The organism is Actinoplanes sp. NPDC051470 (assembly GCF_040682035.1).
Classification (GTDB): Bacteria; Actinomycetota; Actinomycetes; order Mycobacteriales; family Micromonosporaceae; genus Actinoplanes.
Genome location: NZ_JBFBAA010000024.1, coordinates 115343 through 158946 on the forward strand (window position 1 = coordinate 115343; position 43604 = coordinate 158946).

A 43604-nucleotide genomic window follows, 5' to 3' on the forward strand; every position below is an offset into this window, starting at 1 on the left:
TCGAACTCGCAGCCCGGCGACGACGGGTCGAAGCCGTGCTCGACCAGCCACCGCACGGCGAGCAGGCTGCGCAGCGACCACCACGCGCGGATCACGTCGACGTCGACGCCACCGCCGTACCCGGCGAGGACCTCGTCGAGGCGCTCCTCGTGCCCGAGGGTCAAGGTGGCCAGGTCGTGCAGGGCGTCGCCGCGGGCCGCCTCGGACCAGTCGATCACGCCCGTGACCACGTCACCGTCCACAAAGACGTGGGTGATCTGCAGGTCACCGTGCACGAACACCGGCGGGCAGGGCCGGAACACCGCCTCGGCCACCGTCCGGTTGCGGGTGACCAGGTCGGCGGGAAGCACGCCGCTGGTGACCAGCCACTCGCATTCGCGTTCCAGGTCTGCGGCGATCGCGTCGAGGCTCCGGCCGGGCCAGGGCGGCAACGGCGCGTCGTGCAGCTTCCGCACGGCGGCGCCGGCCGCGGACCAGGCCGCCGACGACGCGGTCGACGGCTCGCCGAGGATGCCGAGGGCCGAGCCGGGGACGGCCGCGATCGCCAGCACCGGCGGCTTGCGCCACAGCATGGCGGGGGTCGGGATCGGGGCCATGGCCATCGCCTCGACCTCGACATCGTGACGCGATTGGTTGCCGTCGACCTTCAGGAACACATCTCCGACGCGGAGGGTCGCGCGCTCCGAGTGGGCAACAACGACCTCGACCTCGTCCACGTCGGCCATCTTCGCGGAGATGCTCATCACGGTCACCCGATTTGCCCGTGTCGGTGAGATCTTCTCGCTGAGATGGCCCTCATTGCACTCTTTGCCACCTTGCAAGCTTCGATTCTTCTCGATCTCATGTACGGATGAGAAGACAATTAGCCGCGGCCGCCGTCGCCACCGCGACCGGCCTGGCATCCTTCCTTGCCGTGTCGACGGGCCCCGCCACCGCCGCCACCGCGATCGAATACGTCGTCGTCGCCGAGGACGGCGTCTCCCCCGACACCGCCATCGCCGCCATCCAGGGCGCCGGCGGGTCGGTGATCGCCCGCAACGACGCCGCCGGCATGTTCACCGTGAAGTCGACCCGAGCCGACTTCCGGGTCAAGGCCACCGCGGACGCCAAGCTCATCGGCGTCACTCAGAACAAGGCCATGGGGTACGCGCCACGCGCCCCCAAGCTGGAGCAGCCGCTCCAGATCCCGGCCGGCAGCAACCGGAACAACGCCGGTGTGCAGGCCGACCCCCTGGACGACAAGCTCTGGGGCCTCAAGATGATCCACGCCGACCAGGCGCACGCCATCGAGTCGGGCGACCGCGGCGTCACCGTCGGCGTGCTCGACACCGGCCTGGACGCGACCAACCCCGATCTCGCCCCGCACTTCAGCCAGCGGCTGAGCCGCAACTTCGCCCCCGACATGGCCGACGTCGACGGCCCCTGTGAGGTGGCGAGCTGCCTCGACCCGGTCGGCACCGACGACGGCGGCCACGGCACCCACGTGGCCGGGACGATCGGCGCCGCGGCCAACGGGGTGGGCGTCTCCGGCGTCGCGCCGGACGTCACCCTGGTCGAGCTCAAGGGCGGGCAGGACTCCGGCTACTTCTTCCTCGAGCCGGTGGTGAACGCCCTGGTGTACGCGGGCGACGCCGGCCTCGACGTGGTCAACATGTCGTTCTACGTGGACCCGTGGCTGTACAACTGCCGCGCCAACCCGGCCGACTCGCCGGAGCAGCAGGCCGAGCAGCGGGCGATCATCGCCGGCATGCGCCGCGCCCTGAACTACGCGCACAACAGCGGCGTCACGCTGTTCGGCGCGCTGGGCAACGCCAACCAGGACCTCGGCAAGCCCCCGGTCGACACGTCCAGCCCCGACTACCCGGAGGGCGCCAACTACCCGCGGACGATCGACAACAACACCTGCCTGGACCTGCCGGTCGAGGGCCCGCACGTGATCGGCGTCTCGGCGGTCGGCCCGTCCGGCAACCGTTCGTACTACTCGAACTACGGCGTCGAGCAGATCTCGGTGGCCGCCCCCGGCGGGGCGACGACGGACGGCACCTCGACCAGCATCACCAACGCGATCCTGTCCACCTACCCCTTGAAGGTGCTGCAGGAGCTCGGCCGCGTCGACCAGAACGGTGAGGTCAATCCGGCCTTCGCCGACCGGGTGTTCAAGTCGTGCACCAAGGCCGGGGTGTGTGGGTACTACACGTACCTGCAGGGCACCTCGATGGCCTCGCCGCACGCGGCCGGGGTGGCCGCGCTGATCGCGAGCCGGTTCGGCGAGTTCGACCGGCAGCACGGCGGCAAGACCATGAAGCCGAACGCCGTCGAGCGCAAGCTGATCAACAGCGCCACGGAACGCGCCTGCCCCGCCGCCACCCCGGCGTGCGAGGGGACCGAGGAGTTCAACGGCTTCTACGGTCACGGCATCGTGGACGCCTACCAGGCGGTCCGCTAGACGTGATCGACGCGGGCCGGGCTTCGAGGCGGAAGCCCGGCCCGCGTCATCTCGGGTGACCAGAAAGGACACTGATCGGCTAGCGTCAACCCCCGTAGAGATAGTGGTCTATCGCTCACGGAGGGTCAGATGAACGTACGCAGGCCGGCCATGTCCGCCGCCGCCGCGCTGATCATGATGGCGAGTCTCGCGGTGAGCGGCCCGGCAACCGCCGCCGCCCCGGCCCCGCCGGGCGTCACCCACGCCGACAATCCTCGCGTCCCCGAGGGCGCGGTCTGGACCGAGGCCTACTTCCCGTCGGCCGACCACAGCGGCGTCGAGCTCCACGCCGACGTGCTCCGGCCCGCGAACCTTTCGCCCCGCGCCAAGACCCCGGTGATCCTGGCCGTCGGCCCCTACTTCAACCACGCCGGCCAGACCGGGCCCGAGGGGTGGGCCCAGACCGGCCCGTCCAGCCGGTTCGCCGACTTCACCAGCGGCACCAATCTGTTCGCCCGCGGCTACACCTACGTCATGGTCGACCTGCGCGGCTTCGGCGGCAGCACCGGTTGCCTCGACTGGGTCGGCCCCGGCGAGCAGGCGGACGTGAAGGCCGCGATCGAGTGGGCGGCGAGCCAGGCGTGGTCGACCGGCAAGGTCGGCATGTACGGCAAGTCGTACGACGCCGTGACCGGTCTGGTCGGCAACAACCTGCGGCTGGGCGCGCTGCGGGCCGTCGTCGCCCAGGAGCCGCTGTGGGACATGTACAACTACCTGTTCAGCAACGGTGTCCCCCGGCCCAACGTGACCGGCACCCCGAACGCCTACAACAGCATCGCCACGATGCCGTCCCTCGCCGACGACTCGGGCCGATACCAGGCCAACGCGGCGTACGAGGAAAGTCACCCGAACTGCCTGACCGACAATCTCACGAACAACAACGAACCTGACCCCGCCGCACCCTACTGGCGCGCCCGGAACCTGGCGGCGAAGGCGAAGAACACCAGCACCCCGCTGTTCCTCACCCAGGGCTTCATCGAGAACAACACCAAGCCCGAGGATGTTGAGGAGTACCTCGACAACCACCACGGCACCGAGCGGGGCTGGATGGGGCAGTGGGAGCACGTCCGCGGCAACGACACGAACAGCCAGGGGCAGCTGCTGCAGGGCCGCGCCGGCTTCTTCGACGAGGTCATGCGCCTGTACGACCGTTACCTGAAGGGCGAGCAGCCGGCCGTCCAGGATCCCGCCTTCGCCATCGAGGACAACACCGGCGCGTGGCGGGCCCAGCCGACCTGGCCGAAGCCGGCCGCGTACATCACGGCCAAACTGCGAGACGGCGCGTACGTCGACGACAGCGCCGCCACCACGCTGGCCGCACCGGCCGGCCAGAAGTGGGACATGGAGCACGCCACCGACCCGGCCCCGCCCGCCGCGCGAAGCCTCGCGGCCGAGGACCGGAGCAGCTACTCCATCTGGTCCACGCCGGCCACGTCCCGGGTGCGGATCACCGCCACCCCGCGGATCACCCTGCAGGCCGGCGCGACCGGCAACGTCATGGTGAAGCTGTGGGACGTGGCTCCGGACGGGACCGCGGTCATGTTCGACGAGAACGTGGCGCTGATCGAGCAGGCGGGCCGGGTCGCCTTCGACCTGAAGTCCACCGACTGGACCTTCGAGGTGGGTCACCAGCTCCGGGTCCAGATCGGGACGATCGGCAGCGGCAGCTGGCTCGACACCCCGAGCGGCAACACGATCCAGGTCACCCGCGCGCGGCTGACCCTGGGGCTGCAGAACCCGCGGGCCGACAACCCGACCCAGGGCGGCCGGTCGCCGTTCCTCGACACCTACCTGAGGCAGTACACCCGGACCCTCACCACCATCGGCGAGGGCACGTTCCCGCTCGCTGTCCGCGCCGGGAGCTGAGCCGGCGCGACGGGGGGGCGGGCCGCCCGCTCCCCCGTTGCGTCGACCCCCCATTAATAGATCCGGATCATCGACCGCGGCTGATAGGGTCCGGCCCGATATGAGGATCATGGGGGAAACATCAATGCACCGGACCCTGCTCACCCTGGGCGTTTCAGCCATCGCGACAGTGCTCGCGCTGTCGGGTTGCGACACGCAGTCAGACGCGGACACCTCCGCGCCCGCGCCGGCCCCGGCCGCCTCGAGCGCCGCCCCGGCCGACACCGCGCCCAGCAGCCCCGCCGCCGAGGCGACCAACGACGCGGCCACCGTGAAGGCCTGCGAGAACATCCAGAAGGACATCAAGGACAACGCGAAGAAGGTCGCCAAGGCCGAGAAGATCGGCCCGCCGGCCGGCCACATCGCGGTCAGCGCCCAGTGGATCGCCGGCTCAGCCGCGGTCGTTGCACACTCCATCGAGGCCAACGAGAAGGTCAGCGCCGCCGCCGACGAGGTCCAGAAGGAAATGCGGACCCTCAGCGACGAGTACAACGAGTCGGCCAAGGCCAAGCCCAGCAAGAAGAAGCTGGACGCCGCCATCAAGAACCTGACCGCCGCCTGCTCGGCCTCCTGACGCTGGTCGTCACCAGTCCCGCTCGTGCCGCCGGAGCTCGCCCGAGATCATCGGGCGAGCTCCACAGTGCTGACATCAGGAATGACAGGCCTCCACCAACGAGTGATCAACCGTTGACACTGAGTTGTATTGGTTGTTGCATGGTCCTTCCCCAACGAGAGCGCGAGGAATTCTCATGGCGGACAGCGGCGACCACGACTTCTCGGTATTCCTGAGCGACGTCAACCTGCATGTCCCGATCGAGTTCTCGCAGCGCGAAGACCTGCGCTCGCGCGTGCTGATGACCGCGGTCCAGGCCGAGCCGCTGATCATCGCCGACTCGCACACGTTGAACAGCCCGATGCTGCGTTCGCTGTTCGCCGAGAAGAGCGGCTCCGCCTTCCGGAGCACCGACCTGGGAGCGCTGCTACGGCGCGGTGACGTGCGGGTGTGCCGCCGCGACACGCTCCACCACGAACCGGTGACCTCGTTCCGGCAGATCCAAGCCGATCACGTCAACCGCAAGGTCGTCAACGTGCCGCCGCCCGCCTACGGCGACTGGCTGGACGAGGTGACCGACGGTTACGTCGTCGAGTTCTCCGCGGACACGGTCGCCGCCAACTTCAAGAAGGGCTTCCTGGCTCGGATCGGTCAGCGGCTGAACCGGCTCGCGGCCGGCACCCCGGAAGCTTATGTCCGCACGTTGCGGACCATGCGCGACTGGGCCCAGGAACAGCCGGTCGTGCTCTACAAGTCACTCCGCGAGGAGTACGAGAGCCTGCTCGCCGCGCAGGACACGGACCGCGACACCGTCGAGGCGACCGACTTCGTGGAACGATCGGCCAGCGCCGCGTACCACGTGGCCGTGCCGATGGCGATCGCCATCGCGGTCTCCGGTCCGCGCAACGACGATCTGGTCGAGCTGCCATCGTGGATCTCGACGACGAACAGCACGTCGATCGATCCCAGTCTGATCAACGACACCGTGTGGCAAAACATCCCGGTCGAGGCCGTCACCGACATCCTCGATCTCGACTCACGGCAGAAGATGCTGCGCGAACTGGCCGAGGCGAAGGCCGCCGGCAATGCCCCCGTCGATCCGCTGATGGGCAGCATCATCAATTTCGCCGACGAACTGCACGTGATCGTCGAGCAGACCTTCACCGGCGGCACCGATCGGGACGCAGAGGTGCGTTACTCGATCCTCGGCTCCGATCTCAAGGCCGAGATCAGCGCGGTCCGGGATGAGAGCAACGGCGCCAGCGGTGTACGCCTGCATGCGGCCGGCCCCGAGAGCCGAACCCTCTTCGACAACCTGCACATGCCGGTGCTGGGCACCAGCACCGGACCGTACATGGATCAGGACGACCGCTCACAGACGCCGAACACCCGGATCATCGCCGGCACGAGCGTCACCGTGGGCGACTGACCCGGTCACCTCATCCGGTCCAGGTGCTTTTCCAGCACCACCCCGACGCGACGGAGAAATATTTCCAGCCCCGGCTCGTGCACCGGAGACCACCGGCGCAGAATCTGATCTGCCCGGACCAGATCCTTCCGGGCATCGACCAGCAGTGCGGTAGCCCCCGGTTTGCCCTCCCGCCGGTCCCCTGTCCCCTTGTGCAACTGGATGTACGCACGCTGGCCCAGCGCCCGCACCAGGTCGGTTGCGTACGCCGACGGCGCTTCGCGGAAGAGGTCGGTCAGGATGGCCACGCTCTGGTTGCTGTCCACCAGCGCCTCGTCCACGCGTCCCAAGCCGTCGAGGTCCTCGGCGACCTGGGAATGCGCCGCCGCGCGGGAACGACGCGGACCGTTCTCGCCATAAAGGCGCAAGGCCCTCCGGCCGTACTGCAGGGCCTGCCTCGACCGCTTCCGTACGGAATAGAGGATGTCCTGGTTGTGCAGCACGTCCGCGAGGGCGGTCTCGTTCTCCCGGCCCAGCTTCTCGTACGCCCGGACGGCGATCTCGCCGTTGATCAGCGCGTCACCGATCGGTCCGTTGCCCTCCTGGCGTGCCCGCTGGGCCTGCACCTGCCGCAGCAGGAAGAGTGCCCGGTCGCCGTGCAGCCTGGCGAATGTCGCGGCGTGCCGCTCACCCCGGGCCTGCAGCACGCGGCACTCGTTGATCGCGTCCTGGTTGGTGTTCAGTGCCTCGTCCCGATCGAGGTGATATTGATGCAGGCTCAGCCGGCGCCACCATGACACCCGGCGGAACAGACTGTGGTCGTCGTTGCCGGCGGTGGCGTCAGCCAGCCTCCGCAGCACGACGACGGCCAACGGCGACAACCCCCGCCCGTCGTCCGGCAGGTGTTCCTCGACCAGCGGCAGAACATCCAGCTCGCTCTCTTCGGCCGCGACGGTCAGCAGCTTCACCAGTGGGGCCATGTGCGGCACTTCGCCGCACACCCGGGTGAGCGCCGGCAGCAACTCTCGCGGATATTCGGCCAGCAACGTAGTCAAGGCAGCGTCGATCCGGTCGTGCGCCGCGTCGCCGGCAGTGTCCGGATCGGCCCGCGACCGGCAGATCAATCTCAGGCCGAGATGGACATCGGCCCCTTCGCCGACGAGGACGGCAGCCAGGAGAGCGCAGAGCGTGAACTCGTCCAAGTCCCGGCAGACGTGCCGGAAGACGATCTCGGCGAGCCGATCCGGTGTCAGTGCGGCCGGGCGGCGGTCCGCGGCGACGGGATACAGCTTGAGCAGCGTGTCGATCTCGTCCAGACCCGGCGCACCGAGGGCCAGCGCGGCCCTGGTCATGACCTGGCGGAAGGGAGCTTCGTCGGTGGATGCGACGAGCGTGGGCACCAGCAGCCATGCCTCGGCGGTAATCAGCGAAATGTGGACCGGCCCGGAACCAGCCTTCGGGCGGGTCACCGGCTTCGGCGGCGGCGCCCGCAACTGGTAATCGGCGTCCCTCAACCTCCGCGACCAGTACCTCAGCTGATGCCGGCGGATGGTCTCGAGCGGATCCATCGAGCCGCGGTGGTCCTGCTCGTAGCCCGGCAAGGCGGACAGCACCTCGTCGACAGCGATCGCGTAGAGGTCCAGGGTGGTTCTCGCGGAGATATCCCGCGGCCACAGCGGTTCCGCCTCGGTCGCCACCCCCAGCCGGGACGCGAAAGCCCGCCATGCGCGCGACAGCACAGCCGGCGCGTCCGGCAGCATCTGCGGCAGCAGAATCGGCGACTTCTGCACCGATCGGATCCACCGGGCGAACTCGTCGTCGTCGATGTCGATGCTCAGGAACTCTTCCTCGAACCGGTCCGGGTCGTTGCGGGACAGCAGCACCACCCGGGCCGTCAATCGCAGTCCGGCGGGCGCCGCGTCCAGCGCGTCGCTCACCTCCCGCAGGATCGCCGCGACATCCGGGCCACGATGCTCGGCGTCGTCCACGACGACGCAGACCTGCAGTTCCCGCTCCAGCGCCTGAGCCAGGGTCCGGAGCCACCCGGCGTCCCGGAACGACGGGCGGAGGATGCCGGCGGCCCACCCCTCGCCTCGCAGACGGTCGCAGAGCTCGTGCGCGACCCGGTTCTTGCCGGTGCCCGAGGTGGCTGAGACCAGCCGGACCACCGTCCGGCCCTCGGTGCGGCACCAGTCCAGCAGTTCGTCGAGCTCGGCCATCGGTTCGAACGGGGTCACACCGGTGTCCGGGTCCAGCAGATTGGCCGGCGTGATCTCCGCGGGCGGCTCCGTACGCCGGAAGAGTTCCTGCTGAACGCGCTCGGCGTCGGCCGCGACCAGGCGCCATCGGTTGCCGGGCGGATTGGCGGCGGCATTGCTTTCGAACCAGGACGCCGGAGTGTGCGAGCCGGTCAACGGGATCATCCAGCCGCCGGTCGGCACCTTGGCGCCGTACTGCACCTGAGCCTGCGCCCAGGCGGCCGACTTGACGACGCCGCGGACCCGGCCGCTGCGCATGTCGATCACCGGGCTGCCGCTCATGCCGAGGTCGAGCGTCCCACCGCCGAGACCGATCAGGCCATCACCCGTGATCGACACCACGAGCCGTTTGGTGATCGGCTCGAGGCGTTCCGGGCCGGTCGCCACGTAGGCGAGGTCGAAGGTGGGCACTCGCACTTCACCCAGGCCTTCGATGTCGCCCGCACCGGTGAACGGCGGTCCGAGCAGCACCGGATCCGCCTCGAGCGTCGGCACGGCCAGTTCGGCCAGGTCGGGCCAGGGCCATTCGGAACCGTTGGCCCGCTCGGCGGGATAACGCCGCACGGTGCACTCGTGCGGCTCGCCCCCGTACCAGACCTGGATGCCTTCCTCTGCGACGTGTGCGTTGGTCACAACGAGGCCCGGCGCGATGACGAAACCGACGCCCCGATAGTGCTCGCGATCCAGGCGGATCTGGACCAATGAGCGCCGCGCCAGGGCGTCGAGTGCGGTCGACATCGGCCGCGTCAGCCGTCCACGCCGGAGGCCGGATGCTGGTCGTCTGCATCCGGCCGGTCGTCGTCCTGGTCGCTCTCCGGCTGCGGCGGCGGAGTCTGCTGGGCGCCGGCTCGGCCGAGGTCCCATTCGAGGCGTACGAGCAGGGTGGCCTCTCCGCCGACCTGGCCCAGCACCGGTGTCACCAGGTCGGGCGACTTGGCGACGAACTTCACGCCCATCTCCAGGCTGACCCGGTCAGGCAGCAACGTGTCGACATCCTCCAACTGGGACTGCACCCAACGGGCCATGCCCTTGACGGTGGGCGTACGGCCGAGCGGCGCGCGCCGGCCGCCACTCAGCCAGTCACCGAAGCTCGCGTCGCTGCGGCCACCCGGGGCGAAATCGCCGGTGGGCTCGATCGTCACCTCGACCGGGATCACCGTGCCGTCGTCGAGTTGCAGGTCGACGATGTCGCGGTTCGCGGGTAGCGCGCCGCCGTCCAGACGATCCACTTGGCCTCCTCATGCTGGGGACTCCATCAGTATCAGTACCCGCGTCCATAAGTGATCGCACGGCCGGACCGTTGTCATCGCACCGACAGCCCAAGGAGGTCGGACCGGTCGGCCGCATGTCTTAGGCTGCCGGTACGAACCCGACGGAGGAACTTTGACCACAGACGACGCCACGCGCGCCCGACGCGCTCAGCGGCTCGCGCGCTACAACAAACTCCGCGCCGAGCGGCCGGCCCTGTTCGCCAATCCCGAGGGCGCGGCCTACGAGCTCGTGTTCGATCCGGAGGTTCAGGAAGACGTCGCCAACCGCTCCGCAGCCAAGCTCCGTGAGCTCGGCCGGCCTGAGGAGTACGGCGACATGGGCGTGATCTACGAGGACGCCTTCTTCATCGCCATGCGAGACACGGTCCGGTTCCGCAACGGCTACACGGGTCCGTACATCCGCTGGGTGGCGCAGACGACCAGCGAGGGCGCCGTGGTCCTGCCGATCTTCAGCGACGGCCGGATCCTGCTGACCCGCCAGTTCCGGCACCACATCCGCGACTGGCAGTGGGAGACGCCCCGCGGCTTCGCCGAACCTGGTGACAAGGGCGCGGAGACCGCCATCCGGGAGTTGCGGGAGGAGATCGGCATCACCGCCCAGAAGACGGAGTTCCTGGGCCGGCTGACCGACGACAATCCGTGCGAGCTGTGGCTGGCCCGGCTGGACGTCGACTCGTACGGCGCCCTGCCCGACGGCGCCACGATCGAGGGCATCGACGAGTTCCGCCTGGTGACCGCCGACGAGCTACGCGACCTGATCGCGTCCGGCAAGGTGAGCGACGGCGGCCTGTTGGCCGCCTACGCCATCGCCACGGCCCGGGGCCTGCTCTGATTCCACCCCGGCCAAGGCCGAGAAGATCAGCCCGCCGGCCGGCCACCTCGCGGTCAGCGCCCGGTCGATCGCCGGCTCAGCCGCGGCTCAGCGCCCCACCGGTGAGCTGGTGCGCTGTAGCCGTCCCAGCAGCGCCACCGTGCGGGCACGGCGGAACCACGCGATCGTGAGGACGGCGGCCAGCAGGATGAGCGGGACGAGCACGTCGGCGTCGAGGAACAGGATCTCGGCGAGGACGGCCCCGCTCATGACGCCGGCCAGCCCCAGGGCGGCGAGCCCGCTGAGACGCGGGATGAGCAGCCCGATGCCGCCGGCGATCTCCAGGGCGCCGGTGAGATAGCGGAGCCACTGTCCCGCGCCGATGTCCGCGAACGTCTGCACGGCCTGCTCGCTGCCGAACACCTTGCCGGGGCCGAAGTTGAGGATGAACGCCGCCGCGAGGGCGATCTGAAGCGCCCAAAGCGCGATGGCGCCGATTCTGGCCGAGGTCCGATCCACGGGAACTCCTAAGCGAAGAAAGCCTGGTGACGGGCCAAACGATCGTCCGGCGGGGGTACGTTCCGCGTCCTCCGGTCATGGTCATTCCGGCTACCACGGTTGTGGTAGCCGGAAGGCGGGCGGTACCACCTGGAGACGACGAAGCCGGGACCCGTGACGGCGTACGGTGATCGGCATGGCCCAGCTCAACACCTGGCTGCCGCGTGTGCGGGCGGCCGCGGCCCGCCACCCGCAGGTGGCGGAGGCGCTGCTGGGAGCATTCGTCGGCGTCGCGTCGCTGGTGTCGGTGCTGGTGGGGCCCCGGAGCATTCCGGGCCGCAGCCTGTCACCGCGGGACGTGCTGGTGGCGGCGGCCGCGGCCCTCCTGATCACGTTGCGGCACCACTGGCCGGTGCCGGTGCTGGGGGTCGTCGCGGCCGGGGCGGCCTGGGCGGTGGCCACCAGTGGCGAGATCTACGTACTCACCGCCGTGTCGGTGATCTGCGCGTACACCGTGGCCACGCGTACCGGCCGCACCACCGCCTGGGCCGCGGGCGGCGCCGCCGCCCTGGTCGTCTACCTGGCCGCGGTGGTGTTCACCGGGCAGGGCTGGGACTCCTCGGAGAGCCTGGAGGACCTGGGCTGGATGGGGATGGGCGTCGCGGTCGGTGACGCCGTACGGACCCGGCGCGCGTACGTGGCGGCGGTCAAGGACCGGGCCCTGCGCGCCGAGCAGAGTCGTGACGAGGAGGCCCGCCGCCGGGTCACGGAGGAGCGGCTCCATATCGCCCGCGAGCTGCACGACGTCGTGGCGCACCACATCGCGCTGATCAGCGTGCAGTCCGAGGTGGCGTCGCACGTGCTGAGGCGGGAGCCGGAGCAGGCCGAGGAGGCCCTGTCCCACGTCCGGGACGCCGTCCGGACCGTGCTGGAGGAGCTGTCCACCGTGCTGACCGTGCTGCGGCGGGACGACGACCCGGCGGCGTCCACCGAACCGGCTCCGGGCCTGGCCCGGCTGGGCGGGCTGCTCGACTCGGTGGCCGCCGCCGGCCTGCGGGTCGAGCATCGCCAGAACGGCGAGGCGCGGCCCCTGCCCTCGGCGGTCGACCTGGCCGCGTACCGGATCGTGCAGGAGTCCTTGACCAACGCGTGGAGGCATGGCGGCGCGCCCATCGCCCACCTCAGTCTCGGCTACACCAGGACCGGGCTCACGATCGCCGTCGAGAACCGGGTCGAGCCCGGCCTCGCCGAGTCCGCCGGTCGGCCCACCGGGCACGGGCTGACCGGTATGCGCGAGCGGGCGGCCTCGGTGGGCGGCACACTGGACGCCGGCCCCGGTGCGGGCGGCCGGTTCGCGGTGCGGGCCTTCCTGCCCGCGCCCGACAACCAGGGAGTATCGACGTGACGAAGCAGACCCGGGTGCTGCTCGCCGACGACCAGGCCCTGATCCGCGCGGGATTCCAGGTGCTCATCGACTCCGCGCCGGATCTGGAGGTCGTCGGCGAGGCGACGAACGGCCGGGAAGCGGTCGCCCTGGCCCGCAGCACTCGCGCCGACGTGATCCTGATGGACATCCGGATGCCGGAACTGGACGGCATCGAGGCCACCCGGCTGATCACCGCGGACGAGGACCTGGCCGGGGTCCGGGTGCTCATCCTGACCACCTTCGAGATCGACGAGAACGTGCTGCGAGCGTTGCGTGCCGGGGCCAGCGGTTTCCTCAGCAAGAGTGTCAACCGGGCCGACCTGCTGGAGGCCGTCCGGATCGTCGCCGGCGGTGAGGCCCTGCTGTCCCCCAGGGCCACGCAGAGCCTGATCGCCCGATTCCTCGACTCACCGGAGCCGGCGCCGCTGACCACTCCGGCCCAGCTGAGCGCGCTGACCGATCGGGAGCGCGAAACCCTCGCCCTGGTCGCGGCCGGGCTGTCCAACGATGACATCGCGGAGCGGCTGTACGTGTCGCCGCTGACCGCCAAGACCCATGTCAACCGGGCCATGACCAAGCTCGGCGTACGCGACCGGGCGCAACTCGTGGTCATCGCCTACCAGAGCGGCCTGGTCCGGCCCGGCCACCCGCCGCCGGCCGGCTGATCCGTCCGGCGCTACCACCACCGTGGTAGCCGGAAAGCCTGCGCAGGCAGGACGCCATCCGGGGCGATCGACGGCAGGCTGAACACATGAATCGCAACCCCGCACCGACCCGGACCCGGACCCGGCGATGATCAGCGGCATCGGACTCGCGACCCTGCTCGCGGCGCTGTCCGCCGTCAGCTACGCGGCCGGCGCCGTCGTGCAGGAGCAGCTCGCCGCCGCCGGTCACCGCGGAGCGCCGCGCTGGCTGCTGACGCTGCTGCTCACCGGCGCGGGCGCGGGCCTGCACGTCATCGCGCTGGGCTACGGCACGGTCGGTGTGGTGCAGGCGCTCGGCGCGCTGACCCTGCTGTTCGCGCTGCCGATCGCCGCCCGGACCCGCGGCCGGGTCACCGCCGGCGCCTGGCGTGACGCCGGGCTCACCGTCGTCGGCCTGGCCGGCATCCTGGCGGTGACCGCAACACCGGAGGTGCCGGCCGTCCTCACCGGCGCCGAGGGCCGGTGGTTGAGCTCGCTCACGGTGGCCGGGCTGGCGATGCTGGCCGGCGCCGCGCGGCTGACCTCATCCCCGCTGGTCCGCAGCCTGCTCCTGGCGGGTGCCTCCGGTGCGGCGTTCGGCGTGGCCTCGGTGATGATCAAGACCGAGACGGTCGCCATCGCGTACGGCGGGATCGGCGCCTCCTCCGTACCCACCCTGACCATGATCGCGGTCTTCGCGGCCGCCGGACTCGGCCTGAGCCAGCTCTCCTACCGCAACGGCGGCCTGGCCGCGCCGCTGGCGATGGTCAGCGTCGCCAACCCGGTGGTCGCCACCACGGTCGGCATCCTGATGCTGGGCGAGGGCTTCCGCTTCGGCGCCACGGGCCCCGTAATCGCGCTGGCCGCGGCGGCACTCGCAACGATCGGCGTCACCGGCCTGGCCGCCCGCACCTCGCCCCGACCGGCGACCCCGAACACGCCGCCGGCACTCTCCACCCGGGCCGGGCGAGCGGTCGTGACCCACGCGGGCGCCTGATGCCTCGGTCCGGCGGCGAACAGCACGGTCAGGAAGCTCTGCCGGCCTTGCTGATGCCGAACTGAAGTGCGAGCAGGGCGATGGCGGCGATGATGCACGCCGTGGCGGTAGCGGTGAAGACGCCGGCGTAACTTCCGGAGCTGGTGTGCAAGGTGGCGGCGGCCAGGGGTGCGGTGGCTTTGGCGATGGTCATGGGTACGACGAGCAGGCTGGCGATGGTGGCGTAGCGGCGGGTGTCGTAGCGGTCGGCGAGCAGGATCGGTTTGGCGATGGAGCCGACGCCGAAGCCGAGCCCGATGCCGATGACCGCGGTGATCGCCGCGACCGGGTTGCGGCCGGCCACGGGCAGGGCCGCGGCGGCGAGTCCTTGCACGACGAAGATGCCGGCGACCACCCGGCTGAGGCGGTAGCGGCGGTGCAGCCCGGTGGTGACCAGACGCCCGGTCACCGACAGGACGCCGAACAGCCCGGCCGCGGTCGCGGCGAAGGTGGTCCGGTGGCCCCAGCCGATCAGGGCGGTGACCAGGTGCACGGTGACCACCGCGATGGCCGCGGTGTGGGCGGTGAAGGCGACCGCGAGCAGCCAGAACCCGCGGTCGGTCAGGACCGCCCGCAGCCGGATCGGCGGCGCTACGGTGTGGTTCGCGGGGTGCCCGGGAGCGGCGCGGATGACGGCGGCGTGCAGCGGGATGGTCATTACGGCCTGGATGACGGCCAGGACGAGCAGGGCGGTGCGCCAGCCGTGCCGGTCGACGAGCCATCCGGTCAGGGGCAGGAAGATGGTGCTGGCGAACCCGGCGACCACGGTCAGGGCGAGCAACGCGGCCGAGCGCCGGGCCGGGGTGTGCCAGGCGATGATCACGGCGAACGCGGCTTCGTAGAGGCTGGCCGCCCCGGCGACGCCGAGTCCGATCTGCACGGCGTAGAGCTGCCACAGGCTGTCCACCTGGGACCAGGCGACCAGCAGCACCGCGCCGAGCAGCGATCCGCCGGTCATCAGGGCGCGGCCGCCGTGCCGGTCGAGCCACCGGCCGACCGGCACCGCCGCCACGGCGGAGGCCAGCACCGAGGCGGTGAAGGTGCCGGTGATCGCCGTGGTGGAGGTGTGCAGGTCGGCGGCGAGCGGGGTGAGGAAGACCGCGAAGGCGTAGTAGAGGGTGCCGTAGCCGACGGTCTGGGTGACGGCGAGCGCCGCGACGATGGATCGCGCCCGCCCGGCGGCTGGGGAGGCCACCGTGCGGGCGGACGTCACGGGCAGCAGCCGCCGGCCTCGTCGTCGGTGTTGGTGGACACGTCGATGACGGTGAGCAGGCCTCCCGAGATGCCGGTGGCCAGACCGCGGCCGGTCGGCTCGGGCGTGGCCACGGCCGCGGGGGTTCCGCAGCAGCTGCCTCCGGCGCTGTCGACGCGGTCGCTGTCCACGGGCGCGTTGCTGTTGCAGACGCCGGTCTCGGGCAGGTCGAGCTGCACGTCACGCGCGGCTTCCCAGTCGCCGGCCAGGGCGGCGACCACGGAGCGGGCCTGCTCGTAGCCGGTGGCCATCAGGAACGTGGGCGCGCGGCCGTAGGACTTGGAGCCGATGGCGTAGTAGCCGGGCTCGGGGTGGCCGAGTTCGTCGGCGCCGTGCGGCGGGACGGTGCCGCAGGAGTGCTCGTTCGGGTCGATCAGCGGGGCCAGAGCGCGGGTCGAGCCGAGGATCGGGTCGAGGTCGAGGCGCAGTTCGGCGGTGACGGCGTGGTCGGGGCGGAAGCCGGTCGCGGACACGATCCGGTCGACCGTGATCGTGCGTTCGCCGTCGGACACGGTCACCTCGTCGCCGCTGGTGCTGATCCGCCGGATGCCGAACCCGGTGAACAGGGCGATGGTGCCGGCCTCGACGTGCTCGCGCAGGACGCTGCCCAGCGCCCCGCGGGCGGGGAGGGCGTCGGCTGATTCGCCGCCGTAGCTGCGGGCCGGTGAAGTGGCGCGGATCGCCCACGTGATGGTGGTGCCCGGCTCCTGCCCGGCGAGTTCGGCCAGCGAGATCAGGGTGTTCGCGGCGGAGTAGCCGGCGCCGACCACGAGAATTCGCCGACCCGCGAAACGGTCGCGGTCGCAGCCCAAGACGTCGGGCAGGGCGCTGTCGATGTACGCGGCCGCGCCGGTCTCGCCGTGCGCGGGGATGCCGGACGCCCCGAGCACGTTGGGGATCGTCCAGGTGCCGGCGGCGTCGACGACGGCCCGCGCCAGGATGTCGGTGCCGTCGTCCAGGCGTACCAGAAAAGGGGTCTGCTCGCGGTTGGTGGTGCGGACGCGGTCGAGGCCGAGGCGGGTGACCGCGACGACCCGGGCGCCGTAACGGACATGTGGCTTGAGGGCGGGCAGATCGGCCAGCGGCTGCAGGTAGTCCGCGGCGAGCGCGGCGCCGGTGGGCAGCACGTCGTCGTCGGGGCGCACCCAACCGGCCTCGGTCAGCAGCCGGGCGGCCGCGGCGTCGACGTTGTACCGCCACGGCGAGAAGATCCGCACGTGGCCCCAGTCGCGGACGGCCGCGGCGGGACCGTCACCCGCCTCGAGGACGAGGAACGGCAGGTTGCGCTCGGCGAGGTGGGCGGCCGCGGCGAGGCCGACGGGTCCGGCGCCGATGACCACGACGGGAAGCTGATTCTCGTTCATGAGGCAGGTCTCCTAGGTGATGGCGGGGCTGCGGCGTTCGATGAAGATGACGTCGCGCCACCGGTTGTTCTGGCTGGCGTGCCGGCCGACCCGCTCGCGGACGCCGACGGTGCGGAAGCCGCAGGCGTGGTGCAGGGCGAGGCTGGCGGTGTTCTCCGGGAAGACCCCGGACTGGAGGGTCCAGATGCCGGCCGCCTCGGTCGAGGCGATCAGCGCGTTCAGCAGCGCGCGGCCGATCCCGCGGCCCCGGGCGGACGGGTCGACGTAGACGGAGTGCTCGACGACACCGCGGTAGGCGACCCGGGGCGACACGTACGAGACGGCGACCCAGCCGAGCACGGCGCCGTCCGGGTCGGCGGCGACCAGCCGGTGTTCGGGCAGTTTGCTCGCGTCGAACGCGTCCCAGCCGGGTGCGGTGTGCTCGAAGCTGGCGTTCCCGCCGTCCATGCCGGCCTGGTAGATGGCCAGCACCGCGCCGGCGTCGGCCGGCGTCATGGGCCGGATGGTCAGGTCGCTCACGAGCAGTCGCCGATCGTGGCGGGGGCGGGGCGGCCCATCACGACATCCGCCGCCGACGGGAAGCAGGCGATGCAGTCGGTGTTGATCCGGTAGTGGCGGGCGGTACCGACCGGGTCGACGAGCACGAACCGCACCTCGGTGAGGACCTTCAGGTGCTGCGAGACGGTGGACTGCGCCAGCCCGACCGCCGCGACGATCTCCCCGACCGGCATCGGTCTGGCCTGCCGGGCCAGATATTCGACGATCTGCACCCGGGTCGGGTCGGCCAGGGCGCGGAACCATGACGCGTACGTCTCGGCGGTCGCGCGGTCGAGGAGGTCGCCCATCACACACCTTCATCGTTCATCGCCGATTAACGATGAAAGTGTAGCGGCTTCGGTGGTGGCCGCGAGCAGCGTGGCGGTGTCGGCGCGGTCGGCGGTGCCGGTGGGGCTGCGGTAGCCGGCCACGGCGCCGACCACGACGTCCAGGCCGGCGGTCATCCGCAGCAACCCTGCCCGGTCGTGACCGCGTGCCCCGGGAACGGGGTGCTGGTCTCAGTCATGGCGCATCCTCCGTGGATTCGAGAAGTCTCGAACTCGATGACTGTCGAAACCGAGGTTTGCACGCGGATTAGATATGTGTCAACCTCGACGCATGTCAAAGTCAGCCGTCGCGGTGACCCCGGCGGACGCCGGATCGGATGTGCCGTGCTGCCCGCCGATGGCCCAGCAGAAGCTCGACGGCGCCGTGGCCGGCACGCTCGCGCCCGCGTTCAAGGCCCTCGGCGATCCGGTCCGCCTGCAGCTGATGTCGATGATCGCCTCGGCGCCCGGCGGGGAGATCTGCGTGTGCGACCTCACCCCGGCGTTCGCGCTGTCCGGCCCGACGATCTCCCATCACCTGAAGACCCTGCGCGAGGCCGGCCTGGTCGACGCGGAACGCCGCGCGAGCTGGGTCTACTACCGGCCACGGCCCGGCCTGATGCGCCAACTGGCGACGCTGCTCGCCGTCGACGACAACGGATGAGCCGTCACGCCCGCGCTTGACCCGGACAACTTAGTCAGCAGATGACAAGCCCTGACCAGACCGGAGTATCGCCTTGACGCACCAGATCGCCCTGTGGCGCCGGCTGCTCGCCGAGTTCCTCGGCACCGCTCTGCTGGTCACCGCCGTCGTCGGCTCCGGCATCATGGCCACCACCCTGTCGCCGGACGATGTCGGCCTGCAGCTCCTCGAGAACTCGATCGCCACCGCGCTCGTGCTGGGCGCGCTGATCCTCACCTTCGGTCCGGTGTCCGGGGCGCATTTCAACCCGGTCGTGTCCGCGGCCGACTGGTTCCTCGGCCGCCGCACCCGCACCGGCCTGACCGGAAGCGACCTCGGCGGCTACATCGTGGCCCAGATCGCCGGGGCGATCGCGGGGTCGGTGCTGGCCAACCTGATGTTCGACCTGGACGCGGTGGCCTGGTCGCAGAAGGACCGCAGCGCCGGGCACCTGTGGCTGGGCGAAGTGGTCGCGACCGCCGGGCTGCTCCTGCTGATCTTCGCCCTCGCCCGCTCCGGCCGCGCCGCGGTGGCCCCGGCGGCGGTCGGCGCGTACATCGGCGCCGCCTACTGGTTCACCTCGTCGACCAGCTTCGCCAACCCGGCGGTCACCATCGGCCGGGCGTTCACCGACACCTTCGCCGGCATCGCCCCGCATTCGGTGCCCGGCTTCGTCGTCGCCCAGCTGGTCGGGCTGATCGCCGGTGTCGGGCTGCTGCTGGCCCTGTATCCCACCGTCGGCCGGGCGGCCGGCGACGTCCTCGTACCCGAAGGAGTCTCTTCCCGTGAGTGACAAGCCCAGCGTGCTGTTCGTCTGCGTGCACAACGCCGGCCGTTCCCAGATGGCCGCCGGCTGGTTGCGCCACCTCGCCGGCGATCGCGTCGAGGTCCGCTCGGCCGGCTCCGCCCCCGCTGAGACCATCAACCCGGCCGCCGTCGAGGCGATGCGTGAGGTCGGCATCGACATCACCGATCAAAAGCCCAAGATCCTCGAGTACGACGTCGCGTACGACTCCGACGTCATCATCACCATGGGCTGCGGCGACGCCTGTCCCGTCTTCCCCGGCAAACGCTACGAGGACTGGAAACTCGACGACCCCGCCGGCCAGGGCGTCGAAGCCGTCCGCCCGATCCGCGACAACATCAGGACCCGCGTCGAGGAGCTGCTGGCCGACCTCATCCCGGCCGCCTGACCACCCGCGAGGCTTCAAACCCTGGCCGCCACACCAGCTACGGCTGTCCCGCGTTCGCTGCTGTCCCCGAACCCTGAATGCCGCGGGCGTCAGCTACACCTCCGAGATCTATCCCGGCACCATCCATGGCTTCACCATGTCCGACACCGACGCATTCAACCCGGCCGCGTTGCAACGCCACTGGGACCGCCTGTTGTCCCTGCTCGGCAACGCCCTGACCACCAGCGGGACGTCCTCTAATAGGGCCTGACGGTGTTGCCGATCGAGCGGAACGGGGCCAGATGGTTGATGAGGTCCATTTCCTGGCCCGCGGGGATGCGGGCGAGCAGGTAACCGTCCGGCCGCACGAGGATGAGCTCGCCGGCGTAGGGCTGGTAGACGCGCTGGAACTCGCCCTTGGCATCAGTGATGGGGCTGCCGCTGTCCGGTCCGACGCGGTGCACATGCATGTGGGTCGGCTTGGCGTTGTCGAAGATGACCGGCGCGCTGTGGTCCCACACGAACAGCGAATAGTGCATGCCGCGCAGTAGATCGAACAGACCACCGTGGAACTGTTCACCTTGCAGGCCTGTCACGTTGGGCGCCCGATCGCCGGGCCGGGGGCCGGCGGTGACCTCACTGCCGCCGGGGTAGGTCATCCGGCTGTCGCGGTAGTGGATACCCAAACCGGTGTTCATCTTCCCGTCTCCGATGCCGGCCAGCGCCGAACCGAGTTCGTTCTCGCCGCCGCCCGCTGCCGCCACCGCCTTGGCCATCTTGTCCGTGCTCATCGCGAGCACTCGGCGAGCGACCGGGACGCGTTCCTCGCTGTAGGTGTCCAACAGCGTCGACAACGCGCCGTTGAGGATGCTGTCCAGTTTGAAGCCGAGGTTGTAGGCGTCCTGGATGCCGGTGTTCATGCCCTGCCCGCCGGCGGCGGAGTGCACATGAGCGGCGTCACCGGCGAGCAGGACGCGGCCCTTGCGGAAGGTCTCCGCCATCCGCACGTTGACCAGGTACAGCGACAACCAGCCGGCGCTGGCCAACACGACGCGGCCGGCACCGGCGCGCTGGTCGAACAACTGCTGGTAGAACTCCAGCGACGGCACGCCGGGATCCTCACCGGGCATCAGCGGGCTCTGGAACTGCCACAGCTCGTCACCGAGCGGCGTCAGGCCGAGCATGCCCCGGTCGGACGGCCAGATGTGCATGTGATCCCGGTCGAGCTCCGAGCCCACGGTGACGTCGCCGAGGTACCAGCGCTGCTCCTCGTAGGTCGTGCCCACCAGGGGCAGCCCGGCAAAGCGGCGGGTGCTGCTCTTGCCGCCGTCGGCGCCCACCACGTAGCGGGCCCGTGCCGTCTGTTCGCGGTCCGCGGTGCGCAGCTCGACGGTGACCCCGTCGTCGTCCTGGTCCATCCCGATCACCTCGGTGCCGAACTCGACGGCCGCACCGAGCTCTTCGAGCCGCTGCCGAAGCGCGTGCTCGACGTGGAACTGCCCGATCTGCAACGGATCGGGGTACGGCGTGTGGACGTCATCGCCGGCCGAGATCGCGATCGGCGGCTTGTCCACGACCGCGCCGGACGCTTCGTGGAACCGCATCGGCAGCTTGGCGACACCGTGACGCAGGACGTGGTCCACGGCGCCGAGGTCGTCGAGGACTTCCAGCGAGCGTGGCTGGATGGTCTTGGCCCGGGTGGCACGGTTAGGCACCTGGTCCCGCTCGACGATGCGGACCGCGAAGCCGCGGCGGGTCAGGTCACACGCCAGGGTGAGGCCGGTGGGCCCGGCCCCGATGATGATGACGTCGGTGCTGGGTCGATCGGTCATGGTGTCCCTTCCAGAATGGGTGAAGTCTCGAAAGACGTCATGGTCAGCTCGGCCGGCAGGGTGTTCTTGCGGATGACTCCCTGCTGAGCGACGACAACGATGTTGTCCGGCGCGGCCAGCAGGGTGATGTCTCGCAGCGGGTCACCCGCGCAGATCACCAGGTCGGCGAGCATGCCGGGACGCAGCGTTCCCAGCCGGTCGTCGACCCCGAGCAGCCGGGCGCTGTTGACCGTCGCGGCACGAATGGCATCCATCGGCTTCATACCGAGCGCGACGAGGTGTGCCAGTTCGGCGAGATTCTCGCCGTGCGGGGTGATCCCGGCATCGGTTCCCGCGGCGATGGTCACCTTCCGTGCGATGGCGGTGGCGATGTTCTGCTTGGCGAACTCGTTCCAGCGCAGCTTCTTCTCATAGCGCCACGGTGACGTCCTGCTGCGTTCCAGCGGCCGGAAGATGGTCTGCAAAGTGGGGACCAGGAACGCCCCCCGCTCTCCCAGCAGATCGCAGCCCTGGTCATCGAGGCCGAACCCGTGCTCGACCGAGCGAACGCCACCACGGATGGCGGCGAGGATCCCGGCCCGCCCTTGAGCGTGCGCCGCCACGGTTCGGCCCCGGTGCCGGCGGGCTTCGTCCACGACGGCGGCGACCTCTTCCTCCGGGAGGTCCTCGTCGTCAGGGTCGTCGGTCGCGCTGCTGATGCCCCCCGTGGTGCAGATCTTGACGACGTCGGCGCCGTCGCGCAGCATCCGGCGCGCCGCCAGTCGCACCTCGTGCACATTGTCGGCCAGCACGCAGAAGTCGAAATCGAGGTGCAGCCCGCTGGGTAGCGTGCTGTCGGCATGCCCACCGGTGTGGCTGATGATCCCGATCGACACCTGCAGCCGCGGCCCGGCCAGGTCACCGCCGCGGACCGCGGCGCGGTAGGCCGCTGTCAGGGCGCCCAGGTCACGCGCCGAGGTGATCCCGGCCTCCAACGTCCGCCGCATCCGCTGCGTGGTCTGGATCACCCGCATCACGTCGGTGGTCGTGAGTGCCTGCTCCACCACAGACTGCTCTGAGGGCATGCCGAGGTGGACGTGGCAGTCGAAGAATCCGGGCAGAAGCGTGCCGCCCCGCCCGTCAATTGTCGGGATGTCCGGCGGCGCTGCCGGCGCCCGGCTCGCCGGGCCGGCGTAGGTGATCCGTCCGTCGTCGTCCGCCTGCAGCACGGCATCGGGCACCGCGGTTTCTTCCACACCGTCGACGAGGCGGACATTGTGCACCCTCAGAGCCGATCTGTGGTCGATGTCCATTCGCGAAACGGTATGGTGGCCCTGCGTTCCGGCCCCGAGGATTGCACTTTTCCGTCGACCTGGCCCGGCGTGGTGCATGAGATCGGCCATCTGCACGCGGCGACGTGATCGGCACGCCGGCCCGCGGGCCGGGCGGTCACCGAGCCGCGCGAGGCGGCGCCGAGCGCCCGGCCGTGCGCCGGGAGTCATTCGAGGAGCTTCCGGAGGCCCCGGACCTCGCGGGGCGCGTTCCACCCGAGGACGCCGACGACCCGTCCGTCGTATTCGTAGGTGGCGGTGAACCGGTCCTGCCCCGGTGTGCCGTCGGCGATCCGCATCCGCGCCTCGGCGGTCCAGGTTCCGTAGGCCTGGATGCGCACCCCGAACTGCTCGGACCAGAAGTACGGGATGGGGCGGAAGGGCAGGGTCGCACCGAGCAGGGTGCGGGCCGCGGCCATGCCCTGCTCGGTGGCGTTGCTGCGATGTTCGACCCGCAGGCGGCGTCCGGTCTGGTGATCGAGCCAGCTGGCCACGTCGCCGGCGGCCACGATGGACTCGCCGGCGCGGCAGGTCTGGTCGCAATCCACGCCGTCGGTCAGGGACAGACCGCTGCCGTCGAGCCAGGCGGTGGCGGGCCGGGCGCCGATGGCCACCAGGACGACGTCGGCCGGTGCCGTGGTTCCGTCGGTGAGGTGTACGCCGGTGACGCGCCCGCCCATGCCGGCGAGACCCGTCACCGAGGTCAGCATGCGGAGACTGACGCCGTGATCCAGATGCATCCGGGCCACGGCGGCGCCGATCTCCGGCCCGAACTGATGGTGCATCGGCTGGGCGACGGGGTCGACGAGCGTCACATCGCGGCCCATCGTACGGGCGACCGCGGCCGCCTCCGCTCCCAGCAGGCCCGCTCCGATGACGACGACCCGCCGCGCCTCGCGCAGGTCGTCGCGCAGTGCGAGGGCGTCGGTGAGAGTCCGCAGAACGTGCACCCCGGCCAGCTCGTGGCCGAAAGGCAGCCGGCGCGCGATGACGCCGGTGGCGATGACGAGCCCGTCGTACCCGAGCGGTTCGTCGCGGTCGCTGAGCCGGATCCGCCGCCGGCGTGGCTCCAGGCCGACCGCCCGGACGCCGTGGATCAGCCGGGCGTCCAGGGCCGCCAGCTCCTCATCGGACCGCAGGCGCAGCCGCTCGGGTTCCCAGTCGCCGGCCAGCAGTTGCTTGGACAGCGGCGGGCGATCGTACGGCGGGCCGGGCTCGTCCCCGATGAGGGTGAGCCGCCCGTCGAAGCCCTCGCGGCGCAGGGTCTCGGCGGCCGCGAGACCGGCCGCCGAGGCGCCGACGACAACAACGTCTCGCACGCCTCAGCCCTTCTCGATCCGGATCGCCTGTGCCGGGCACAGCTGCGCGGCCGTTTCGACCGCGCCCAGTCTTTCCTCGCCGGGGTTCTCGTCCAGCAGCACCGCGATGCCGTCGGAGTCGCGCTGGTCGAACACGTCGTCGGCGGCCAGCACGCACTGTCCGGCGCCGACGCACTTCTCCTCGTCGAGCAGAATCTTCATCGCTTCACCTCTCGGGTGGTCGTTGCTGGTCGGCGGCATGTCACTCGTCCCAGGTAACGGGGAGCCGGTGGATGCCGTAGATGGTGGCGTCGGACTTGAACGGCAGTTCGTCGGCCGGAACGGCCAGGCGCAACGTGGGCACCCGGCGGAACAGGGTGGTGAACACGACGTCCAGCTCCGCCCGGGCGAGGTTCTGCCCGAGGCACTGGTGCGGGCCGAATCCGAAGGCCAGGTGGTTACGGGCGCCGCGGTCCAGCTTCAGCTCGTCCGCGTCGGGAAAGACCTCGGGATCGTGATCGGCCGTGTTGCTCAGCGAGACCACGCCCTCGCCGGCCCGGATCAGCACTCCGCCGAGCTCGACATCGGCGGTGGCGACGCGTGAGTTGCCGTACTCGACGATGGTGAAATAGCGCAGCAGTTCCTCGACGGCCTCGGGCATCCGCGCCGGATCAGCGATCAGCCAGGCGAGTCGCTCCGGCCGCTCGAGCAGCGTCAGCACGCCCAGCGAGATCATGTTCGCCGTGGTCTCGTGACCCGCGACCAGCAGCAGCAACGCCAGCGCCACCACGTCTTCGGTATCTGCCCCGGCGGCGAGCTGCCGGCTCAGCACGTCATCGCCCGGCTCGCGGACCTTGCCGCACACGAGCTCGGTCAGGTAGGCGCGCAGGGCCGCGTACGTCGCGCCTCGCTCCCGCGGCGGCGTATCGCGATGCAGGATCGCCGCGGTGCGGGTCTGGAAGAACTCATGGTCGGTGTACGGCACGCCGAGCAGCTCGCAGATGACCAGCGACGGCACCGCGAGGGAGAGGGCCTCCACCAGATCGGCCGGGCGCGGGCCGGCCAGCATCGCGTCGATCCGCTCGTCGACGATCTCCTGGATGCGGGGCTTCAACGCGGCCATCCGCCGGATGGTGAACTCGCTGATCACGGCGCGGCGAGCGGGCGCGTGGTCGGGCGGGTCCAGTTGGATGAGCAGCTTGCGCGAACCGGCCGAGGGCGGCGGGGGCGGCTCGGTGGTCAGCGCCGGATAGTCCGGGTTGTCGCGGTCGGAGCTGAACCGTGGGTCCGACAGCATCTCGCGGATGAGGTCTAGACGGCTGACCGCCCAGGCCTCCTTGCCGCTGGGCAGGCGAACGCGGGAGACGCCGCCGTTCTCGCGCATCTCGACGTGCTGAGCCGGCGGAGCATAGGGGCATTCGCGTGCGATCTGCAGGGCTGGGGCAGTCATCGGAGGAACCTCCAGAAGTGGGGTGGGCGTCGTGTCAGACATCGCGGAGGCGGAAGACCGCGTGGCCGGCCACGCTGACTCCGACGGCCGCCAGCGTCAGGATGATGAGCCCGGTGACCGGAGCGACCATGCCGTCGACCGGGACGACTGTGTAAGCCGATTGGCCGGCGGTGATCGGCCAGAGCCGCCCGAAGAGGTCGCCGAGGACGCCGGGCAGGCTCGGACCGAGTGCCGGAACCAGCAGGAGGGCGCCGACGAGCACGGCGAGGCTGGTGGTGGCCGAGCGGGCCAGGGCACCCACCGCCAGGCCGATCAGGGTGATGAGGGTCAGGTAGAGCGCGGCGCCGACGAGCGCGCCGGCCACCCCGGGATCGGCCAGGCCGGCCGCGGGCAGGCCCGCGCTTTTGAGCATCAGCTGGACCACGGTGAAGCTGAGCAGCGTCGTGACGAGACCGACCGTCAGCCCGATGGCCGCCACCACGGCGGCTTTGGCGGCCAGCAGGCGCGACCGCGACGGGACGAACACCATGCTGGTGCCGACCATCCCGGTGCCGAACTCGGGCGTCACGCTCAGCGCACCCAGCATTCCGATGATCAGCTGCGCGAAGAGGAAGCCCTTCAGGCTCGCGGAGGTGGGATCCCATCCAGCGGGAAGGTCGGATGGGGACGCGCTGAGCAGATCGGTCGCCCCCAGGACGCTGAGAGCCACCCCGGCGGCCACGGCACTCAGCGCCGCGATCCAGGTGCTGCGTACGGTTCGCAGTTTGGTCCATTCCGAACGGATCAGGTTCATGACGCGTGACTCCCGTACTCCGTGACGTCGTGAGTGAGTCGCAGAAAGACGTCCTCGAGCGATTCGCGCACCCGGACAAGCTCGTCGAGGGCGATGCCCTCCGCCGCGGCGATCTTGCCGACCGTCGAGGTGTCGGTCCCGGTGACGAGGAAGGACGAGTCGGGCTGTACGGCGAAGATCACCCCGGACTCGCTCAGCGCCCGGGCGAGCGCGTCCGGCGCGGCGGCACGGACCGTGACCGCCTGGGTGGTGTTGTCCTCGACGAACTTCGCCAGGGTCGTCTCGGCGATGAGCCGGCCCTGGCCGACCACGATGACGTCGTCCGCGGTGAGTTCCAGCTCCGACATGAGGTGGCTGGAGAACAGGATCGTGCGGCCCTGACCGGCGAGATCACGCATCAGGGTGCGCATCCAGCGGATGCCTTCCGGGTCCAGTCCGTTGAGCGGTTCGTCGAGCACCAGCACCCCGGGATCGCCGAGCAGAGCGGTCGCGATGCCCAGCCGTTGTTGCATGCCGAGCGAGAACTCCCCGGCCCGGCGCCCGGCGGCGCTGGTCAGGCCGACCAGGTCCAGCACCTCGCCGACCCGGCGGCGACCGAGACCGGCGGCCTGGGCGAAGGCGAGCAGGTGATCGGCCGCGGTGCGGTGCGGGTGAACCGCCCGGGCGTCCAGCAGCGCGCCGATGGAGCGCGCGGGGTCGTCGAGTTCGGTGAGGCGCCGGCCGCCGATCGTGATCGTGCCGGCGGTCGGCCTGGACAGCCCGAACAACATGCGCATCGTCGTGCTCTTCCCGGCCCCGTTCGGGCCGAGGAACCCGGTGACGACGCCCGGCCGCGCGGTGAAGGACAGGTCGTCCACCGCCAGCTTGTCGCCGTACCTCTTGGTCAACCCACTGGCCTCGATGTCGACGCCTCCTGGTGGGTGGCTTGTCAGCTTTGTCATGGCAGCAAAAGTACACCGGCGAGTGCACTTTTACGAGGGGGATGACCCCTAAGTCTTCTGGCGTAGGCTTTTGCCGTGCCGAGGATCAACGCGGAGGTACAGACTCCGGGCCGCCGCCTGCGGTCGGAGGGAAAGAAGACCGCCATCCTCGACGCGGCTGAGGCCTTGTTCATCACCGAGGGGTACGAGCGGACCACAGTGGACGCCATCGCGGCACTCGCCCAGGTCTCCAAGCGAACCCTCTACAACCACTTCAGCGACAAGGAGATCATCTTTCTCCGGGTGCTGAGCCGCGTGAACGAGACACTGCTGAGCACCATCAGCGCCGCCATCGATGAGGAGCTGACAACGGGACGCGATCTGCGCGAGGCGTTGGCGGCCTTCGCCCACCGCATCGTGGACCGGGCCTTCGGATCCTCCGACTACCTGACCTTTCGCCGGCTGATCTCGCAGCAGCAATTGGTGCCCCGCCCGCCGGGAGCGATCCGCGACCGTCCGCTGGGCATGCTCGAGCAGCGATTCACCGAACTGGCGGCCGACGGCAGCATCCGAGCCTCCCGTCCCCGCCTCGCGGCACAGCACTTCACCGCGCTCACGATCAGCCTCGCGCAGGAGGCCCTGCTGGACCACGAGAACGAGAAGGACACCGAGCCCCCGGACATCGACGCGATCATCGCGGACGGGGTGGACGCCTTCCTGCGCGCGTACCGATAGAGACCTGTCCCGGTCTGGCCGCCGGTCGCGCCGGCGTGGCAACTCAGGATTCGGCCATGGCGCGCAGTCGTGCGTTGCGGAGGTCGAGGGCTTGCTGGGTTGCGGGCACGACGAGGTCACCGCCGGGACCGGCGCTGTCCTGTGCACGTGCGACGTAAGGACGCTGACGGGTCTCGTACTCGTGGAAGGCGGCCTCGAGATCGCCCGGGTTGCCGCGCAGCGCCTCCGCGAGCAGCCAGGCGCCGGTGATGGCAAGGGATGCGCCACGTCCGGACAGGCCGGACGCGCAGTGTGCGGCGTCGCCGGCCAGGACGACGCGGCCATGGTGCCAGCTCGGCATGTGGATCTGGCTCACCGAGTCGAAGTACAGCTCGGGATCCTTGCGGACGGCGTCGAGGATCTCGGGTACGCGCCACTCATCGTGTCCCGCGAACGCGTCGAGCAGGATCTGCTTCTGGGCGTCGAGGTCGTGGTAGTCGTAGTCGATCCATGCGGAGCGGAAGTTCATGACGCCGAGGGCGGTGTCGTTGTACCGGGCGATGCCGATCATGTGGCCGGGCCAGTTCAGGAACGGGTTCTTGCGTTCGGTGCCGGCTGCGGCGGGCAGGTCGGTCAGCGCGACGTAGAAGCCCAGGTGCTTGAGGTAGTCCTGCTCCGGGCCGAAGGTCAGCCGGCGGGTCAGCGAGTGCATCCCGTCGGCGCCGACGACCAGATCGAAGCGATCCTGTTTACCGGAGATGAAGGTGACCTCGACGCCGTCACCGTCGTCGTGCATGTGTTTGATCGATTCGCCGAAGACGACGGGCGCCCCGGGGGCCAGAGCCGCGTGCAGGACGCGGGCGAGTTCCTCGCGGGGGATCTCGGTGTCGTCCTCGGAGTCACTGACCTCGCTGCCAGGGAGCTCGGCCAGGACGGTGCCGTCAGCGCTGATGAACTGGGTCATCTCCGTCATGGTGACCTTGCGGCCCTGGATCTGGTCGAGGACGCCCATCTTGCGGGTGACCTCGATCGCGTCGCCGCGGATGTCGATGGGGGAACCGTTGACGCGTAGGTGGCCGGCCCGTTCGACGAGGGTGATGTCGTGACCGATGGCGCCGAGGTTGATGCCGGCGGCGAGACCGGCCATGCCGGCTCCGGAGACGAGGATGCGCATGATGGCGGGTTCCTTTCAGGGATGGGGGCGCGTCAGCTCCAGCGGACCGGCAGGGCGTGGACGCCGAAGATCGTCATGTCGGTCCGCAGCGGAACCTCATGAGCCGCGACCGCGAGTCGCAGGCCCGGCAGCCGGTCGAGCAGCGCGGCATAGCCGACGATCAGCTCCAGTCTGGCCAGCTGCTGTCCCAGGCACTGGTGGACGCCGAAGCCGAACGCGAGATGAGGGCAGCGCGGCCGGTCGACCCTGAGGTCCTGCGGCGCCGTCCAGGTCCCGGCGTCACGGTTGGCCTGCGACACGGCCACGATCACCGCGGCCCCGGCCGGCAGGGTCGTCTCGCCGAGCGGCACCTCGTGAGTCGTCACCCGCACCACGCTGAGCTGCGCGATCGAGAGATAGCGGAGCAGTTCCTCGACCGCCGCCGGCCAATGGCCGGGATGGGTACGCAGAAAGTCGAGCTGGTCCGGGTGACTGAGCAACGCGAACATCCCGAGCGCGAGCATGTTCGAGGTCGTCTCGTGCCCGGCGACCAGCAGTTGCCGGGCGATGTTGACCAGCTCGATGTTCGTCAGCGCGGGATCGGCGTCGCTGCTGATGAGGCCGGACAGCAGATCGTCACCGAGGTTCGCGCGCTTGTGCTCGATCGATCGCGACAGGAGCTCGTCGAACTCCGCACCGAGCTGCGCGGCACGCTCTGGTGAGGTGTCCAGCCGGGCCATCTCCGCGGCGAACGACTGGAACGTGGCCTGATCGGCGTGCGCCACCCCGAGCAGCTCGCAGATCACCAGGGACGGCAGCGGCAGCGCGAAGTCGGTGACCAGGTCGCCGCTGTTTCCCCGGGCGAGCATTCTGTCGATCAGGGTGGCGGCGATGTCCCTGATCGCCGGTTCCAGCTTGCCGACCCGCCGGACCGTGAACGCGCCGGTCAGCAGCCGGCGGTAGCGGGTGTGCAGCGGCGGGTCCATCGCGGCGAACAGGCCCGCGCCCGCGCCGTACGGGTCTCTCGGGTTGGGCCGCAGCGACGACCGGTGCATGAACCTGTCGGCACTGAACCGCGGATCGGTCAGGACCTGCCGTCCCTCGTCGATGCCGGTGACCACGTACGCCTCGGAGCCGTCGAGCAGATTCACGCGGGACACCGGTGACAGCTCCCCGAGCCGGCCGAGGACGGCGGGCGGATCGAAGGGGCTGTGACCGGCACGGTCGAAGTAGGCACGGGGTATCGGCACTCTCGGGGTAGCGGTCATCGCCCCTTTCTAGCTCAACCCGCCCAACTAAAGCAACAACTCGTCGCGTTAACAGACGACGCAGGCTATGGTGGTGCTCGATCGGCGGGAGGAGCGACGGAACCGATGGCCGATGGACCCACACCGGAAGTTCCCGTGCGCCGGCGGCCGGGCGGACGCTCGTCCCGGGTGCGCGCGGCGGTGCTCGACGCGACGGTCGCCATCGTCGCGCGGCACGGGGTCACCGCCCTGCGCTACGACGAGGTCGCCGAGCTGGCCGGCGTCAACAAGGCCAGCGTCTACCGCCGGTGGCCACAGCGGGACATGCTGGTCAGCGAGGCGCTCACCCGCCTCGCCGACCAGGAGGCGCCGATCGGGAACACCGGCGACCTGCGCAGGGACCTGGCCGGCTTCCTGGTCGCGATGGCCGCCAGCCTCTCCAGCCCGCTCGGCCGGGCCATCAGCAGCGCCCTGCACACCGCCGAGGGCAGCGCCGAGCTCCGCCGGGTCGTCCAAAGCTTCTACGACCGGCGGACCAGCACTCTCGATCAGCGGATCTCTCAGGCCGTGGACAGCGGCGAGCTGCCGCGGGTGGACACGCACCTGCTCGCCGAGCTGTTCACCGGCCCCGTCCATCTGCACGTGACCCGCGGCGTCAAAGACTTCACCGCCGCCGACGCCGAGCGCATCGTCGACGTCATCCTGGCCGGCATACGAGCGACACGTTAAGGCCGGCCCACTACCGTGCGCAGATCTCCGCGTAGCGGCCGGTGTCGATGTTGCCGCCCGAGATGACGACGCCGACGCGGGACGGCGGGGGCCCGGCGGCCGCGCAGAGGATCGCGGCCAGGCCGCTGGCGCCGCTGGGCTCGGTCACGATCTTCAGGCGCTCGAAGGCGAAGCGCATCGCCTCGCGGATCTGGTCGTCGGTGACCACAACGACGGCGTGGACCAGGCGCTGGTTGACGGCGAACGTGAGCTTCCCGGGAATGCGTGCGGTCTGGCCGTCGGCGATCGTGCGTGGCACGTCGACGGCCACGCGGCGGCCCGCCGCGAGGGAGCGCCTGGTGTCGTCCGCGGCCGCCGGCTCGACGCCGATCATGCGAATGTCCGGGTACCGGCCGGCGGCGGCGACGGCGCAGCCCGCCATGAGCCCGCCGCCCCCGACCGGCACGAGCAGCATGCCGAGTTCGCCGGTGTCGTCGAGCAGTTCGAGAGCGGCGGTGCCCTGCCCGGCGATGACGTCGGGGTGGTCGTACGGCGGGATGATCGTCATGCCGCGCTCAGCGGCCGCCGCCACGGCGAGCGCCTCCCGGTCGTCGGCGTAGCGGTCGAAGGTGAGCACCTCGGCGCCGTACCCGATGGTTGCGGCCGTCTTCGACCGCGGGGCGTCGTGCGGCATGAGGACGACCGCGGGCACGCCCAGCGTCCGGGCGGCCAGCGCGACCGCCTGCCCGTGGTTACCCGAGGAGTGGGTGAGCAGGCCGTTCGCCAACCGCTGCGGCGGCAGGCGCGACGCGGCGTGATAAGCGCCTCGGAACTTGAACGCGCCGGTCCGCTGCAGGTTCTCGCATTTGAGGAACACCTCGGTGCCGACGAGCTCGTCGAGAGTCCGTGAGCGCAGCACCGGAGTGCGATGCACCACACCGGCAAGCCGGGCGGCGGCGGCACACACGTCTATGTCGATCGTCATGCCGGAAGGCTAGGGCGCCTCTCACAGAAGGCAGTTGTGCTGCATGATTCCTTCAACCGCGCGCAGATGGTGCACTGAAGGAGCGTTGATCATGCCCGAGGTGGACTTCGACGAACTCGACGTCGCGATCGTGGACGCGGTGCGGTCGGCGCCGCGCGCGAGCTGGCGCGACCTGGCGCCGGTCATGGGCGTGGACCCGGCGACGGTCGGGCGGCGCTGGGCGCGGATGCACGCCGCGGGCGTGGCCTGGGTGACCGCTCACCCGGCGGGCCGGGCAACTCCGGCCTGCGCCCTCGTCGAGATCAGCTGTACGCCCGGCAGATCCGCCGCGGTGGCGGCCACCCTGGCCGACGACGTGGAGGCGGCAACCATCAAGCTGACCTCCGGCGGTCGTGACCTGCAAGTGCTGGCACAGGCCCCCGACCTCACCGCGCTCTCCGGCTATCTGCTGGACCGGATCGGGCACCTGCCGGAGGCCACGAACGTCCGCAGCCACATCGTGACCCGCTCCGCCATCGAGGCCAGCCGGTGGCGCGAAGGCGCTCTCGACCAGGACCAGAAACGACGGCTGAGCGCCTACGCCACCTCCCGCGCGGAGCACGCCGGCCTCCTCGAAGCCGTCGACCACCGCATCGTGCGGGCGTTGACCATCGACGGGCGGATGCCGTTCGAGCGGCTCGCCGAGCACGCCGGTGTCGGAGCGGTGACCGTGCGGCGGCGGCTGTCGCGGCTGGAGAGCGCGGGATTGCTCACCTACCGGTGTGACACGTCGCGCCATCTCTCCGGCCGTGCCGTGGCGGCGGTCTACTACGGCTCGATCGACGTGGACGGCCTCGACGACGCTGAAGGACGCCTCCGCGGGCTGCCCGGCGTGCGCGCGTGCAGCATCGTGGCCGGGCCGCACAACGTGATCATCGATGCGTGGCTGCACTCGGCCGCCGAGGTCCACGAACTCGAACGCCGGATGAGCCAGGCGCTGCCGGCCCTGCGGGTCCAGGACCGGACGGTGGTCCTGCGGGTGGTCAAGCTGCTCGGCCGCGTCCTGGACGGCGAGGGCCGATCGGTACGCTCGGTGCCGCTGTTGGCGGCCATCACCACCGATTCCACCCCGGCGCCAGAGGACTCCCCGGCGGCACCGGCCTGACCCCAGCCCGGGGTGTAGCCCGCACCGACCCACGCCCGTCGGGCAAAACCGGCACGTCGCGCGGTGGCCGGCCGGTCTCGAAGTGGACGACCCGGGTCCCGCGGGCCTCCAGCTCGGCCGCCCGGTCGTAGACCGTCCGGATGCGGGAGGGGGTGATGCCGGACAGACGTTCGGCGGGCCGGGCGTCCGGAGCGGTCATCGCCCGCCAACCGCCTTCCGGATCCGCGATGCCTGAACATTGGCCAGTTCGTGCACGCCCCACCGGCCGAGCTCGCGACCGTAGCCGCTGGCCTTGACCCCGCCGGCCGGCAGCCGCGGGTCGGTGGCGGAGATCGTGTTGACGAAGACGGCGCCGGCCTGAATCCGCGCGCCGAGCGCCGCGGCGTGTTCGCTGTCACCGCTCCAGACGCTGCTGCTGAGCCCGTACCGGGAGGAGTTGGCGAGCGCAACGAGTTCGTCGTCGTGCGCGCCGGTGGTGAGCGCGCCGAGCGGGCCGAATGTCTCGTCCGAGAACAGAACCGAGTCGCGCCCTTCCACTTCGACGATCGATGGCGCGAACCACGCTCCCGGCCCGTCCTCCGGCGCGGGCGCCTGCGCGATCACCCGGCCGCCAGCCGCCACGGCCTGACGGCGCTGCTCGCGCAACGAGTCGCGAAGGTCAAGGCGGGCGAGCGGGCCGATGTCGCAGCTCTCGTCGGCCGGATCGCTGACGGTCAACGCTTTGACATGCGGCACGATCGCGTCGACGAACTCGTCGCGGACCGACCGGTGGACGAGGATCCGCTTCGCCGCGATACAGCTCTGCCCGTTGTTGAGGAACCGGGACCGTACGGCGGCAGCGGCCGCGGCCGGGATGTCGGCGTCGGCGAGGACGATGAACGGATCGGATCCGCCGAGCTCGAGGACGCACTTCTTCAGGGCGGCGCCGGCACGGGCGGCCACGAGCGCCCCCACCCGGTCGCTGCCGGTGAAGGTGACGGCGGCGATCCGGTGATCCGCGATGATGTCCGAGGCGGTCGCGCTGTCGACCACGACGGTCTGCAGGACGCCGGCACCGTACGCGTCCTGAAAGATCTCTTCCACCTGCATCGCGCTGCCGGTGACCGACTCCGCGTGCTTGAGCACCACCGCGTTGCCCGCGGCGACGGCGGGCAGCATCGCCCGGATGACCTGCCACCACGGATAGTTCCACGGGAGGATGCAGAAGACGACGCCGAGCGGCAGGACGCGCACCACCGCGGTGTCGCCGTCGAGGTCGAAGGTCTCCGGCCGCAGCATGCCGGGCAGCTGCGCGGCGTAGTAGCGGCACGCGCCGACACACTTGTCGATCTCGGCGCGCGCCTGCCGGATCGGCTTGCCCATCTCCAGAGTGATGAGCCGGGCGAGCCGTTCGCGCCGGGCCGTCAGGAGATCGCCGAGCCGGCTGATGGCGGCGACCCGCTCCCCTGGGCTCGACCGGCCCCAGCCGCAGGCCGCCGCGGCGGCCAGCACCCGGTCGACGCTCCCGGCGGTGGCGTACGGATAGAAGTCCAGCTCCTCGCCGTTCGCCGGGTTGACCGTGACGACGCCGGCGCCCGCCCGGGTCACGCCGCGTCCTCCCGCAGCCAGCGGATGAACCGGTCCCGGATGGTAACCGGGTCGACCAGAAGCTTCGGGATGCCTGTCGCGTTACCCGGCTCGATGCGGGCGTACAGGAAGGCCGGTTCGCGGACGGCGAGCAGGTCGGCGAAGGCGGTTCGTAGCCCGTCGACGGTGTCCACCGAGCGGGTCGCCCACCCGGCGGCCGCGGCCAGCCGCTCGAGGTCGACCCGGGACGAGTAGGTCGGCAGCGCGCCCGTCGACCCGTAGACCCCGTTGTCCAGCAGGACGAGCAGCAGGTTGGCGGGGGCGAGGTAGCCGCCCGTGGGCAGCACGTTCGGGTTCATCAGCAGTGAGCCGTCGCCCTCGATGCCGATCACCTTCGGCGCGGCCGGGTTCAGGCTCAGCGCCAGTCCGGTGGCCACCGATCCGGTCAGGCCCATCGCGTCGAGCAGGTAGAAGTGGTTGTCGCTGTCGCGCACCGAGGCCAGCTCGCGGCTGGTTGCCGCGCAGGTCACGACGACGGGATGCCGGCCGGTGAGGTCCGCGAGCGTGGTGAGCGCCTCGATCCGCTTCATCAGGCGACCTTCCCGTCGGTGTTCCAGAACGACCCGAGGACCACCACGGGCCGGTACGTCATGACGGCGTGCACGCCGGCCTCCCGGACCGTCTCGCGCCAGTCGCCGGCGCTGCTGCGCCGGTCCAGTTCGATGACCGGCAGTCCGGTCGCGCGCAGGATCGCCGGCATCGGCTGGCTGATCGAGTGGATCATCGAGTTGTACTCGCCGAGCCCGCCCCGGGTGTTCGCGAAGATCAGCAACGGCAGGTGGTACGCGAGCGGGAAGGTGGTCAGCGCGGTCAGCGCGTTGCCGAAGCCGTTGTCCTGCATGACCACCGCGCCCAATGCGCCGGTGAGGGCCACGGCGCCGAGCACGCCTACCGCCTCCTCCTCCCGCGACAGCGGGGTGACCCGCGGCGAGACGCCGTCCACGCCACCGTCGGCGGCCACCAGGGCGTTGATGACCGGTGCCACGGTCACGGAGGGGATGTATCCGACCCGTGCCACGTCCGCCGCCCAGATGCCGTCCGCGACGGCTTCCGCGTATGTCATGTGCGGTCTCCTCTCAAGATGCTGTTCCCCGCGGCGATGACCTAGATTTGGCTGACGGGTACGCCGGTGACCACGTACCCGCGCATCCGGCGTACCAGGAAAGCCGTCGGTATGGCGGCGAGGACGAACACCACGCCGGCAACCGCGATGTAGCTGTGCACACCGAACGACGAATTGACGGACTCCCCCTCGTGGACGGTCCGGGTGGCCCCGAGGACGGCGGAACCGATGAAGTTCATCGTGACCGAGCCGATGGCCACCATGACCATGACCATGCTGGAGACCGTGCCCTGCCGTTCCCGGGGCGCGAGGATGGACGCCAGGTTGAAGCCGGACGTGACCAGCGAGCCGGCGGTCAGGCTCAGCAGGAACGACGACACCACCGCCAACGGGAGGTTCCCCGCCCCGATCAGCAACATGATCACCGTCGCGGTCACGCCGGCCAGCACGCCGGCCGCGAGGGTGCGCGCCGGCCCGACCCTGGTCGCGACCGCCCCGGCCAGGATGCCGCCGAGCATGATTCCGATCGACGGGACGCCGAACATCAGGCCGAGGGCGGCGGGGCCGGCGATCCCGTACCCGAGGCCGTCTTCGGACGAGACCTCGATCAGGAGGCTGAACAGCTGGAGCATGCTCTGGTAGGCGCCGGTGCCCATCACGACCACGAGCAGGCCCAGCCCCAGGGCGACCGAGATGCCACGGATGTCGATGACCGGCTCCGGCCGGCGGGTGAGCACCAGATACCAGAAGAGCAGCGCGGCGATCCCCGCGACCAGCACCAGGATCGGGAACGGGTTCAGCCATCCGAAGACCTGGCCCAGGCTGATGTAGACCAGGACGCCCGCGAGACCGCCGCCCAGCACCAGAGCACCCCGGACGTCGACCTTCCCAGGCGTCCGGTTGCGGCTCTCCGGCAGCACGAGCCGTACGAGCAGCGTGGCCAGTCCGGCGAAGCTCGCCGAGATCACGAACACGACCCGCCAGCCGAACGCGTCCAGCGCCGGCTCCAGAATGAACGGCGTGACGATGCCGAAGACGGCCGAGCCCGACGTGACGAAACCGGTCACCACCATCGCGAACTTCGGCGCGCAGATGTCCCGGATGAGCGCGACCGTGAGGAACAGGGCCGCGACCGCCGCACCCTGCAGGACACGCCCGATGACAAAGACGATGATGTGCGGCGCGGCCAGGCACACCAGACCACCGGCGCCGGCCACGAGCAGCGTGATCACCAGGATCTTTCGCTTGCCGTTGATGTCGGCGCTCTTGCCGAGCAGCGGCGCCCACATCGCGCCGGCGAGCATCGCGCTGGAGCCGATCCAGGCGAACTGGTCGGTGTGGAAGGCCTCGCTCAGCTGCGGCAGCACGAAGGTCGGCGAGGCGAGCACGCTGTCGACCATCACGTTCACCATGACCAGGATCGCGACGTAACCGACGACGCGTCTTGTCCACCCGGTGTGCAGGTCGTCAGCGGGCGGGTCGGCCCGGGCTTCCGCGGTGGCATCGGCGCCGAGTTCTGCCATCAACATCTCCTCTTGGGGGATCGGAGGGGTGCACCTGCGGATCACGCCCCGCCGGCCGGTCCGGCGTACGTGATCCGGCCGTCGTCGCCAGCCTCGAGAACCGCTTCGGTGTCGACCGCTGCCGCGATCCCGATCAGCCGCACGTTGCGCACTCGTAGCGCGGTGCTGTGGTGCAGTTCCACCCGAAGCCCACCTTCGCTCGACGACCGGTGATGCGACCGTAGGGCGATCCCGCGTCTTGGCCTCGACGTGCACGAAACCCGTACGACGAGGGCAGCCGTTGCACGGAACCGTCACACCTTGGCTCCTCGAGAAGCACATGAGCGGACGTCCGGATCGCGCTGACGGCGCCCGCAGGCCCATACGTCACGCGGCAGGTTTGTGCCACACCTACGGCCGGGGCGAGGACACCCACATCATATGGCTCAGGGCTGCGCGTACTTGATGCCTCGGACATCTTGGAAGCTTCATGAACACCGGGAAGTCATCCCAGCCGGCAAATTCCTGTTCGTCGCGGATGACCTGGTAGGGCGGCTGGGGCAGCTTGAGGTCGTCCAGAGTGGCGGAGGCCGACACCTTGTCCTGGACCCGTGTGAGCGCCTCGAACGGCGGGACGACGGTGCGGACACCGGCGCTTGCAAGCCGGTCGTCGGCGCAGGAAAGAACAGCGACCTGCTCCTGGGTCGGCAGCAGCACATCAGCATCGGTGCGGGCGTACTGGTCGAGGGCGGCGTCGAGCCAGTGGAACGGGTCCACGCCATAGGCTGGTACCGGATGGATCCGATGTACGTGGCAGGTGAAGCGGCACAGGCACCACGGGTCCGGCGAGAGCGCCTCGACCCGGTGCCCGGCTCGCGACAGCAGCGTAGCGGTCTGCCGCGCGGTCAGTCCGGAGCCGTCTGTGAGCAGTACGTGCATCGTGGCCTCCGTTTGTCTACGTCATAAGCTCGGTGTATAACGCGCTGCGCGAGGCCGGCCAGGAACCGGCCCAGATCCCACGAACGGAGCGACTGCTCAGCACCGCAATCCTCGGCTTTGCCGCCAGCGAGGCGGCCGGCCGGTTCTCACACCATCGCGCAACCGTCCGGGACGCCGACTTCGCCTGCCTGCTGAACTGGCTCCGCCACATCGTCGACCACGCCTCCGATCGGGGCTGCCCCGCTGAGACTGACGCCGCTGTTGCCGATGGGGCCGAGAGCGAGCCGCGACGACAGCGTGAGGCGTTACACGACAACCATTGACGTCTCGCACAACCGGCGCTCACCAACAGGCGCCGGCACCGACTCCATGAGCGGGCCGGCAACCCCCCATCGATGTGCCAAGTTCGATGGATACCAGCGCGCGACCTGGTGGAGGTCAGCCAGGGAGCAGAACAGAACCACGACAAAGGACCCGTTGATCGCCGTTGAAAACCGTTCAGAACTGGGTGCTGCTCCCAATCTGCTCCCCCTATGTCGGGCTGGGCCATGGGCACCACCGGCCAGACGTAGGCCAAACCATTGGCGACCTCGTCGGCCCCATCGCGACGGCGCGGAGAGCCATGGGGACGCACGCTGTCCGCGGCAGATCCGCGCGTCCGATCGTGGCATCACGATGAACGCCGGAGCCCCGTCGCGGCCGGCGTGGGGTGTTCGGTTCACCACGGGACCGGCCCGTCGTCCTGTAAGAACGCGCCGGTCGGGCTGTCCGGCACGGTTGCCAGGTGTACGGCGATCGCGGCGCCCTGCTCAGCGGTGCGCTCCAACGACAGACCCAGTGCGGCGGCGAAGTCCGTGGCACATGCGCCAGGCGCCACTGCGTTGACCGCGATCCCGTCGGCGGCCAGAGCCTTGGCGTACAGCACCGTGAGCATGTTCAGCGCAGCCTTCGACGCCGGGTAGGCGAGCGCGATCCGCGACGAGGCGAACGCATGGCCCGGGTCGGACTGCCAGGCCAGCGACCCGGTGCCGCTGGAGACATTGATGACGCGGGCGCCAACCGCCTTGCGCAGCAGCGGTAAGAACGCCTCGGTGAGCCGCACCACGCCGAACAGGTTGGTCTCGAACACCGCACGCATGACCGCCAAGTCCGCCTCGCCGGCGAGCTGACCCGCGCTACCGCCCGAAATGCCGGCATTGTTGACGAGTACGTCGACCTGCCCGTACCACTGCTCCACGTGAGCGACAGCGTCGCGCACCGAGCCGTCATTGGTCACGTCGAGTGGCACCGCACGGCCGCCGAGACGTCGCGCTGCCTGCTCGCCGGAGGCGGCGTCGCGCGCCCCGACGACCACGGTCATGCCCCGCTCGGCGAGCCCCTCCGCGATCGCCGCGCCGATACCCCGGTTGGCCCCGGTCACGAGGGCGATCCTCGTTGTCGACATACCCCTATCCGAGCAGTGCGCCGGACCGGCGTCCAAGATCGATCGGGTGGGTGTCGATACCGTTGCGGTATGGACGACGTCGAAACCCGCGAGCTGCGGTACTTCGTGGCAGTCGCCGAGGAGCTGCACTTCGGCCGGGCCGCAGCCCGGCTCGGCATCGCGCAGCCGCCGCTGTCGCGCGCGATCCGGCGGCTGGAACACCGCATGGGTGTCGCGCTGCTGGAGCGCACGAGCCGCGGCAACCACCTCACCGCGGCGGGTGAGGTGCTGCTCGGCGAGGCGCGTGTGGCGCTGGACGCGATATCGACGGCGGTACGCCGAACGCGTCGGGCCGGCGCAGCGCAGCGGTCGCTGGTGCTCGCGATGAAGCCCGGCGGCGACGGGGGTCTGCTGCCGCGGATCCTGGCCGCGTACGAGTCGGAACCGGACGCGCTGCCGGTTCAGTTCGCGTTCTCGCTGGGCGAACGCGCAGCGATGCTGCGCAACGGGCGAGCCGACGTGGGCCTGCTGCACCATCCGCAGAACGACCTCCAGGGGTTGGCCAGCGAGGCGCTCAGCGTGGAGCGGCGGGTGGTCGCCCTGGCCGACGGGCATCGGCTTGCGGCCTATGACAGCGTGTGTCTGGCGGATCTGGCCGGCGAGACGATGCCGCAGTGGCCGGAGGCAGTCGACCGCGGCCCCGGGCCGGTGGTGCGCGACGCCGGCGAGCTCATGCAACTCGTCGCGCTGGGACGGGTGGTGGCCCTGGTCGGCGAGTCGGCGCTGGACGGGCCCTACCGCGGCGTGACGTACCGTGCGGTGCGGGACGCCCCGCCCGCGACGCTGGTCGTGGCGTGGCGGGAGGGCAGCCGGTCACGGCATGTCGCGGCCTTCGTGCGGGCCGCCCGCACCACCGCGGCCGACCGTGCCCTCGCCTGACGGCGCGTCGATTCGGCTAGCCCGACGCGTGCCGGGCACACCGTCATGCACCCTCAACTCGGCATGAGCGTGCATGTGAACGTGGCCGGTAGGCTATTTCCCGAATACCCAGGCATGAGCAGCCGAAGCGGGCGGTCAGAGGGCGGCACCATCGGCGGGGTTACGAGGGCAGACGCGGCCGCACCTGGATCACCCTGACCGGCGTGGCCGAGCCGTCTGTCGTGCCGTCGCCGGCGTTTAAGGTTCCAGCCTTGGACTGCGAGCCCGTTGCATTTCCACAGCTGGATGCTGGCGCCGGGTGTGGTGTTGAAGCCCTCGTCGTCCAGGCAGAGACTCGAGTCCAGGTACGGCTTCAGCCGGAAGATGTTGACCCCGGCCCGGACGTTGCCCCACATCTGGGAGACTCGGCCGTTGCACCGGGCTTGGGTCGGCTGCGCGCCGACGGCCGGAGCGTTGCCCCGGATGCTCAGGCACAGTCCGCTGTTCTGGTTGACGATCTGGAAGTAACCCGTCTCGTTCACGGTTGTGACCCAGTCGTAGCGCCACCGCTCCGGGGGCCCGCCGTGGCAGGGGTACTGCTGGATCCGGGCGCCCTGGTCCCGGCTGCCGTAGGCGACGTCGACGCACATCTTGCTGTGCTGGTTGACCACGAGAAGGGCGTCGCTGGCGTCGACCGTAGGCCGATGGAAGGGAAGCTGGATGCTGACCGGCACGGTCCACTTCTGCCGGCAGCGTGTCGAGCTCAGGACCCGGGAGTCGCAGCCCTGCACCACCGCGGTGTAGGTGCCGTCTTGTGGACGGCTGACGACCGTGCTGCCCTGGACCCGGCCCCGGATCTCGCGCTGGCCCACGTTGCGGCCGTTGAGATCCCAGCGGACCTGGAAGAAGTCGTACTTGAAGGGCATGGTCCGCCCCCAGTCGATGACGAGGTCACCGTTACGCCGGTAGAGCGCGACCATCATGTTCGCCCCCTGTCCGGGCGACCAGACAATTTCGCCGTGCTCGAAGGTGTTGACCCGGCCGCGTCCGCCGGCGCCGGCCCGTTCCGGTCCTAGGGGGCAGCCCAGCGGCCCGTTCGCGCCTTTGAGTGATCGCCACTTCTCAGCGATCAGCCCGACCGGCTTGCGGCACCGGGCCGGAAAGCCGGACCAGCCGCAGGCGGCGGCCGAGCGGGTAGGCGATGTCGGGGTAGGTGACCATCGCGGCATCGCCGGCCTTGAGCAGGCGCAAGTTGGTCCCCTGATCGTCTGCGGGTATGTCGACCAGCCGGGCGTCTCGGCGTGGGCGTAGATCGTCGAGCCACAGTCCGCCCATGAACTCGCCCGCGACGGCCGGGTTGTAGCCGATCGGGTAGTCGACGAAGTCCCGCACATGCACCGCGGCGGCGTCGGCCAAGGGGTGGCGCTCGCCGACAACGACGACGCGGGCGCTGGTCAGCGGGGTGGGGAACGACTCCACCCCTGGGTGACGAACCACGCCGTTGGCGAAGAGCACGTCGACCGTCCGGTCCGGCAGGCAGCTCGCGAGAGCGGAGAACGGCACCGCGAGGGTGCGCAGCAAGACGCCGGGAAAGTTCGCGCGGACCTGCTGGGCGATCCCCGGCAGGCCGAGGTGCCGACGCATCGCCTCGCCGGTGCCGGCCGGAAAGCCGAGCCGTAGCGGGCGTCCGCCGAAGGTCCCGGTCCGGGCGGCCTCCCGGGCGGCCGCGCGGACCATCTCGGCGTGGGCCAGCAGGTCCGCCGCGCCGGCCGCGAACTGTTTTCCACCCACGGTCAGGGTCACCATGTCGGTCACGGGGCGGTCGATGAGGGGCATCCCGAGGTCACGTTCCAGGCGCTGGATCCTTTTGGTCAGCGCCGAACAGGTCAGGTGGTGCCGGGCCGCAGCTCGGCCGAAATGGCCCTCGTCCACCAGTGTCAGGAAGCTGGCGACCAACTCCAAGTCCATGAACCCGACAATGGAGGAGAATTTACCTCAGCTGTACGTGACCTGCGGCGCCCTCTTGTCAGCGGCATGTGAGTGTGGCGGCGCACCCGCATCAGCCGTGGTACTGACAAGGAACTGGTAGCCCGAACCGGCGGCATAGCGCCAGAACGTCGGCGCGGTCACCGAGGTCACCCGTGTAGGCATCGCGGAACTTGACGGCCCATTCGGCGGTGATGCAATCGACGGTCCGGTCCCCGAGTTCGCCGCGGCCAGTCAATGAGTCGGCTGGATAAGCGTGACCGGCTTCTGGTGGTCCAAGTAAGCCGTTGCCATCCGTGTCGAGAACGATGACGTGCAGATCGACTACCGCGCCGTCCCGGTGCCGCACCAGGAAGTTCCACGACGTGGCGCCGTCCTCCCCAACTGCCACGAAGCCTTGACTCGACAGCGCCGCAAGAAAAGAACTTAGGTGGCGGGCCTCGATCGCGACGTCGAGATCCCCGTGCTCGCGGGTCTGGCCGCCCAGTAGCGCGTCGACTCCCCAGCCCCCGTCGATCCACAGCCGCGCACCTGCAAGGTCTGCCAGGCGCAGAACTGAGAGCACTTCACTCAGCGTGGTACACGCTCCGAACGGGGTGCTGCTTGGCATGGAGCAAGTATGCAGACCGGACGTCCACCCGCTCCACGCAACTCGCGGCACCACGCCGTCCAGCGCCTCGCGCCTCGCGCGTCGCGGCAGATCCGGATGTCATGCTGGTGCTATTGGGCCGCGCTGTGACCTTGCATGCAGGGGGTGTCGCTGTCCGCGTCGTCGATGCCCGGCGGCCCTGGCGGTAATGCAGACGTCATCCGATCCAGATGTTGATCACAGTGTCGGCGTGTGGCGCGGCTACCGGTACGCCCTCGCCCGCGTAGATCTCCAGCTCTCCGACGAGCCCGCTGAGGACGTGCAGCACGACGCTGAC

Annotated in this window: 45 protein-coding genes and 1 pseudogene (1 of these 46 cut by a window edge); 16 read left to right on the top strand and 30 right to left on the bottom strand. The window is 70.3% G+C overall.

The window, feature by feature from the left end:
* A protein-coding gene (locus tag AB0M54_RS33700; protein ID WP_364475771.1) for an aminoglycoside phosphotransferase family protein crosses the window boundary here: on the bottom strand, positions 1–743 show its 5' portion. 22 nt of this gene lie to the left of the window's left edge; 743 of the gene's 765 nt are visible here — the first part of the coding sequence; its start codon is at positions 741–743; the stop codon falls past the left edge of the window.
* Between the two features lie 107 nt (positions 744–850).
* On the opposite strand from AB0M54_RS33700, the gene AB0M54_RS33705 reads away from it, so the two are divergent.
* The 4 genes from AB0M54_RS33705 (at position 851) to AB0M54_RS33720 (ending at position 6372) form a co-directional block, all read left to right on the top strand.
* Positions 851–2446 (top strand): S8 family serine peptidase, encoded by a 1596-nt coding sequence (locus AB0M54_RS33705; protein ID WP_364475773.1) that lies wholly within the window; start codon positions 851–853, stop codon positions 2444–2446.
* 129 nt (positions 2447–2575) lie between these two features.
* Positions 2576–4351: a CocE/NonD family hydrolase gene (locus AB0M54_RS33710; protein WP_364475775.1), complete on the top strand. Its 1776-nt coding sequence runs from the start codon at positions 2576–2578 to the stop codon at positions 4349–4351.
* A 124-nt stretch (positions 4352–4475) separates the two neighbouring features.
* Positions 4476–4964, top strand: a complete 489-nt coding sequence (locus AB0M54_RS33715; RefSeq protein ID WP_364475777.1) for a hypothetical protein — start codon at positions 4476–4478, stop codon at positions 4962–4964.
* A gap of 175 nt (positions 4965–5139) precedes the next feature.
* The gene (locus AB0M54_RS33720; protein WP_364333214.1) at positions 5140–6372 is read left to right on the top strand and encodes a hypothetical protein; all 1233 of its coding nucleotides are present in this window, start codon (positions 5140–5142) and stop codon (positions 6370–6372) included.
* Between the two features lie 5 nt (positions 6373–6377).
* Here AB0M54_RS33720 and AB0M54_RS33725 read toward each other — a convergent pair whose 3' ends face one another.
* On the bottom strand, positions 6378–9347 hold the full coding sequence (locus tag AB0M54_RS33725; RefSeq protein WP_364475779.1) for a trypsin-like peptidase domain-containing protein: 2970 nt from the start codon (positions 9345–9347) through the stop codon (positions 6378–6380).
* Positions 9348–9355: 8 nt separating this feature from the next.
* Positions 9356–9838 carry a CU044_2847 family protein gene (locus AB0M54_RS33730; RefSeq protein ID WP_364475781.1) on the bottom strand — a complete coding sequence of 161 codons (483 nt, stop codon included), beginning with the start codon at positions 9836–9838 and terminating at the stop codon, positions 9356–9358.
* Between the two features lie 154 nt (positions 9839–9992).
* On the opposite strand from AB0M54_RS33730, the gene AB0M54_RS33735 reads away from it, so the two are divergent.
* On the top strand, positions 9993–10712 hold the full coding sequence (locus AB0M54_RS33735) for an NUDIX hydrolase (protein WP_364333223.1): 720 nt from the start codon (positions 9993–9995) through the stop codon (positions 10710–10712).
* Between the two features lie 87 nt (positions 10713–10799).
* Here the strand turns inward: AB0M54_RS33735 and AB0M54_RS33740 are convergent, their stop codons facing one another.
* Entirely contained in the window at positions 10800–11210 is a 411-nt protein-coding gene (locus AB0M54_RS33740) for a DoxX family protein (RefSeq protein ID WP_364475783.1), read from the bottom strand.
* A gap of 175 nt (positions 11211–11385) precedes the next feature.
* Between AB0M54_RS33740 and AB0M54_RS33745 the strand changes: the two genes are divergently transcribed.
* From AB0M54_RS33745 to AB0M54_RS33755, 3 genes are all read left to right on the top strand, one after another.
* Positions 11386–12594, top strand: a complete 1209-nt coding sequence (locus AB0M54_RS33745; protein WP_364475785.1) for a histidine kinase — start codon at positions 11386–11388, stop codon at positions 12592–12594.
* On the top strand, positions 12591–13280 hold the full coding sequence (locus AB0M54_RS33750; RefSeq protein ID WP_364475787.1) for a response regulator transcription factor: 690 nt from the start codon (positions 12591–12593) through the stop codon (positions 13278–13280). The genes AB0M54_RS33745 and AB0M54_RS33750 overlap by 4 nt, the downstream gene beginning before the upstream one ends.
* Positions 13281–13407: 127 nt before the next feature.
* Positions 13408–14295, top strand: coding sequence for a DMT family transporter (locus AB0M54_RS33755; protein WP_364475789.1), 888 nt, complete (start codon positions 13408–13410; stop codon positions 14293–14295).
* Positions 14296–14323: 28 nt separating this feature from the next.
* On the opposite strand, the gene AB0M54_RS33760 is transcribed toward AB0M54_RS33755, so the two are convergent.
* Genes AB0M54_RS33760 through AB0M54_RS33780 form a run of 5 tightly spaced genes read right to left on the bottom strand, consistent with a single transcriptional unit; the run spans position 14324 to position 17951 of the window.
* Positions 14324–15547 carry an MFS transporter gene (locus AB0M54_RS33760; RefSeq protein ID WP_364475791.1) on the bottom strand — a complete coding sequence of 408 codons (1224 nt, stop codon included), beginning with the start codon at positions 15545–15547 and terminating at the stop codon, positions 14324–14326.
* Complete coding sequence (locus tag AB0M54_RS33765; protein WP_364475793.1) at positions 15544–16950, bottom strand: FAD-dependent oxidoreductase; 1407 nt, start codon at positions 16948–16950, stop codon at positions 15544–15546. The genes AB0M54_RS33760 and AB0M54_RS33765 overlap by 4 nt, the downstream gene beginning before the upstream one ends.
* Before the next feature lie 12 nt (positions 16951–16962).
* A complete protein-coding gene (locus tag AB0M54_RS33770; RefSeq protein ID WP_364333244.1) occupies positions 16963–17469 on the bottom strand; it encodes an N-acetyltransferase family protein in 507 nt (168 codons plus the stop codon).
* Positions 17466–17795 carry a metalloregulator ArsR/SmtB family transcription factor gene (locus AB0M54_RS33775; RefSeq protein WP_364475795.1) on the bottom strand — a complete coding sequence of 110 codons (330 nt, stop codon included), beginning with the start codon at positions 17793–17795 and terminating at the stop codon, positions 17466–17468. The genes AB0M54_RS33770 and AB0M54_RS33775 overlap by 4 nt, the downstream gene beginning before the upstream one ends.
* A 9-nt stretch (positions 17796–17804) precedes the next feature.
* On the bottom strand, positions 17805–17951 hold the full coding sequence (locus tag AB0M54_RS33780) for a hypothetical protein (protein WP_364333250.1): 147 nt from the start codon (positions 17949–17951) through the stop codon (positions 17805–17807).
* A 154-nt stretch (positions 17952–18105) separates the two neighbouring features.
* On the opposite strand from AB0M54_RS33780, the gene AB0M54_RS33785 reads away from it, so the two are divergent.
* The 4 genes from AB0M54_RS33785 to AB0M54_RS33800 all read left to right on the top strand — a co-directional run bounded on the left by AB0M54_RS33785 (position 18106) and on the right by AB0M54_RS33800 (position 19938).
* On the top strand, positions 18106–18477 hold the full coding sequence (locus AB0M54_RS33785) for a metalloregulator ArsR/SmtB family transcription factor (RefSeq protein WP_364333253.1): 372 nt from the start codon (positions 18106–18108) through the stop codon (positions 18475–18477).
* 73 nt (positions 18478–18550) lie between these two features.
* Positions 18551–19288 (top strand): MIP/aquaporin family protein, encoded by a 738-nt coding sequence (locus AB0M54_RS33790; protein WP_364475797.1) that lies wholly within the window; start codon positions 18551–18553, stop codon positions 19286–19288.
* Positions 19281–19688, top strand: a complete 408-nt coding sequence (locus tag AB0M54_RS33795; RefSeq protein WP_364333259.1) for an arsenate reductase ArsC — start codon at positions 19281–19283, stop codon at positions 19686–19688. The genes AB0M54_RS33790 and AB0M54_RS33795 overlap by 8 nt, the downstream gene beginning before the upstream one ends.
* Positions 19689–19761: 73 nt before the next feature.
* Positions 19762–19938, top strand: coding sequence for a dienelactone hydrolase family protein (locus AB0M54_RS33800; protein ID WP_364475829.1), 177 nt, complete (start codon positions 19762–19764; stop codon positions 19936–19938).
* Here AB0M54_RS33800 and AB0M54_RS33805 read toward each other — a convergent pair.
* The 7 genes from AB0M54_RS33805 to AB0M54_RS33835 form a co-directional block, all read right to left on the bottom strand.
* Positions 19925–21499 carry an FAD-dependent oxidoreductase gene (locus AB0M54_RS33805; RefSeq protein ID WP_364475799.1) on the bottom strand — a complete coding sequence of 525 codons (1575 nt, stop codon included), beginning with the start codon at positions 21497–21499 and terminating at the stop codon, positions 19925–19927. The two genes, AB0M54_RS33800 and AB0M54_RS33805, sit on opposite strands and share 14 nt — an antisense overlap.
* Complete coding sequence (locus AB0M54_RS33810; protein WP_364333338.1) at positions 21496–22881, bottom strand: amidohydrolase family protein; 1386 nt, start codon at positions 22879–22881, stop codon at positions 21496–21498. The genes AB0M54_RS33805 and AB0M54_RS33810 overlap by 4 nt, the downstream gene beginning before the upstream one ends.
* Before the next feature lie 95 nt (positions 22882–22976).
* Positions 22977–24128, bottom strand: coding sequence for an FAD-dependent oxidoreductase (locus AB0M54_RS33815; protein ID WP_364333265.1), 1152 nt, complete (start codon positions 24126–24128; stop codon positions 22977–22979).
* A 3-nt stretch (positions 24129–24131) separates the two neighbouring features.
* Entirely contained in the window at positions 24132–24329 is a 198-nt protein-coding gene (locus AB0M54_RS33820) for a ferredoxin (protein ID WP_364333268.1), read from the bottom strand.
* A 40-nt stretch (positions 24330–24369) separates the two neighbouring features.
* Positions 24370–25557, bottom strand: coding sequence for a cytochrome P450 (locus AB0M54_RS33825; protein ID WP_364333271.1), 1188 nt, complete (start codon positions 25555–25557; stop codon positions 24370–24372).
* Positions 25558–25591: 34 nt separating this feature from the next.
* On the bottom strand, positions 25592–26350 hold the full coding sequence (locus AB0M54_RS33830; protein ID WP_364333274.1) for an ABC transporter permease: 759 nt from the start codon (positions 26348–26350) through the stop codon (positions 25592–25594).
* Entirely contained in the window at positions 26347–27291 is a 945-nt protein-coding gene (locus AB0M54_RS33835; RefSeq protein ID WP_364333277.1) for an ATP-binding cassette domain-containing protein, read from the bottom strand. The genes AB0M54_RS33830 and AB0M54_RS33835 overlap by 4 nt, the downstream gene beginning before the upstream one ends.
* 75 nt (positions 27292–27366) lie before the next feature.
* Here AB0M54_RS33835 and AB0M54_RS33840 point away from each other — a divergent pair, with 75 nt between their 5' ends.
* Complete coding sequence (locus tag AB0M54_RS33840; protein WP_364333280.1) at positions 27367–28005, top strand: TetR/AcrR family transcriptional regulator; 639 nt, start codon at positions 27367–27369, stop codon at positions 28003–28005.
* Positions 28006–28048: 43 nt separating this feature from the next.
* On the opposite strand, the gene AB0M54_RS33845 is transcribed toward AB0M54_RS33840, so the two are convergent.
* Positions 28049–29158, bottom strand: a complete 1110-nt coding sequence (locus AB0M54_RS33845) for an FAD-dependent monooxygenase (RefSeq protein ID WP_364475801.1) — start codon at positions 29156–29158, stop codon at positions 28049–28051.
* Positions 29159–29190: 32 nt separating this feature from the next.
* Positions 29191–30405, bottom strand: coding sequence for a cytochrome P450 (locus AB0M54_RS33850; RefSeq protein WP_364475803.1), 1215 nt, complete (start codon positions 30403–30405; stop codon positions 29191–29193).
* Between the two features lie 105 nt (positions 30406–30510).
* Here AB0M54_RS33850 and AB0M54_RS33855 point away from each other — a divergent pair, with 105 nt between their 5' ends.
* A complete protein-coding gene (locus AB0M54_RS33855; protein ID WP_364475805.1) occupies positions 30511–31113 on the top strand; it encodes a TetR/AcrR family transcriptional regulator in 603 nt (200 codons plus the stop codon).
* Positions 31114–31123: 10 nt separating this feature from the next.
* Here the strand turns inward: AB0M54_RS33855 and AB0M54_RS33860 are convergent, their stop codons facing one another.
* A complete protein-coding gene (locus AB0M54_RS33860) occupies positions 31124–32077 on the bottom strand; it encodes a pyridoxal-phosphate dependent enzyme (RefSeq protein ID WP_364475807.1) in 954 nt (317 codons plus the stop codon).
* A gap of 91 nt (positions 32078–32168) precedes the next feature.
* On the opposite strand from AB0M54_RS33860, the gene AB0M54_RS33865 reads away from it, so the two are divergent.
* Positions 32169–33221, top strand: a complete 1053-nt coding sequence (locus AB0M54_RS33865) for an Lrp/AsnC family transcriptional regulator (protein WP_364333295.1) — start codon at positions 32169–32171, stop codon at positions 33219–33221.
* Positions 33222–33416: 195 nt separating this feature from the next.
* On the opposite strand, the gene AB0M54_RS33870 is transcribed toward AB0M54_RS33865, so the two are convergent.
* The 7 genes from AB0M54_RS33870 to AB0M54_RS33900 all read right to left on the bottom strand — a co-directional run bounded on the left by AB0M54_RS33870 (position 33417) and on the right by AB0M54_RS33900 (position 39771).
* The gene (locus tag AB0M54_RS33870) at positions 33417–34808 is read right to left on the bottom strand and encodes an aldehyde dehydrogenase family protein (RefSeq protein ID WP_364475809.1); all 1392 of its coding nucleotides are present in this window, start codon (positions 34806–34808) and stop codon (positions 33417–33419) included.
* On the bottom strand, positions 34805–35377 hold the full coding sequence (locus tag AB0M54_RS33875) for a thiamine pyrophosphate-dependent enzyme (RefSeq protein WP_364475811.1): 573 nt from the start codon (positions 35375–35377) through the stop codon (positions 34805–34807). Before AB0M54_RS33875 ends, AB0M54_RS33870 begins: the two co-directional genes overlap by 4 nt.
* Positions 35377–35910, bottom strand: a complete 534-nt coding sequence (locus tag AB0M54_RS33880; RefSeq protein ID WP_364475813.1) for a hypothetical protein — start codon at positions 35908–35910, stop codon at positions 35377–35379. The genes AB0M54_RS33875 and AB0M54_RS33880 overlap by 1 nt, the downstream gene beginning before the upstream one ends.
* Before the next feature lie 41 nt (positions 35911–35951).
* The gene (locus tag AB0M54_RS33885; RefSeq protein ID WP_364475815.1) at positions 35952–37433 is read right to left on the bottom strand and encodes an MFS transporter; all 1482 of its coding nucleotides are present in this window, start codon (positions 37431–37433) and stop codon (positions 35952–35954) included.
* A 41-nt stretch (positions 37434–37474) separates the two neighbouring features.
* Complete coding sequence (locus tag AB0M54_RS33890; RefSeq protein WP_364475817.1) at positions 37475–37615, bottom strand: hypothetical protein; 141 nt, start codon at positions 37613–37615, stop codon at positions 37475–37477.
* A gap of 208 nt (positions 37616–37823) precedes the next feature.
* Positions 37824–38351 carry a hypothetical protein gene (locus tag AB0M54_RS33895; protein ID WP_364475819.1) on the bottom strand — a complete coding sequence of 176 codons (528 nt, stop codon included), beginning with the start codon at positions 38349–38351 and terminating at the stop codon, positions 37824–37826.
* Positions 38352–39069: 718 nt separating this feature from the next.
* Positions 39070–39771: an SDR family NAD(P)-dependent oxidoreductase gene (locus AB0M54_RS33900; protein ID WP_364475821.1), complete on the bottom strand. Its 702-nt coding sequence runs from the start codon at positions 39769–39771 to the stop codon at positions 39070–39072.
* Positions 39772–39864: 93 nt separating this feature from the next.
* On the opposite strand from AB0M54_RS33900, the gene AB0M54_RS33905 reads away from it, so the two are divergent.
* A complete protein-coding gene (locus AB0M54_RS33905; RefSeq protein WP_364333317.1) occupies positions 39865–40713 on the top strand; it encodes a LysR family transcriptional regulator in 849 nt (282 codons plus the stop codon).
* A 53-nt stretch (positions 40714–40766) separates the two neighbouring features.
* On the opposite strand, the gene AB0M54_RS33910 is transcribed toward AB0M54_RS33905, so the two are convergent.
* From AB0M54_RS33910 to AB0M54_RS33925, 4 genes and pseudogenes are all read right to left on the bottom strand, one after another.
* A complete protein-coding gene (locus AB0M54_RS33910) occupies positions 40767–41675 on the bottom strand; it encodes an RICIN domain-containing protein (RefSeq protein WP_364475831.1) in 909 nt (302 codons plus the stop codon).
* 9 nt (positions 41676–41684) lie between these two features.
* A pseudogene (locus AB0M54_RS33915) lies at positions 41685–41921 on the bottom strand (hypothetical protein); the annotation flags it as partial.
* Entirely contained in the window at positions 41815–42660 is an 846-nt protein-coding gene (locus tag AB0M54_RS33920) for a LysR family transcriptional regulator (protein ID WP_364475823.1), read from the bottom strand. The pseudogene AB0M54_RS33915 and the gene AB0M54_RS33920, both read right to left, overlap by 107 nt.
* 91 nt (positions 42661–42751) lie before the next feature.
* Positions 42752–43288, bottom strand: coding sequence for a hypothetical protein (locus tag AB0M54_RS33925; protein ID WP_364475825.1), 537 nt, complete (start codon positions 43286–43288; stop codon positions 42752–42754).
* Between the last annotated feature and the right edge of the window lie 316 nt (positions 43289–43604).

Bases quoted from the DNA above. Each gene is read 5' to 3' on its own strand.
- AB0M54_RS33705 (WP_364475773.1), top strand. From the start codon at position 851: ATGAGAAGACAATTAGCCGCGGCCGCCGTCGCCACCGCGACCGGCCTG.
- AB0M54_RS33710 (WP_364475775.1), top strand. From the start codon at position 2,576: ATGAACGTACGCAGGCCGGCCATGTCCGCCGCCGCCGCGCTGATCATG.
- AB0M54_RS33715 (WP_364475777.1), top strand. From the start codon at position 4,476: ATGCACCGGACCCTGCTCACCCTGGGCGTTTCAGCCATCGCGACAGTG.
- AB0M54_RS33720 (WP_364333214.1), top strand. From the start codon at position 5,140: ATGGCGGACAGCGGCGACCACGACTTCTCGGTATTCCTGAGCGACGTC.
- AB0M54_RS33725 (WP_364475779.1), bottom strand. From the start codon at position 9,347: ATGTCGACCGCACTCGACGCCCTGGCGCGGCGCTCATTGGTCCAGATC.
- AB0M54_RS33745 (WP_364475785.1), top strand. From the start codon at position 11,386: ATGGCCCAGCTCAACACCTGGCTGCCGCGTGTGCGGGCGGCCGCGGCC.
- AB0M54_RS33755 (WP_364475789.1), top strand. From the start codon at position 13,408: ATGATCAGCGGCATCGGACTCGCGACCCTGCTCGCGGCGCTGTCCGCC.
- AB0M54_RS33765 (WP_364475793.1), bottom strand. From the start codon at position 16,950: ATGAACGAGAATCAGCTTCCCGTCGTGGTCATCGGCGCCGGACCCGTC.
- AB0M54_RS33775 (WP_364475795.1), bottom strand. From the start codon at position 17,795: ATGGGCGACCTCCTCGACCGCGCGACCGCCGAGACGTACGCGTCATGG.
- AB0M54_RS33780 (WP_364333250.1), bottom strand. From the start codon at position 17,951: ATGACCGCCGGCCTGGACGTCGTGGTCGGCGCCGTGGCCGGCTACCGC.
- AB0M54_RS33785 (WP_364333253.1), top strand. From the start codon at position 18,106: ATGTCAAAGTCAGCCGTCGCGGTGACCCCGGCGGACGCCGGATCGGAT.
- AB0M54_RS33805 (WP_364475799.1), bottom strand. From the start codon at position 21,499: ATGACCGATCGACCCAGCACCGACGTCATCATCATCGGGGCCGGGCCC.
- AB0M54_RS33810 (WP_364333338.1), bottom strand. From the start codon at position 22,881: ATGGCCGATCTCATGCACCACGCCGGGCCAGGTCGACGGAAAAGTGCA.
- AB0M54_RS33820 (WP_364333268.1), bottom strand. From the start codon at position 24,329: ATGAAGATTCTGCTCGACGAGGAGAAGTGCGTCGGCGCCGGACAGTGC.
- AB0M54_RS33825 (WP_364333271.1), bottom strand. From the start codon at position 25,557: ATGACTGCCCCAGCCCTGCAGATCGCACGCGAATGCCCCTATGCTCCG.
- AB0M54_RS33830 (WP_364333274.1), bottom strand. From the start codon at position 26,350: ATGAACCTGATCCGTTCGGAATGGACCAAACTGCGAACCGTACGCAGC.
- AB0M54_RS33835 (WP_364333277.1), bottom strand. From the start codon at position 27,291: ATGACAAAGCTGACAAGCCACCCACCAGGAGGCGTCGACATCGAGGCC.
- AB0M54_RS33845 (WP_364475801.1), bottom strand. From the start codon at position 29,158: ATGCGCATCCTCGTCTCCGGAGCCGGCATGGCCGGTCTCGCCGCCGGC.
- AB0M54_RS33850 (WP_364475803.1), bottom strand. From the start codon at position 30,405: ATGACCGCTACCCCGAGAGTGCCGATACCCCGTGCCTACTTCGACCGT.
- AB0M54_RS33855 (WP_364475805.1), top strand. From the start codon at position 30,511: ATGGCCGATGGACCCACACCGGAAGTTCCCGTGCGCCGGCGGCCGGGC.
- AB0M54_RS33860 (WP_364475807.1), bottom strand. From the start codon at position 32,077: ATGACGATCGACATAGACGTGTGTGCCGCCGCCGCCCGGCTTGCCGGT.
- AB0M54_RS33865 (WP_364333295.1), top strand. From the start codon at position 32,169: ATGCCCGAGGTGGACTTCGACGAACTCGACGTCGCGATCGTGGACGCG.
- AB0M54_RS33875 (WP_364475811.1), bottom strand. From the start codon at position 35,377: ATGAAGCGGATCGAGGCGCTCACCACGCTCGCGGACCTCACCGGCCGG.
- AB0M54_RS33880 (WP_364475813.1), bottom strand. From the start codon at position 35,910: ATGACATACGCGGAAGCCGTCGCGGACGGCATCTGGGCGGCGGACGTG.
- AB0M54_RS33885 (WP_364475815.1), bottom strand. From the start codon at position 37,433: ATGGCAGAACTCGGCGCCGATGCCACCGCGGAAGCCCGGGCCGACCCG.
- AB0M54_RS33895 (WP_364475819.1), bottom strand. From the start codon at position 38,351: ATGCACGTACTGCTCACAGACGGCTCCGGACTGACCGCGCGGCAGACC.
- AB0M54_RS33905 (WP_364333317.1), top strand. From the start codon at position 39,865: ATGGACGACGTCGAAACCCGCGAGCTGCGGTACTTCGTGGCAGTCGCC.
- AB0M54_RS33910 (WP_364475831.1), bottom strand. From the start codon at position 41,675: ATGATGGTCGCGCTCTACCGGCGTAACGGTGACCTCGTCATCGACTGG.
- AB0M54_RS33920 (WP_364475823.1), bottom strand. From the start codon at position 42,660: ATGGACTTGGAGTTGGTCGCCAGCTTCCTGACACTGGTGGACGAGGGC.
- AB0M54_RS33925 (WP_364475825.1), bottom strand. From the start codon at position 43,288: ATGCCAAGCAGCACCCCGTTCGGAGCGTGTACCACGCTGAGTGAAGTG.